Consider the following 57,671-nt stretch of genomic DNA (forward strand, 5'->3'; position numbering starts at 1 on the left):
ATTCTAAAAGTCCTTCGGGCATCAATAAGGATAGTAATTTACGTTCGGCGTCTTGCAAGGGATTTCGGCTTTAAAGATGCTAAACTAGGAAATTTTTACTATTCCCCCCAAGAATTCAGCTTGATCCAATACTTGCCGCAACGATAAAAATCACCTTTCAGTAAGCTTTGAAAATATTGTCTGATAATCTATCTAGCCAGCCCCAGCCCGCCATAGGTCTAAGTACTAAGTACTCCATACTATATACTAAAAAAGCTCATCGTAAGATGAGCTTTTTTTCGTAGCGGGGAGCAGGATCGAACTGCCGACCTCAGGGTTATGAATCCTGCGCTCTAACCATCTGAGCTACCCCGCCGTTTTTCGGTATGCAAAGATAGTAATTAGCCCGAACTATCAAAGAAAAAATCAATAAAATAATTAAAAATTGCTGCTTTATTTTTCGGATTTCCGCCAATTGATTTATAATCAAAAAGATAGATTCTAGGCTGTCAGGGTAATTTTTAGCGGAAAAAGGGAAATGGGGGTTGAGGTCACTTGTTGATAACCGTTCTAATGTGTAAAAAAAGATAGGGCCTTCCTTTTGGATTACGGATTTATTCGTTAATATTACAAAAAGTAGCTTCCAGGTTTGGGGATGCTTTGGGTAAACTTAAATTTGTTAGAGACTTCTACTTAGAATAAATATATGGCGGAAAAAATTAAACTTGATTTAGAGTATGTATTAAACTCATCTCCTCGTATTTTATTTCCCTACTTACAGGAGCCGAATGAGTTAGCACAATGGTTTGCTGATGATGTGAATTATCACGACGGTATTTATGAATTTATGTGGGATAATGAGTCGCACCGGGCCAAGTTGGTGGCGGCCAAAGAAAACAAAAGTGTAAAGTTCAAGTGGCTTGATGACGAGCCCTACTTTTTCGAAATAGAAATAGTGCAGGACGAGTTGACCAACGACGTTGCCTTAAGCATCACGGATTACGTGAAGGAAGACAATTTAGATGATCGTAAGAAAATCTGGGACAACTCCATTGGCTATCTTCAGAGCGTTATTGGCGCTTAACAGCATAAAGCCTGTTGCCATTTGCTGCGGCAGGCTTTTCTTTTTTCCTCTCCGGAAGAAAGGAACACACAAAAAACCGATAAACAATTTATCATTAACATTTTTCTAACATCTTTCACGGCGTAAAAATAGTATCTTTGCAAGTAATTTACCGGCTTAAGCTAGGGTAAAGGATAGATCGATATGAAGAAGGTAAATTTATTAATCCTACAAGCATTTATTAAACCATTCTTGGTCACATTCTGTATTGTGATGTTTGTATTATTAATGCTTTTCTTATTTAAGTACATCGATGATTTAATAGGGAAAGGTTTCCAATGGTATGTAATCCTGGAATTATTAAGCTATCAATGTGCAGTACAGCTATCGATGGCTCTCCCCCTTTCCATGCTACTATCTTCCATCATGACCTTCGGAAACTTAGGTGAGAGCTATGAGTTGGTGGCAATTAAAGCGGCCGGCGTATCCTTACGTAAAGCCATGACTCCCCTATTTGTGGTGGTTGGCTTGTTTAGCGCCGGGTCTTTTTTCTTTTCCGATTACATCTTACCTGTAGTAAACCTGAAAATGGGTTCCCTACTTTATGACGTTCGGAAGAAGAAAGCCGATTTCTTCATTAAACCAGGCGTTTTCAACAGTACCATTCCGGGTTATTCCATCCGTGCGAAAGAAAAGAGTGAAGATGGAACAACGCTGTACGATTTAATGATCTATCAGCATATGGAAGGTGGCACGGCTGACAACATCACCTTTGCGAAGGAAGGCTATATCCAGAACTCGGCGGATAACAACTATATGGTGTTAAAGCTGATGGATGGGGTGCGTTATGAGGATGCCCGCGTGAAGAATGCAAAACGCTATGATCCGCGGCAACAATTTACACGCTTCCGTTTTAAGGAAACCACGACTAAGTTTGACATGGGAACCTTTAAGATGAACCGCACCGATCAGGATTTGTTCAAGTCGCACCACCAGATGTTGAACTTGAAACAGCTGCGCTTATATACCGACTCGAACCATGTGGAAATCGATAGTTTAGAGCGGATGAATGTGGTAGAAGGAAAACGCTACATCAACTTGTTTTCGAGCTATTTCCAAACTGGCAAACCCGCCAAGCCGGCCACGAATGTGACCCTGGCAGCCTTGGAAAAATCGGAACAGCGCCGCATGGCCATGAACAATGCCCTGAACCAGGCGCGGCAGCTGAAAGACCTGGCCGACAATAAACAAATGGAATACTCGCCTTATGTAGATAAGGATATTCGTTATAATATAGAATGGCATCGCAAGTTTACCTTGGCCGTTTCCTGTCTCCTACTCTTTGGTATCGGAGCACCTTTAGGGGCAATCATTCGTAAGGGAGGTTTAGGTTTACCGGTGGTTATGGCGATTATCTTCTTCCTGATTTACCACGTTATTGCCACCCTGGCAGAAAAGGCGGCAAAGGATGCCAGCCTTACGCCGATGTGGGGCATGTGGATGGCGATTATTGTATTAACTCCATTGGCCATCTTCCTGACGTATAAATCGACGACCGATTCCAAGCTCTTTGATGCCGATCAGTACAAACTGAAGGCCGAAGCCCTCTGGAACCGTCTGGTGGCATTTTTGAACAAGAAAAAGAACAGCAATTAGCATAAGGGCTAGGATTTTATGACAGCATATTAATAAATAAGTGCTGCATAAGCCCTACCTTTGTCTGACATTTACAACAAACCATGAAAATTAAATTAAACACGATAGAAGAAGCTATTGAAGATATCAAAGCTGGCAAAGTCGTAATTGTAGTAGACGATGAAGATCGTGAGAATGAAGGCGATTTTGTGACGGCAGCACGTAATGCCAGCCCGGAGATTATCAACTTTATGGCTACCCATGGTCGTGGATTAGTATGCGCACCGCTTACGGAGGAACGCTGTCGCGAACTGAACTTAGGACTGATGGTGAACAACAATACGGCAGTGTATGAAACCAACTTCACCGTTTCTGTTGACTTACAGGGTTACGGTTGTACCACAGGTATTTCCGCTTCTGACCGTTCTAAAACTATTAAAGCATTAATCGATCCGAATATCAGACCTGAGGAATTAGGTCGCCCCGGCCATATTTTCCCGTTAATTGCAAAAGATGGCGGTGTATTGCGCCGTACCGGGCATACCGAAGCATCGGTAGATTTAGCCCGCTTGGCAGGTTTTGAGCCTGCAGGGGTATTGGTGGAAATCTTAAAAGACGATGGTGAAATGGCACGTCTTCCGGATTTAATTAAGGTGGCAGAGAAATTCGACCTGAAAATCATCAGTATTGAAGATTTAATTGAATACCGTTTGAAGCACGACACCTTGATTAAAGAAGAGGTAAGTGTGGAAATGCCAACCGAATGGGGCCTTTTTAAAATGAAGGCTTTCACGCAAAAAAATACAGGTGAGCAGCATTTAGCCTTATACAAAGGCGAGTGGACCGAGGATGAGCCTATACTAGTTCGTGTGCACTCTTCTTGTGTAACCGGAGATATCTTTGGTTCTTGCCGCTGCGATTGTGGACCACAATTGCACAAAGCGATGGAAATGATCGAGAAAGAAGGTAAGGGTATTGTGGTTTACATGAATCAGGAAGGCCGTGGTATTGGCTTGGTCAATAAACTTCATGCCTACAAATTGCAGGAGGAAGGCATTGATACGGTGGATGCAAATACGCAATTAGGCTTTAAACCAGATTTAAGAGATTACGGTGTTGGGGCACAGATTTTACGCTATATGGGTGTAACCAAAATGCGTTTAATGTCCAACAACCCGACTAAGCGTGCGGGATTAATAGGTTACGGATTGGAAATAGTAGAAAATGTGCCTATTGAGATTCACCCGAACGAATACAACGAAAAATACTTAAAAACAAAACGAGACCGCATGGGCCACACCCTAAGCAACTTGTAAAAACATAAAAAAGGAGGATGCCATATCCTCCTTTTTCGTATAAACAATTCCGCTACTCAAGCGTTGGAATTAAAAATAGAAGCACATGAAAAACACCCTACTTATTGAGAAGGCCTATTTTAATGGCGCATTTATCACAGCTGACAAAACCTTTGACATCATCAATCCGGCTACACAAAAGCCCGTGGGTAAATTACCTGACCTGAGCGTAGCGGATGGTAAGAAATATATTAAAGCAGCACATACGGCCTGGTTAAGCTGGCGGGAAACCCCAGTTGGCGAGCGCTCGCGGATCCTGAAAAGGCTATTCGACCTTATTAACCAACATCGCGATGAGCTGGCAGAGATTATGACCTTGGAAAGTGGCAAACCGATTAATGAATCGCAAACCGAGGTGGACTATGCGAACTCTTTTATAGAATGGTTTGCTGAGGAAGGGAAGCGTGCCTATGGCGAGACCATCCCTTCCACTGCGGGTAATAACCGCATGCAAACCATAAAACAAGGAGTTGGTGTTGTAGCGGCCATTACACCCTGGAACTTCCCATTAGCGATGATTACCCGAAAGGTAGGCCCTGCTCTCGCTGCGGGTTGTACCGTAGTCTTAAAACCGGCATCGCAGACTCCCTTCTCGGCTATTGCTTTTGCCAAACTAGCGGATGAGGCTGGCGTACCGAAGGGTGTACTTAACGTAATCACTTCAAAAAACAGCAGAGGCCTGGGGGAATTATTGGCGACTAGCGAGCTGGTTCGCAAAATATCCTTCACGGGCTCTACAGAAGTAGGAAAAACCCTGATGGCGCAAGCGGCTTCTACCATCAAGTGCATCTCGTTGGAACTGGGTGGCAATGCGCCTTTCCTAGTTTTCGATGATGCCGATATCGATAAAGCCGTAACTGGAGCCATTGCAGGGAAATTTAGAAATACAGGGCAAACCTGCGTGTCGATCAATCGTTTTTATGTGCAGGATGCTGTTTATGACGCTTTCGCGGAAAAACTAACCGTAGCGGTAAAGAAACTAAAGGTGGGCGATGGCTTGAATAAGAGCAGTCAGGTTGGACCCTTGATCAATGCAGAGGGGCTGGAAAAAGTAAGCGAACATGTGGCGGATGCCCTGGCGAAAGGCGCAGAAATAAAGACCGGGGGGAAAGCGATGAAAGGTTTTTTCTACGAGCCAACAGTATTAACCCATATGGCACCGGACAGTTTAATTGCTAACGAAGAAACCTTCGGCCCTGTATGTGCCCTATTCCGTTTTAAAACTGAAAAAGAAGGTATTCAGCTTGCTAATGATACGCCATTTGGCTTAGCGGCTTATTTTTACAGCGAAAATATCAACCGTTGTTTCCGTGTTGCCGAGCAATTGGAAGCCGGTATGGTGGGCGTGAATGCGGGTTTGATTTCGAATGCGGCGGCACCTTTTGGTGGCGTAAAGGAATCAGGACTTGGGAGAGAAGGGTCTAAATATGGTTTAGACGAGTATATCGAAGTAAAATACTTATGTTTTGGAAGCTAAGAGCTTCCAAAACTTACCAGATATGATAGCGTAATCCGAACATGATATAATTCGGTTCGGTCACCTCATTCTTAAGCTGATATTTCAGCTTATAACCGGCATAGATCGACAACTGAACTGGCATAAAATAATAGCTCAATCCGGCCTGTCCATTGACCTTGGAAAAGTTCTCTCGCGTACGGCGCGTTTGGTTATCACCCTCATTAATGGTCAAATCGTAAGTATAAAACTCTTGACTAAATCCTCCACCAAGGAAAATATTGAAATTCGATTTCTCCTTGTTCAGAAAATTGACCAAATAATCGGCACCAACTCCAACGAAGTCGCCACGGCCGTGCACCTGCGCCTGTAGGGCTTGGAAATTGCCAATGTCATATTTCCCTTGCACACCAAAGCTGGCATTATAGGAAGGATCTTCCAACTGTACATCGCCATAAAATCCGAATGCCCATTGATGCTCCTGTGCTTGAACACTGCCTAGGGCCAGTAAACTGCAAATGATAAATAGGGTATACTTCATAAAAATAGAATTAATCGACCTGTTCGCCTTTTGAACGGCGGTATTTTTTGTAAAGTTTTATTAAAACCATCAGCAACACGCCTAAGCCTAGGAGACCTAACACCCCAAAGGCCCAATTAAAGCTTGATTTAAGCACCACCAAGAACACGATAGCAAAGAGAATGAGGGTTGACACCTCGTTCCACATGCGTAGCTGATTGGACGTCCAGCTGAGCTTTTCATCACGCAGCTTAAACATCATGCGTTGGCTGATAAAGTGGTAGGCAATTAGCCCCAATACAAAGGTAAGCTTGATATGCATCCAGCCCATGCTTAACAATCCGGGGTTGATGTATAACATCAATAATGCAGATGCCACAGTGATATACATAGCCGGTGTGGTGATGACCCACCAGAGGCGGTTCTCCATTAAGGAAAATTGCTTATGCAGGATTTGATATTCTTGAGGCGTACGATCTTTAGCCTCGGTATGGTAAATAAACAAGCGGGGCATGTAAAACAGTCCTGCCATCCAGCAGACAACGAAAATAATATGGATTGCTTTTGCGTATAGATAGAGCATGGCAAGCGTTTATGGTTCAAAAATAAGCATTTAATCAGCAAAGTATGACATGCTGAGGTAAGGAAAAAAGCAAAGGAGCCTTCTTGCGGGAAAGCTCCTTTACTGTTTATCGTTTATACTTAGTATCTAAATTCTTTGATTACTTCCACCGCATATTTTACGTTGTCGAAAGGAATATCAGGCATAATACCATGGCCAAGGTTGAAGATAAAGCCTTCTTCGCCACGCATGCGCTCGAATAGATCAAGGATTTTCTTTTTGATAACCGGTTTATCCGCATACAATACGAATGGATCCAAGTTTCCTTGAACGGCCATCCCTGCAGGTAAAGCTTTCTTGATGTTCAATAAATCGGCATTCCAGTCTACAGATACCACGTTAGGCTTGGTTTCTGCCATTAATGGAGCAAATACCGAGCTTCCTTTACAGAAGGAAATGACAGGTACATGTTCGCGGTTAAGGCGCGAGATAATGTAATCGTTGTACTGGTGAGCAAACTCTTTGTAATCGTTCCAGGATAGCGCTAAAGCCCAGCTATCGAATAATTGAAGGGCATTAACTCCGGCATCGATCTGCATGTTCAAATAAGCAACCGTTACATCGGCAATTTTCTGCAAGATGTTGTGCGCTAGGGCTGGTTCATTGTTCAACAAGGTTTTCGTTAATTTGAAATCCTTTGATGATCCGCCTTCCACCAAATAGCTTAAGATGGTGAATGGTGCACCGGCAAAACCTATTAAAGGTACTTTACCGTCTAAGCGTTGCTGAATAACCTTAATGGCGTCGGCTACATATTGCAGCTTATCCAAACAGTCTACCGATAATTTCTCGGCGTCTTGTAGGTTTCTAACCGGGTTAGAGAAGCGAGGGCCTACGCCTTGCTCGAAGGACAGATCGCCACCCATTGCTTCCGCTGTGACTAGGATGTCCGAAAATAAAATAGCAGCATCTACACCTAATAGATCAATTGGCAGCATGGTAACATCTGCAGCAATCTCCGGGGTTTTGCACATCTCTAAAAAAGAATACTTGTTTTTGATTTCCCAGTATTCTTTCATAAATCTGCCTGCCTGTCTCATCATCCACACAGGAGGTCTTTCCGTAGGCTGCGCTAAGGCAGCACGAATCAATAGATCGTTCTTTAATGAATTGTTCACTATTTATTTTTATTTACTTCGTTTTTTATTTTCTCGATAATAGCCTGTTGGCGGGCCGTCAGCTTCAACTTTTCAGCAGCATCGACATAGGCTTCTACCCTATCGTATTCTTGCTTACGCAAGTTGATGTTGGCCAGATTGATTAAGACCATGCCTTTTTCGTTATCGCGACGCCAAGGTAAGCGCGAAGCCAATTGGAAGTGGTATTCTGCTTCTTCGACTTTATCTTCTTTCAAGGCAATATTGCCCATCATAAACTCGTAGAAGTTGCGTCTGCCCTTTCTTAAGCGATCGGGGTTTTTAATTTCGGCCAACAAGCGTTTTGTCTTTTCATAATCTTGTTTATGAAAAGCCTGGGTTGCCAGGTAAACCGTACCTTCCTTGAGGTAGCTCCAAACCAGGTAGGTAATTCCCCCAAAGATGTATACCGCCATATTATAATGTTTGGCATAGATGGCATACAATAGGAATACGATCGCGATTGCGATAATTATTTTTCGAGCTTGATTGGTCATGCGCGGGGCCTAGTTCTGGTTATCTGTAAACTTATAACCTACACCGCGAATGGAATGAAAATAGATTGGATGTTTTTGATCCGGCTCAAAATACTTTCTGAAAGTCAGGATAAAATTATCGATGGTTCTTGTTGAAGGATATACATCGTAGTTCCATACGGTTTCCAGGATCTGCTCACGGGATACCGCTTCGTTTCTACGCTCGATAAGCAACTTCAGCAACATGGTTTCCTTTTTGGTTAAGGAAGTGATGGTACCATCGGCCTGATGTAATTCAAAGGAATTGAAATAAATGGTTTTGTCACCAATGGTGTAAGAGTTCAGCTCTTTCAGTTCATCCCCCTTCATGCCACGGCGAATCAAATTGCTTACACGCAGAATCAATTCTTCGAGGTTGAAAGGTTTCACCAAATAATCGTCTGCTCCCTTTTTCAATCCGGTAATGCGGTCTTCACTGCTGTTTTTGGCAGTTAAGAACATAATCGGCACTTCAGAGTTTTGCAAACGGATGGTTTCGGCAACCTGGAATCCATCGATTTCAGGAATCATAACATCTAGAATAATCAAGTTAAAACGTTCTTCCTTGAATATTTTCAATGCTTTTTTTCCATCTGTAGCTGTAGTGACACGGTAGCCTTCAAGCTCTAGGTTTAACTTGATGGCTTCTAAAAGATGCTCCTCATCTTCTACTAAAAGTATACGTTGTTTACTTTGCATAATTTTCAAATGTTACTTCAAAGATACTACCGGAAGGCGAATTATCCTTAACCCGGATAGAGGCGTTGTGTTTCTGTAAAACGGTCCTTACTATATATAACCCCAAACCAGTACCCTTGGTTTTACGTGTAGCTTCGCTGCCTACGCGATAAAATTTATTAAATATAAGCTTTTTTTCATCGTCAGGAATGCCGATACCGTGATCTGCCACTGAAAAAAGCAAATTATCTTGATCTTTTTTCAACTTTACAGAAATCATACCGCAGGCAGGTGAGTATTTCACTGCATTTTCAATGAGGTTGGTAATAACATTGGTAATGGCAAATTTATCGGCCATTAAGGTTATATGCTCATCCAATTCGGCTTTGATGACCTGTGTTTTACAGGCATTCTTTTGCAAACGATCGATAATCTGCTCCACAAGCTCGGTCATATCGAAGCTTTCCTTTGGAAGCTGGTATGCCCGGTTCTCCAATTTAGTAGAAAGCAGGACATTCTCAACCAGATCATCTAATCGTTCGATATCTTTAAGCGAATTGGATAAAAAAACCTTTTGCTGCTCGTGATCTAATTCGCGCTTTAAGATGGTTTGGATGTAGAGTTTAACAGAAGCCAAAGGCGATTTCAACTCATGGGTAACAGCCAATAGGAAATTCTGCTGCTGCAAATTGATTTCATGTTCTCTTTTCACCTGTTTTTTCAAGCGCAATGCGCCCCAAGTAAAGATCAGCATGAAGATTAATCCTTCGCCAATTATCATCCCTTTGCGATCGGGTTCAAATTTGATTAAAATATATCCCCACCACAGTAATTGGGTAATCGCATAGAATATAAGAAAGTAAAATAGAAATAAGGATTTTCTCATACGTAATGTTTCCTGCGCAAAGGTACTTAAATAGCCTTTCAATAGGAAACACCCCCGATATTATGACAATAAAGCGAGATTTAACATTGTTAACTGGCACAGCCTGATGTATATTTGCATATGTTTCAGAATAAAAAGCACCTTTTCTTCGATTTAGACCATACCATTTGGGATTTTGATAAGAATGCAGAGGAAACCCTGCACGACTTATATTATAAATATGAGTTCGATGATTTGTTTAACAACCCTTCCTCTGAGGCTTTTATCGAGACTTACACTAGCAATAACCACCGCCTTTGGGGCTTATATCACCATGGCAAAATTGACAAGGCCAGCCTCCGCAAACTGCGCTTTGCCGACACCTTTTCACAACTGGGGGTAAATCCTGATTTATTTCCAATATCCTTTGAAGAAGAGTACCTGGAAATTTGCCCAACAAAGACCAACCTTTTCCCGCATGCTCATGAAACACTGGAATATTTACAGAGCAGATACAGCCTGCATTTAATTTCTAACGGATTTAAGGAGGCATGTGAAAAAAAGCTGGAACATAGCAAGCTTAGCCCCTACTTCAATACGATCGTAATTTCAGAAATTATCGGCATCAATAAACCCGACCCACGCATCTTTCAACATGCCCTAACCCATGGACAGGCCAACAAGGAACAAGCAGTAATGATTGGTGACAACCTGGATGCTGATGTACGTGGTGCGCAAAATGCGGGAATGGATGCGATTTTCTTTAATCCACTAGCACAGGATAAGCCCGACGATGTGCCGCATATGATTCAAGACTTAAAAGAATTGCAAGAGATTTTTTAAGGGCACTTTACTGCTCGGACAACAGTAACAAAAGTATGCTGTAGTATTTTAGATTTTTGGCTTTAAAGACCTCCTTTAAGGCTTGAATAGCTTTGGATTTAGCGAAATAGACCGTACTGGGTGTGGTATTGAGCACATCACATATTTCGGCTGTATTTAAGCCGTCGAGAAATGATAATTTAAACACTTTGGCTTGTGTTTCAGGCAGTTTTTCCAGTTCCATAGCGATATACTGGAGAAATTCATGGTAGATAATCTGCGCTTCAAAATTTTGATCAGGATGAATCAGGAAATCTAAGGCTTCCGAATCATGTTGAATTTTATTAACCTTGAGATCCATAAAATCATAGCAAGCATTACGAGTCGCCAAGTAAAGAAATGCCCGAATATTATCTTCCGTTTTAACCCGTCCCTTTCCATTCCATAATTTATAAAAACTATCGGAAACAATTTCTTCCGCTGCACCTTTATCTTTGACAATGGAATACGCAAAATAGCGTAATGAACTCCCATATTTTGACATATAGAAATTCAATCCGGTTTCTTTTCCTGCCTGTAAATCATGCAAATGCATGGAAGGAGCGCACATACTGAATAAGGAGATTAGGTTTATACTTAAAATTAAGAAATATGTTTAACTTTTTAAAACAAATAAGCGCCATAAGCAAGATAGGGCGCTTATTTGTTGGATAGACTACGCCTTTAACCGGCATAGAAATCAATCAGGTCGCTACAGTTAAGCGCCTTTTCATATAAATCTTGGGGCACATAGAAATAATGGTTCGAGGCTTCAAATCCGATACGAGAATCTGCGCTTTGTACCGAGGCAAGCGCCAAAGCAACCTGCATTTCATTTTGTAGAATATCCCGGATAGCCTTTAATGTAGCTGCTGATCTATCGTTTTCCAGCTCCCTTCGTTTGATAATAAAATTAGCTTGGTTGATGATGCTTTTATAATGCAGAAAGATAGCCTCAGCGACACTTACCTCCCGCTGTAAGGCATACGTATAAGCACTGGCCGATTGTCCTTCCAGGTTCTTCTTTAACAATAGGATACCCTCTTGAAAACCCGCACATACTTTCCCAAGTTGCTGTGTGAAAATTTCTTCGGGATAAATGCTCCGCCAAGTCGTCAAATCATCATAAGGCAATCCGACCATCGTAGCTCGATAGCCTGTGTTTTTGGACCACAGTAAATTAGAAGGTCCGGACTGCAAAGGGGCATTATAAACCACAGAAATATGGTATGGGAACTCGCGGAATGCCATACTGAATTTCTTCCAGGCATCATTTACGACCTCGGCATACGGGCCATAACGTTCCGTGGCCACCTCAGCGATAGCTTGCTCCATGGACATGTCCTTATTACGACCTAACTTATCGACCAAAGCAAGGTTTGGTGATGGAAAGCCGCCTAAGCTCCAGCCTAACATTAAGCCTGTAACACCGGCCTTACGCAGGTTGGAAATATGCTCCCCTACATTATAAAGTGCTGGTATATAAGGTACAGCACCAATCTCCCAACTATTATTCGCTTGTATTTTGGCCATACAGGCAATATTATGCGCTTTCGCGATACTCCAATGCTTGCTGGCACGTGGACCCGGGCCAATACTGCTGATGGAATACTCGCCCACCGCACTTTTTATCCCTCCACGCTCAATTGGCAAACTCCATTCACTTACACACATATAGCTGAGGTTATGGTTTTTTAATTTCGGCAAGATGATATCTGCTAAGCCATCTACCCAACCCCAATCCCACACAATAAGCCGCGGACTTTGATGCTTGCCTGCTTTCCCTTGCGCCTGTAACTTTTCATAACCTGTCTGTATTGCCGAGACATAAAGATTATTGAGATCAGCAATCACCTGCCCGGCTCCCTTCGGACCGCAACGCGGACATTCATTGCCTTTGTAGTGCGACCAGCAATGGGTCGGGTTTTCTGATGCTGTAATGGAGAAAAATCCTCCGAGTCCCGGAACCCGTTCACTAATTAAGGCTAAGGAACTGCTTAAATATTCCTGCACCTCTGGCAAACTGGTGCAAACAGAGTTTCCACTCCCCCGAAGCTGCGGGTATTTTTTGAAAAAGGCTTCCGATTGATTTCGGGGTTCATTCAGATATAAAAAGATTTTAATGCCTTTGGCATTCGCACGATCGGCCAATTTGGCTAAGTTTGCTAAGCGCTTATCCCAATTCTTACTCTGCGTTTCATCCCATGGAAACGGGGTAATTTTACTCAAGACAATATGCATCCAAATGCTATCCACACCCTTCGCATGCATGCGATCTAAATAGGCATCTGGATAGGATTCAGTGCTTTCAGAGAGCAAAGGATCACCAAATAAAGCAAAATAGGGATAGGCAATGCGAGGTGAAAATAGAGAAGCTTGCTGTCCATTTCCAGGTGGATGGGCTTCAGGTTGGGAAAGCTCCTTTACGAAATGAAAATAAGGCTCCTTCTGTTCGGGTAACCCTTTTGGAAACACCGTATTTAGGCGCTTTTTGAAGGCTGCAAGCTTGGATTTATCCAGTGCCGCCATGCTGCTTTTATAATCAATAGGATCGCATTGCGGTTTTAGACTTCCCAATTTTATGTAGAAGAAATCATCTTCAATTAAGGTGAACTCCAGGTGTTCTGCAGTCCAGTCCATTAACACTAAGAGCTGCGATTTCGGCAGGAGATGCCAGTTTCTGCGGATCACGGTCAGGTAGCTTCGCTCCCATTGGGAGTCGGAAACAGCTTGTTCCTTGTTAAGGCGCATTTCTTTTGCCAAGGCTCTAATTTGGCTAGGGCTCGCCTGCACTGTTTTTGCCATACGATCTGTAGGCACCAAGTTCCAATTTCGCCATACAAAGGCATGCAAGGATGAAGGGAAATGCTGCGCCACTAATGCTGCCGGTCCTTCTTCATCTGCTAGGAAATGCTGCGAAGCCTCAGGAAACATGCCTAGGGTAATAAAGGCACCAACTGCCAGACTTGAACTGGCAATAAACTTTCTTCTATTGATGGATGGGTTTAGGTTCATGGTTAAGGTTTTTTGGCAACACAATCTATTTCTACAAGAATCCCGCGCATAAGCACCGATTGGACGGTGGTTCTTGCCGGTTTTGTTCCAGGAAAATAAGCCGCATATACGCGGTTAAAGACATCAAAATCATGAATATCGGCTAGATGAACATTGCATTTTACAATATGTTCAAAACCTAGGTTTTCCTGTGCTAATATCAATCGGATATTTTCCATCGTCAGCTTTGTTTCTTCTACGATGTTACTCAACTTAAATTCTCCCGTAGCAACATCTACAGGCCCCTGACCACTGACATACATCCAGTTGTCTTCGAGAATAGCATCAGACAAAGGGAAAGAATGATTATCAAGACGTAAAGGGTGTTTAATACTTTTCATAGTTAAGGTTTAAAGGTTAATATTATAGAATTCCTGACAGGTTTTGCTCCAAATTTGAGCTTGTTCATCTGCTGAGAGTTTAACTATATGTTGGTTAATGATATCTATCACCGCGGGATATTCAGCTGCTACCTTGCAAACAGGCCAATCACTACCAAACATCAGTCGTTTTGGCCCGAATACTTCTAAACAGATATCTAGGGCTGCTGTGAAGTCCTCTTGTTTCCAATGATTCCAATCTGCTTCTGTTGAAAGTCCAACCAACTTGCAATACACATGATCCATCGATTGGAAAACTTTGATTTTTCGCTTCCAATCTTGGAGATCCTGCGTTTTAAAATTTGGCTTTGCAAGATGGTCAATCAGTAGTTTCTGTTGACTGTGCTTCTTACAAAACGTATAGGCAACATCCAGGTGCTTCGGGTAGATCAGTACATCATAGGTAAAATCGTATTTGGCGAGCGCTTCAATGCCTGCTGAAAAAGCAGGTTGGAGTAAAAAGTTCTGATCAGGTTCTGCTTGGACAATATGGCGAAAGCCTTTCATTAAAGGAAGGCTATTGTAATAGGACAACCGATCTTCCACTTTTGGCGACCTTAAATCAACCCAACCGACTACAGCTTTAAAAGCATCATGCTGGTTTGCTATTGCTAATAAAAAATCATTTTCCTGTTCACTTTGATCGGCTTGCACCAACACACCATGTGCTATTCCTGCAGTCTGCATCTGTGGAAGCAAATCTGTAGGCATAAAATCTTGCTGCAAGACTTTCATTTCCTCCGTTATCCAAGCGTCTTTTATCGGATGGTACTTCCAAAAGTGAATATGGCTATCTATCTTCATTGTGCTAAGCTAAACAGGATGGCCCTAAGGGTTCAAAAAACTTATAAGCTAAGGAAAATTCGAAATGGCCAAGCTGTTCGGCTTTCGTTTTCTCACCAGCAACTACCTGCTGGATTTTAGCAACTATTTCATTAGCAATATCATCCAAGCTGGCTTCATCTTGTAATATCTTTCCTGCATTGATGTCCATATTTTCTTCCATGCGGTAGTAATTTTCTGGATTTGCCATGATCTTAATCACTGGAGCTATTGCAGATCCAGCGACAGAGCCTCTACCCGTTGTGAAGAGCACACATTGTGCTCCAGAGGCGATCAACTCATTGATCTCGGAGATATCATTTGGATTGGGAAAGCCAAAGGTTGGCTTTCCATCAGGTACGATATCCATCAAGTATAAGCCCGGTACAGTTGGCTTATCTCCTGGCTTTAACAAACCTACAATGGGTGCTGATCCACTTTTACAATATGCACCGATCGACTTTTCTTCTAGGGTACTCAAACCACCTTCTGCATTGCCCGGGGCAAAACTACCATGCCCCATCGCTTCATAGAATGCAGCTGCTTTTTCAATCGTTCTTTTTAGTTCAATACCTAAATCAGATCGTGTGGCTCTTCTTTTTAAATCATCCTCTAGCCCGACCATCTCACCTGTATTTTCAAAAATGGTACTTGCTCCCAGGGAAACCAGCTTATCAAACGCAAGTCCTGCTGCGGGATTTGCCGTTATCCCACTGGTTGCGTCACTACCGCCTGAGACCACGCCTACAATAAGATCAGACCAGGTTAATGGAATTCGCGCACAAGACTTGATTTGATTTTGCACTTGTTGGATAAAGGCTTTACCTGCAGCAATTGCTTTCCCAGTTCCTCCGGTTTCCTGAATTCCGATTAATTTTACAGGTCGTTGCGTCGCCTGAACGGTTTCTAATAAGCCCTTTCCATTAAAACTTTCACATCCTAGAGATAACAACAACACCGCTCCAACATTTGCATGCGTGCATAATGCTTTCATCATCGTTTCAGCATATTTATTGGGATAGCATCCACTAAATCCTATTAAATGCACTTCCTGTTCATCAAATTGCTGGACGATTTTTTGAGCAACATGTCTTGCACATTCAACTAAATAGGCGACCAGCACAACATTGCGAATCCCCTTACCTCCATCCGGACGCAGATAGCCTAAACCAAGGCTTGGCACATCTGCTTTATTGGTTAAATCGATCATCTTTGGAATAGGTTGGTAAATAGTTACTTTTTAAATTATGAAGATGCACATGCTCTCCGATTTGAATCGCAATTGTCGCTGAACCTATAGGAAGACCAAACTTGAAAACCTGCTCACCTTTGGGAATATCGCAGGCCGCTAACTTATGTCCTCTCCCTAAATCGTAGGGCACAACAATCTGTTGTCCTTCAATTTCCAGGAGCTCCCCTTTCGTTAAAGGCACTTTAACAACGTATACATTGTCTTGCTCATTGATTTTAAACAACTTCTTCATCGCAATTAAATTAAGGTCTTAGTTTGCTTCCCCAAATGGCATAAAACAGGAGATACAAATAAGCAGGAATACAAATGATATAGGCAAGTTGGTGTCCATATCCATCGGCCATAAATCCGAATAACAAGGGCAATACAGCACCGCCAATAATTCCCATAACCAAAATGGAAGCCCCCTGTTTGGTAAATCTTCCTAAGTCAGACAATGCCAATGGGAAAATGGTTGGCCATAATAAGGAATTCGCAAAACCTAATGCTGCTACAAAGTAAATGGATATTCCTGCAGGCACAAATAATAGTACAAAGGTTATCATGATACCTAGAACTGTGCAAGCCACTAACCCTTGCCGCTGGGAGATGTATTTGGGAATAAAACTAACCCCACATAAATAACCCATTACCATCCCTAAGGTGGTATACCAGACATAATGCTCAGGATGATCTAAGCCCAGTACCTTGGCATAATCATTTATAGATCCTAGGGCTATTATCTCCACACCCACATCAAAGAAGATGGCCATTGCGCCTAAGTACAAATGTGGCATTTGAAAAATAGAAGACTTACTATTTCCATAAACCTGAAAGTCTAGATTAGTGCTTTGGGGCTCTTCAACTTCACCAGGTGCATTAATTTCTGGCAGTGGGGATAAGAAAACAAGAATACCCACCAAAATGGCTAGTCCAGCAATACTAAAGAAAGGGACTTCAATATGATCTAAATCTACATGCTGCAAATCTAAAAACAGGGCTAAAATAAACGATGCTCCGGCCAATGCCAGCTTATCGGCAATGCCCATAATGCTGATTCGTTTTGCTGCTGAAGAAGGTGGCCCTAATATCGTAACATAGGAATTAACCGAATCAGTGAGTAGGGTTTGAGCCATTCCTAATATAAATAAGGCGACAAGGAACATTGCAAAACTAGCCTTACTAGCGGAAAGAGCTACCAAACTAAAGCCAATAGCTAAAATCATAAATGAAGTACAAATGGACTTTTTATAGCCAATACGTTTGATAACGCGAGCTGAAGGGATAGCGAAGACGACATAGGCAGAAAAGGTAGCAGTCATAATTAGGTATGAAGTCGCAGTATTTAATGCAAATGCTTCCTGAACAAAGGGAATAAAATAAGCATTGATCCCAATAGAGAACCCCAATACAGCATACATAAAACCGATAATCAGCAGGTATAACCTGACATTTTTCACGGATAAGCTATTCATCTTTTACACCGTTAGTTTTTCTTTCAAATATTCCTTAATTCTTGATACAGCTTCCAGACCAAATTCCAAGGTAGCTTCTTTAGCAGATTTGGTGTACCATCTTTTCTCATCAAAATGATCCATATCAACCCCTTGCGGGCAAACTGCCATCATCAATGCTGTTTCCACTTTCCCTGCATGGTCTATTGGGAAATCCTTTTGAATAGCTTCCGATAATAAGGAATAAACTTGAATCCAATTAAAGGGGTTGTCACCATCCTGATGGCCTTCATAGTAATTTGCAGCATCTGCCTTACCCCACCAACCTTCTCCACGCTGTCGCTCTAAAAAATCAAACAAGGTTTGTCGAGCCGCCAGCTTGAAAGAAAGATCGGTAGGCATGCCTGCTGTAAAGTTTTCGCTTTGATGATGGACAATCACATGAATATTTCGGAAGCCTATGCGCAATAGGTTCATAAATAAAGCACTCCCAAACGGATGTAATATCTCGGGATGTATATGTACCGAACCTAGATCCTCTGGAGGTTCTACGGCATAGCTCGCTGCTCCATAATAAAACGCTGGTAATATGATGAATGGAACTTCCGATTCCAATTGACTCAAGATTTCAGTAATTACCAAAGTGTCTACGCCAGTGCATAAATGTTCACCATGATATTCTAATACGCCCAGGGGCAATACGACGGGGATATTGTCTGCAATAGCTTTCCGAATTTGTGTCGGTATCATCAATTCATATTTCATAGTAAAAGATTTAGATTAAACTATTACCAACCTGGATTCTGCGAAAGATTCCCATTTTTATCAATCTCACCTTGCGGAATAGGCATGAAGTACATTTTATTTTCAAATACAATTGGTGTCGCATCCACTTCATGATAAGCATAAGTGAAGGATCCATTCGCATGTTTCGTAATGATGGCACCATGATATTTCTTACCATTCAACAGCGTCTCAGCAAGTTTCCAGCGTCGTAAATCCCAATAGCGCTTCTTCTCAAAACAGAATTCAACATAGCGTTCATTCCGGATCAATTCTCGCATTTGTACTTTCGACAAGGAGCCAATCAGCAAGTCTCCTACAATTCCCGCTCTTTTTCGTAGCGTATTCAAGGCAGCATAAACAGAGGCATCCGGTGCGGAAAGGGCTTCATTTTGAGCCTCTGCATAATTCAACAGCACTTCCGCATAGCGTAACTCGATCCAAGGTTGGTCACTTCCGGTACTCCCTGTGTAAATGGTATTCTCCGGATTTGTAGCCTTTCTAGTGTAATAACTAGTGATGGTATTGTAAATCGTATTTTCCTTAGAAGCATCATAGTCACGTCCTCCTTGATACGACTCAATGGTTATTTCCTTTACCGGAGGACCACTTGTCGTACCTTTTACTTTAGAGCCGTTATAAGCTATAAAGGCATAAAATCGATCATCTCTACCTACATAAGGATTATTAGGGTCATAAGCAGAACCTGTTTCCTTAATTCCTTTTCCATTCTTCATCGGAAAGGCATCCACCAACTCCTGCAATGGAGAAAGCTGCCCAGCATTGTTATTAGCTAAAATAAGTGGTCTTAATCCGGCGTCCCAACTATGTTGTTTTTCCGGCAATTTATACTGGATTTCAAAAATAGATTCCACATGAGTCGCACCCTTATCTAGCCACAACTTATTTAGATCAGGATATAAACTATAACGATTCAAATCCATTACATCTTTATTCATTTTAGCTGCTTCAGCCCATAATGCATTGTTATTTCCATCATTATACAACGGGCTAGCAGCAAACAATAAAGCCCTACCTGCTAATGCCATGGCTGATCCTTGGGAAGCACGCCCTCGGGGAGCCGTAGCCGGAAGTTCATCCTTGGCTATCTTAAGTTCCGCAATAATAAACTCAAAAGTCTCTTTAGTGCTTGCTCTTTTAACCTGCAAATCGTCGGTTAAGGTTTGCGGACTGGTAATTAAAGGCACACCACCATAGCGTTTCACCATATCAAAATACAGAAAAGCTCTTAAGAAACGAACCTCACCTTTTAATCGCATTCGCGTATCTTCATCCAGGCTTGCTCCATCAATCTTCGCTAAGAATTCATTGGCACGACGTACCTGTTGATATGCCCAAAAATCTAAAGGATTATAGGTTTGGTCCCATTGCCCCCTTAATATCTGATTTGGCGCATCCCCTGTATAATTACAGCGGCCTTCATCGACAATATTATCCTGTGTATTCGAATATTCATAGCCAGGTCTATCGTTGTACATTTGGTTCACCAAAAGTTCAATGAGCTTAGCATCTGCCCACACATCATCCTCCGAAATGGCAGCAGGGTTTTTAGGATCTAGGAAGTCGGGCTCACAGGAGCTCAATCCTAGGGTAAGAAAAATAAATATGATGATATAATTATTGAATTTCATGACTTCTTAGTTTAAAATGAAAGCATTACACCTAAATTATAATTACGTTGTTGCGGGTAGTAGTTTCCAGCACCTGTAGCTGCTTCAGGATCCAACTCTTTAATTTGGCTCAAGGTGAAAAGGTTAAAGCCCGATACATAAACGCGCATTTTATTAACCTTGATTTTTTCTAACCAATCACCTGAGAAATTATAACCTACATCCAAAGATTTCAATCGCACATAACCCGCATTTCTTAACCAAAAGTTGGAATCCCGATTATTGATCGATCTAGAATCTACCCAAGCTAATGGATACTTGGCATCCTTGTTCTCTGCTGACCAAGAGTCGGTGAAATAGGAGAAATTATTACTTGATCCACCGTTCAAGTACATAACACGCCCACCAGCTGTCAGCATAATATTGCGTTGCGCTGCGCCCTGAAAGAAGAAGTTCAAATCAATATTTTTCCAGGATAAGGAACCGTTGATGCCGTACATAATTCGAGGTTCATTTCCATAATTGGCAATAATTTCCTGATCCTGAATGGTAATACTGCCATCCCCATCGATATCGGCATATTTAATATCGCCTGGCAAGCTCTGTAAGCCAAATTGTTTACCGCCATACCAGCTGTCTGCCTCTTCCTTGGATTGGAATAACCCCAAAGCCTCGTAACCTGCGCGATAGCCTATTGGTCGGTTAAGTTGTTTATTAAAGTCTAATGCGTTCGCCGGATCGTCAATCTGCGTTACGGTATTTGTAGCATAAGATCCGACTAAGCGTAGGTTGTATTTCCATTCGTTGAAACTATGTTGATGGCCAATCGTAAATTCAACCCCTTTGCTATTCACTTTGGCATAATTCTCATTTGGCAATTGTCTACCAAAGGTTCCAGGTACCGAACGGTCTTTGCTCCAAAGGATATCACGGGTTTTGCGATAGAAGTAATCCACCTCAACGTTTAGTAAAGAGTTCCACATGCTCCACTCTACTCCGACATTGGTGTTATCTTGTTTTTCCCAGGTAATGGTGGTATTCGGATATACCCCATAGCCTACTTGAGGGACTGCTTGCCCATTCACAATAGGCCCGGATCCTGTAATAATTGTATAACTTTCTAAAAATTGATAAGCTCCTACCCGATCATTACCGATCAAGCCTTTCGATGCCCGTAGTTTCAAGTTATTGATAAAGGCTAGGCTTTCATTATTCTTAAAGAAAGGCTCCTCGGAGATTCTCCAACCAGCAGAAACCGCAGGGAAGAACCCAAACCGGCTATCTTTCGGGAATCTATACGATCCATCGTGGCGAAAGGTTGCTTCAAATAAATATTTCCCAGCAAAAGCATAATTTACACGGCCAACTAAAGAGCGACGCGCATCATTAATATATCCACGACCATCAATGGATTGATTTTCTGGTCCACTAGCAAAGAACTCATCCTTGATGTTTGAAATAAAGTCCTCTTTACGCGCATTAAAGGTTTTTCCCTTAGCACCGTATTGTTCAAATAACAACAATCCTGATAAGGCATGCTGATTAAAATCACGCGCATAATTTAAGGAAATATTATAGGTTGTATTGGTGAGCGCATCAAATCCTTCATAAAGAGAAGTGCGGCTTCCCACCATCTTTTCATTCGTCACATTACCTTGTTCATCCTCATCATACATGGTATAAGGCATGGCAAAGCGTTTATTAAAATAATGCTGCTTATAATACGAGAAGTTTCCATTTAAAGCTAAGCCTTTAGTCAGTGCATCTAGTTTCTGATTAAAGAAAAGAGTTCCCTGGAATATATTATATTCTTGATCATTGTATCCGGAGTTTCGGATCATTTCCACAGGATGCGACCCGGTTGTATTGGCGGCTCTACCACTCGGATAATAGGCTTTTCTAGTTGGCGATACATTAATTACACGGTGAAAAATATCGGAAGCATCCCAGCTTGGGGCTTCAAATAATTCCTGTCTTCCTTCCAAGTTTAAACCTACTGTTAAGCTATTGGTAATGGATGCGTCAATATTCGAGCGGATGTTATAGCGTTTAAATCCAATATTATCGTAAATCCCACTTTGATTTAAATAGCCAAGGGATCCAAAATAACGAATCGATTCACTTCCACCTTGCATGGTTAGGTTATGTTGATTTTGAGGACTCTGGTCTTTAAAGGTTTCCGCATACCAATCGGTTCCATCTTTTTTAAACTTCTCCAATTCAGCATCAGTATAAAAATTATTTGCCTGCGCCGGATTAGAAGGATCATAGCCTTGATTCAAGAAAGCCTGGTTCCGAGTAACCCCATACTCATAAGCATTCATGAGTGTAGGATATTGGGTTGGTTCCTGAAGCCCTACCATTCCTGAATAGGTCAATAACGGTTTACCTACTTTTCCACGTTTGGTGGTAATCAGAATGACGCCATTAGCTGCCCGTGCCCCATACACTGCCGCAGCAGAAGCATCCTTCAAGACAGAAATACTTTCCACTTCATTCGGATCTATATTCCCAAAGCCATCAGATCGGATAATACCATCAACTACCACTAAAGGATTATTATCGTTCAAGGTACTTAAGCCCCTTACTCGAATTGTAGAACCATTTCCGGGTCTACCATCGTTATTTACTGATGATACGCCGGGCATACGACCACCAATAGCATTCGACAAGTTGTTTGTTGGTGTTCTTGCCACTTCTTCACCGCTCACTGTAGCTACTGATCCTGTTAAATTTATCTTCTTTTGAGTACCATAGCCTACCACCACCACTTCATCCAGGTCATCTACCATTTCCAAAAGTGTAATATTAATGGAGGTTCTATTATTCACAGGTATTTTCTGAGAGGCATAGCCCAATAAACTAAGCAGCAAAACTGGGTTTTGATTGGAATAATTCAAGGTAAAACTTCCTTGTGCATCGCTCATTGTCGCAGTAGAAGTGCCTTCCAACGCTACAGTTACACCTTCTAATGGTTCGCCTTGCTGGTTTCGAACCAAGCCACGAACAACCTTTTCTTGTAAGGCGTTTACCGCTGGCACAGAAGCCTTCAAGGCGGATTGACCTAGTAATCCGTGTAAAGGCTTAATCACTATAATATCGTCCTCCAGTTCCCAAGACACGTCTTTATGTTGCAGCAATAGGTCCATTGCACGATTTAAGGCTACAGCGCGTACGTCAATATCGACACGTAATTCCGCAAGCATCCGACCATTTAAGAAAAACTGCTTCCCTGTTTGCTCTTGAATACTCCGCATCGCCTCCACCAAGGAAATATCCTTTCCTTTTAGGGTTACTTGTTGTGCAAGCCCCCGTCCAGACACAGTGCAAATACTGAATAAGATTAATAAAGCAATTAATTTCATGGGTAATAAAATAGGCTTTACTAAAGGCCATAATCGACCTTTAACAATTAAATAAAAAATCATAATTTTAACTGGTTTAATTCGTGTTCATAAAAATTGGCTCTTCCAAAATCCAATCATTGAATCCATGGATTATTACTTGTCCAGATAGTGTTCCAGCACTATTTGGACTCTTTTTTTCCAGGATGCGTTGCCCCTTATGCTGAGGTCAGGAACGCTGCTTCAGTAGCTACTTGCGTACAATTAGCCGAAAGCGGTTATTTTCTTCTTCCATTCTGAATTTAACACCTCCTTTTTCTAATATTTTTAATACAGTTGATAATTTATTGGTTCTATTTATTGCAGCATAGAATTGGGTTTGGGGGATTTCCCCTTCATATTGAATATCGAAATCATACCAACGACTCAATATTTTTAGAGCTTGACTCAAATCAGTATTATTGAATACAAAGTGATTATCCTTCCAGCCTAACACTTCCTGCACTTGAACGGCTGCTTTTTTTATGTTTACCCGGCTGCTTTGCGCTTGCTCTCCTGGTTCCAAGAATAGCGAGGAAGCTGTATTTGCAGTATAATGTACTTTCACCTTGCCATGCACAAGGGTTGTTTTTTCCAATTCGTCTTCGGCATAGGCTTCTATATTAAAAGCAGTGCCGATTACTTCCACGGTCTGCTTTTGTGTTTTAATATAAAAGGGTGTTCGTATCTGTGTATTCCCATTGCTGGCAAGATGTGTTTTAGCCGCCACTTCAAAGTAGGCCTCTCCTTTTAATTCTACGATTCGCTCTTTGGCAGAAAACAGCAAAGGATAGGTTAGTGTACTGCCAGCATTCAACCATACCTTAGACCCGTCTGAAAGCGCTAGTTGATAAGATGATCCTTTTGGAACCTCAAGAGTTGCCATTTTAACAGCTTTCAAGTTCGCTTCACTGCCCAGCGCTGAGCCATCTGCATAGGTCAAGTTTTCCCCGACTTGCAGACCTACTTTTGCAGGATCTAATTCTAAGGAACTACCATCGTCTAAATGTAATACGGCCCGCGAAGAAGGGGCATTAATTTCATGAACAATACGAATATTTGAATCCCTATTCAGATAACTATAGGTAATAAACAATGTAGAGAACATACCGACCAATAGTACGGTAGCTGCAATTTTTAAAAAGCGATAACTTTTTCTACTTGAAATAGGTACAATGTGTTTAGTTGCATTAATTTTCTGGTGCGTACGATGAATTAAGCTCACTTCCCAAGCTTGTTCATCTTTTTGTTGCAACTCCAACTTCCGGAGTAGGTCCTCCCATAAGCTGGCATCATCCTGAACCTTATCTAGCACTTGATGAATTTGAGGATAACGTGCCGTCAAATCCGCTAAGGTTGCAGCTTCAGTTTCTGAAATACTACCATCCATTTGCTTCTTCAGAAGCACGAGAAGTTCATCAAGATTATACATTGGTTATTTGCAATTTCTCTAGAAACGGGAAAACAAGCGAAACCTTAGTAGAAAATTGATTTTTTTTTAAAATATTTTTAAAATTATATACACCCTTCCCCCCTCCACCCAAAAAAAATCCCCTTCAGCACTTCGCCAAAGGGGATTCCCATTTCCATATTTTCTATCCTTATTTCAACAAAGGTTTTAGCACTTTGGTATAAGCATCAGAAATTTTCTTCATGCCGATGTCATTAGGATGCGCATAATCAACGGTACAGTCGATATCAAAGCCGATATCCTGGCTCGACACCCAATACAAGTTCTTATCGCCTTTGGCTTTCAGTTCCTTGAAGGTCTCAAAAGCTACTACTGAAGAGTTGCCATATTCCGCCAGATTCGTTTTACTGATAATGCCGGGTACTTCACTAGAGCTATGTGCCATCAGCATAATTGGCGTTTTAGGATGTTTCTTACGTAAGGTACTCACTGCATTTACAATCAAATCCCGCAATTGCTCCTTCGAACGATCTTTGGATAAGGCCAAGTTAGGAATACAATCCAACAGGTAGGCCGATGCATCGATATCATTGATCAAGTCAATGATGGGTTGCTCCAGGCGACCATTTCCAGAAAAGGCCAAATTGATGACCTCCTGATTGAAGTTACGGCCAAACATATTGGTCCAACCTAAGCCTGGACGTGTCGCACAGGCACCTTGGGCAATGGAGGTTCCATAAACCACAATAGGCTTGCTCGGCGTATTAATAAATTTAAAGGTCTTACCCTCTTCTACACCAATTTCCATCCAATCTACCGCATTGTACAAAGGTAAGTATAGACGATACTGATGTCCTTTTATGGGCTCAATCGCTAAGTTTTCGTAATCAAAGCTAATGGTGTCCGTAAATTTATACTTCCCAAAAGTCCATTTCCAAGTCAAAGGTTGCTCACCTTTGGCATATAAATCCACGCCACTCACACCTGTTGTTGGCATATGCGGCATATTTAAGCCATTACGAACTTTATAACGGATATGGATATTCGGTGAGTTGGTTTCAAATTCCACATAGATCCCGGCAGCCTGTTGTCCGAGGTACCAAACCGGCTCGCGAACATCTGCTTTTAAAGCTTTAGGAAGACGCGCAAAACCATCTTCCAACTTCAGCTGCTGTGCCCGACCGCGTAAGGCAGTTTCGGTTAACGGATTATGCCAGGCAAGCTGCTGTGCAAAACCAAACGTGGCAATAAATAAGAAAAGCGTGCTTAACAAGCCCACTTTCCCAAAAACTTTCCCCTTTCCCATTACAATACCTTTACCGTCACATTTCTTAACCAGATATCATCGCCATGGTCTTGGAATCCGATAACACCAGACTTAGACTTGCCTCCTACATTATTCAACAGCTCAAACGCCAATGGCCATTTCGCTTTGCTGAATTTACTGGTTTGCAACAGCTCCGTCCAAGATGGTGTCCAAAGGTCATATTCCACCACTTTCTCGTCATTTTGAAAATGCGTTACTTTCCCTTTATTCACCACAATCTTTGCACGGTTCCATTCACCAGCAGGAAAAGCATTCTGCGGTTTTGCAGGAATCATATCATATAAAGAAGCCGATTTACGGTTTCCATCTACGCCTTGTTTAGCATCCGGATGGTTCTGATTATCGAGTAATTGATATTCCGGAGAAGAGATATAGATAGGTTGGTTTTTAATTTCTTTGGCTAAGAAGAAAACACCCGAGTTACCGGCATGCGAAATCTTCCATTCAAATTCCAATTCAAAGTTTTTGAAATCGTGTGCAAAGATAATATCACCACCTTCAGGTTTTTGTACACCTGCTGGTGCTTTCGAGAACTTCAGGGTGCCATTATCGATAGACCACTTATTAGGCACATGAGCTTTGTTATAGCCACGCCAGCCGGTTAAGCTCGATCCGTCAAATAACACATAAGCCCCATTGGAGTTTTTACGAAAATCCTTCAGGCTAACTTTTGCCAGATTGTTTTCTTCGTATGCAGGTTGTACCTCGTTGGCACTTGTTGCAGATTTAGTGGCACATGAACTTACAGATAGGCCAATAACGCCAATAAGCACACACACAAAATTTCTTTTCATAGTTAAGAGTTGATTAATTCAAAGCTTAAATTTAAGGAAACAAATTGTAATGTCAAGACTTAATATTGTTGGCCTTCCATATCGCCCATATCGTTTGACTCGTTTTTACTCTTTTTACTCAAGTCTTGAATTCCAAAACGATACGAGAAGGATAAGGTCACCATGCGGCGCATCCAGCGATGCGAAAAATGGATCTGTTTATCCGGTAAGTAATTGTGCATCTCAAACTTACGGCTGTTAAATACATCACGCGCATTAAGCATCAGCGTCGCTCTATTCTTCAGCATTTCCTTTTTTATCGCGATATCCACACCTTTCATGGGTTCCATGCGTCCTTGCATGGTTTTCATCCCACTTCGATAATCTCCGCGCACCTGCGCCGAGAAAGTTGGTGTAAACTTCACATTCGTCGTTAAATTTCCATTCCAGTTTGCACTCTTGCGTTCTTCCAAACCTAAACCCGGTTTCGGTTGAAAATGGATCGCGGAAACATTCAGGTTTCCTGTAACATCCCACCAAGGAAAAATATTCACCTTCGAGATCAACTCAAATCCACCAACATTCATATCCGATGCATTTTCCCATTTCGCATAGGTGATATTGGTGCGGTCGCCAACGATATCTGCAATTAAGGAGTCGTTGTAAATAACAGGTTGCACCTCATCTTTAACCATTCTATAGAAAGCCGAGGCTACAAAATTCCATTTATCATAAAACTTAGAAAAGCTCAGTTCCGTAGCGTGAATATCTTCGGGCATCAGGTTCGGATTTCCCTGCATGAAGTTCTGCTCGTTAGACATATCGATAAAAGGATTCACCTGCCAGCCACGCGGGCGTTGCACCCGACGGGAATAACTCAACTGCACTTTATCGCTCTTTCCTTCGCCAACTGCATAACTTAAAAACACGCTAGGGTAAACCCTAAAATAATCCAATTTCCCTTTATCCATGGTCATTTGCGAAGGGTTAGTCCGGTCATATCCATAAATAGTCGTATTTAAGTTGGCTTGTTCGGCACGTAAGCCTACCTGCGCACCCCAACGGCTGCTCAGCTTACGTTGGTAATTAGCATATAAGGCATGCACGGTGCTGCTCATATCAAACTCATTGGATACGGTATAATCCGGTTTAAATTCCATGCTTAAGGTATCCATTAACTCCGAAAACTGGCTTTCATCCGCATAGCGCATGATACTGCGATACCCCGCCTCAAATTTATGGTCCTCCCCCAAAGGTAAAGTATAGTCCAACTGCAGGTTCCAGTTTTTACCCATTTCAGAGGTCGTATTCTTTCGTTTCAAATCCGCAATACCGTTTGCATAGGTTTGGTGGTAGTCGTTGGTTCCATCCTCTGTATCATAGCCGAAGGAAACATTGGCCATCAGCTCCTCCCCTTCGCGGGCAAAGCTGCGTTTATAGTCCAATTGGGCATCCACCCCAATATCATCTTCATGCTGTAAGGAATTCCGAAAACTGCTAGACCCTAATTTCGGCACATTCCAATACTGGTAATTAATCTCTCTGCCACGTTCATTGTCGCGTAAGCTTAAGTTTCCCGCCAAGCTTAAGGTATTTTTATCGTTGATATAATAATCTGTCCCTAAACGAACGGTGTGATTATAGCCCAAACGGGAGCTCACATCTTCATTTCTTGTCCGAGGGCTCACCCCTGTAATCTGCCCATTGATATATTCGGAGTTATCATTAAAGCCGTCTCCTTTAGTATTCCGTCTCGCGAAATTATAGCTACCAAAATAATTTACTTTTCCCGGTCGGTAATTTAACGTCACGCCGGCATTGGCATTTTCATAGGTTCCCCCCGAAACATTCACCGACCCGTTCAAACCCAAACGGGCATTCTTTTTAAGGATGATATTCACAATTCCCGACTGCCCTTCCGCGTCGTAACGAGCCGAGGGGTTGGTTATAATTTCCACCTTATCGATGGCCTCTGCGGGCAAGGATTGCAGGAAAGCGTTGATGTCCGAACCTGCCATGGCCGATTCTTTCCCATCCACTAGAATTCGAACCGAAGTCGATCCGCGCAGGCTGATGGCGCCATCCGATTCCACTTGTAGGGTCGGCACGTTGCCTAATAGGTCTTGGGCACTACCGCCAACACTCACCATACTTTGCGATACATCGAATACTTTTTTATCAATACCAATCTGTAAATCCGGAACGCGCCCTTGCACCACGACTTCAGCAATCTCTTCGCCTTCTTCTTGCAGGGTTAATTTACCGAGGTTCAGCACCTGGTTTGCCGTCAGGCTGATGTTGCCCTGGCTATAGGTTTTATGGCCTAAATAGGAGATTTGAAGGCGATAGGTACCAGCAGCGAGCCCTTCAAAACGGAATGCTCCGCTGGCACTAGTCTGCTGACCTTTAGGCGTGTTACTATTACCTGCAGGAATTAAACTGACGCTGGCCCCCACAGCCGCGCGCGTTCCGTCATGCTCGGAAACCGACCCATGAATAACGGCTTTTTGTGCAAATAAAATAAAGGGAAATAGGAAGGTGATTAATAGTATAGGTATCTTCAACATGTAATTCGTGTTAGCTGTATATAGCACAAATTTGCAGAATAATACCCTAAGTATTAGGTACGTAACTTTATTATTACGCTGTAGAACCAGCTTTTACTCAATACTGACAGAGAGTCCTTCAGACTTTAGGATCTTCCGGTAGATTTCCATTTCGGTATAGCTTCCTTCCAAAATGGCGCATTTCCCTTTGGTATGTACGGTCCATGCAATGCGGGATGCTTCTTCTTCGCCATATTGCAGGTAATGCATCAAACATTCGATCACATGATCAAAAGTATTGACATCATCGTTCCATAATATTAATCGATTGGACTCCTTGGTTACGGCTAGGATCTCTTCCAGGGTAAATGCTTCTGTTTCTACCTCAACGCTCATACCGCAAAAATAGCTTATTTTTCAAATAATTCCTTAATTTTGCCGAATTGTTTATTAATTATGACCCTATGTTTCAATCAAAAATAGCAGGATTGGGCTACTACGTCCCGAAGAACGTATATACCAATCAAGATATGACCCGCTTTATGGAAACCAGCGATGAGTGGATCCAAGAACGTACCGGCATTAAGGAACGTCGCTTTGCCGATCGCGTAGGTGAAACCACCACCAGCATGGCTGTAGAAGCTTCTAAAATCGCTATCGAACGTGCCAATACAACGGCAGAAGAAATAGATTTCATTATTTTTGCCACCCTTTCTCCGGACTATTACTTCCCGGGCTGTGGGGTTTTGTTACAACGGGAAATGGGCATGAAAGAAGTAGGCGCCTTGGATGTTCGCAATCAATGCTCAGGCTTTGTGTATGCCTTATCAATTGCCGACCAGTTTATCAAAACGGGTATGTATAAAAACATTTTAGTAGTAGGTTCCGAAAAGCATTCCTTTGCCTTGGATTTCTCGACCCGTGGGCGCGCTGTTTCCGTTATTTTTGGCGATGGTGCTGGTGCCGTTGTACTACAACCGACTACTGAAGCCGGAAAAGGGATTTTATCTACCCACCTACATTCCGATGGTGCTGACGCTGAAAAGCTAGCCATGTATTATCCGGGCGCTTCGGCAGGCTGCTATTTAGATGAAATGCCGAAATGGCCAGAACAAGAACTGGGCGGCATGCTCATGACGAAGGAAATGTTGGAAGATGGCTCTGCTTTCCCGTATATGGATGGTCAGGCGGTATTTAAGAAAGCGGTAGTGAAATTTCCAGAAGTTATTGGAGAAGCTTTAGCGAAGAATGAGTTGAAGACAAGCGATATCGATATGTTGATTCCACATCAGGCCAACCTGCGCATTTCCCAATTTGTGCAGAAAACATTAGGCCTGTCCGATGATCAGGTATTCAACAATATTCAAAAATATGGTAATACCACTGCAGCCTCCGTTCCTATTGCCTTATGCGAGGCGTGGGAAGAAGGTAAGATTAAAGATGGCGACCTAGTTTGTTTAGCGGCCTTTGGTGCCGGCTTTACCTGGGGTTCGGCCTTAATCCGTTGGTAAAACAAAAGGGCTGCTCTTAGGCAGCCCTTTCTTATTAAATCTTTTGCGGTAATTTTTCTTTTTCTACCGCGGTCTTGCTAGCCTTTGCGGCCTTTTTCTTTGGAAAACCAGAGTCAAAAATCGCATCCCACAGGCTGGAACTTACGCCAAATCCCTTTTCCGGATCCGAGTAATGGTGCAACATATGGTGATCTTTGATCCGTTTAAATAAACCGGATTTAAAATTCGCATGATGCATAGCATAATGGCATTCATCATAGATTAAATAACCCAATAAAAAGCCTCCAAAAAATGCAGCAAGGGTATATTCATTAAAAAACAAACTAAATAGCAGATAGATAATGGTCGCCATGGGAATGCTTGCCGATAATGGCATCACCAAGCGCAGGCGATCCTTTGGAAAATCATGGTGAACCCCATGAAAAATAAAATGTATCCGTTGTCCCCAGGCCGATTTAGGCTCAAAATGAAACACCCATCGGTGTAATACATATTCTGCCAGCGTCCAAAAGGCCAATCCGAACAAATAATAAGCAACGACAGTACCAACGGCAAGCTCGCCCGGTACCAGCGCCTTCCACACAAAATAAATAATCACAGGAACCCAGAATAGCAAAGGCACCGTAAAATGCACCTTTGTTAAAGATTCCAAAAAATCATTCTTAAACATCCTAGAGGATTCCGTGGAATTGGAAACATATAATTTCTTTGCCATATCCGAGTTTTATTATGCGCCGAATTCCAGGGAGAACCTAGCAATCGGAGCCAAAATTAGGGTAATTAATGTAGAACAAATGTAAGTATAAAAATGTTCGGGGGCACCCCATAAACTGATATTTTGACAATATTACGATAAAAGTCAAAACAATAGGATGAGGCAGATACCGAGCGGTTTAAAGCCAAAAAAAGCCGCTACAATAAGTAGCGGCTTTCCTTATACAAATACAATGTGCTTATCCATTGGAAAGGGCTGCAGCACCGGAAACAATCTCTGTTAACTCGGTTGTAATTGCAGCTTGACGAGCTTGGTTGTATGATAATTTCAACTGACGTAATAAGTCACCCGCGTTTTCGGTTGCTTTATCCATCGCTGTCATACGCGCCCCATGTTCAGAAGCATTGGAATCAAGAACTGCTTTAAACAGTTGAATCTTGATCGCTTTCGGAATCAACTCCTCAATAATCTTTTCTTTAGAAGGTTCGATAATATAATCTAACTCCGCGGCTACATCATTATTCTTTTCCTCAGGCAACAGAGGTAAGAGTTGCTCTGACGTTAAGATCTGCATAGCTGCGTTGCGGAATTGGTTGTAAACCACCTCAACACGGTCGATATGACCTTCCTTGAATTGCTCCATCACATAATCCGTCACCTTGGATACATTTTCAAAATCCAGGTTATTGAACAATTCATTGTGGTTACCAATTACATTAAAATTACGTCTGCTAAAGAAATCATGACCTCTTTTACCGATAGCAATAATACTAACATCGCCCCTAGCGAACTGATCGGCATATTTATTAGCGATCAAGGCATTGGCAGTTTTAATAGCATTCGCATTGAACGCCCCGGCCAATCCTCTGTTCGAGGTTACCACAATAATCAACACCTTAGTTGGGATACGATCTTGGGTATATGGCGAATTATTACCTTCTACAGATGCGGAAACTTGTGCTAAGATATCTCTAAGCTTGTTGGCATAGGGACGCAATTGCACAATAGCATTTGTCGCGCGCTTCAACTTAGCTGCCGAAACCATTTTCATGGCTTTGGTAATCTGCTGCGTCGAGCTGACTGAGGTAATACGATTTCTAACTTCTTTTAAGTTTGCCATAAATCTTATTTAGACTGTAAGCGGGGAGATTTGAGATGCATAAACGGATACATTCCTAAACAGAAATACTGCCGTCTGCCTATCTCAGACCTCTCCTCTCACATCTCTTATCTAATTAATATTTTGAAGCTAATTCTTTAGCTACTTTTTCTAACACGTCTGTTAACTCATCAGAGAATTTACCCGCTTTAAGCGCTGATAAAACTTCAGGATGACGTTGTTCTAGTTGCGTCAAATATTCTGCTTCGAACTCACGCACTTTATTTACCGGTACACTACGTAATAAACCTTTAGTACCTGCGTAAATAATCGCTACTTGTTTCTCTACAGAAACTGGAGAGTATTGACCTTGTTTCAAGATCTCTACGTTACGAACACCTTTATCTAATACGGCTTTGGTTGCTGCATCTAAATCCGAACCGAATTTCGCGAAAGCTTCCAACTCACGGTATTGAGCTTGGTCAAGTTTCAAGGTACCAGCTACTTTCTTCATCGATTTAATCTGCGCATTACCACCTACACGTGATACCGAGATACCTACGTTGATCGCTGGACGGATACCTGCGTTAAATAAGTTCGACTCCAAGAAAATCTGACCATCCGTAATGGAAATTACGTTGGTAGGGATATACGCTGATACGTCACCCGCTTGCGTTTCAATAATTGGAAGTGCTGTTAATGAACCACCACCTTTTACCAAATGCTTGATAGACTCTGGTAAGTCATTCATGTTACGCGCGATTTCATCGGAAGAGTTGATTTTCGCTGCACGCTCTAATAAACGAGAGTGAAGGTAGAATACGTCTCCTGGGTATGCCTCACGGCCTGGAGGACGTTTCAACAATAAAGACACCTCACGGTAAGCCACCGCTTGTTTCGACAAGTCATCATAAACGATCAAAGCCGGACGACCTGTATCGCGGAAGAACTCACCGATGGCAGCACCCGCCATTGGCGCGTAGAACTGCAAAGGCGCAGGATCTGCTGCAGAAGCCGCAACAACAACCGTGTAAGGCATTGCTCCGTTTTCCTCTAAGGTACGAACGATGTTCGCCACAGTAGAGTTCTTCTGTCCTACAGCAACATATATACAGAATACTGGTTGACCAGCATCATAAAATTCTTTTTGATTTAAGATGGTATCGATACATACCGCAGTTTTACCTGTCTGACGGTCACCGATTACCAACTCACGTTGGCCACGTCCAATTGGAATCATCGCGTCAATCGCTTTGATACCTGTTTGCAATGGCTCTGTTACCGGTTGACGGAAGATAACACCTGGCGCTTTACGCTCAATAGGCATCTCGTAAGTTTCCCCAGCAATAGGTCCTTTACCATCAATAGGCTGACCTAAGGTGTTCACCACACGTCCTAACATTCCTTCACCTACTTGTAGGGAAGCAATACGGTTAGTACGTTTGATCGTATCTCCTTCTTTAATTTCATCGGAAGAACCCAAGATTACAACACCCACGTTGTCTTCTTCTAAGTTCAATACAATACCTTGTAGTCCGTTAGCAAATTCAACCAACTCACCTGATTGAACTTTTGTTAAGCCGTAAACACGTGCAATACCATCACCCACCTGGAGTACGGTACCCACTTCTTCTAACTCGGCTTCTGACTTAAAGCCTGACAATTGCTCTCTAAGAATTGCCGAAACTTCATCTGGTCTTACCTCTATCATTGTTTAAATTCGTATAAGGGGTTTTTATTCTATTATTTCTTGTCTTCGAAGATTAGTTTAATCCTTCGAAATGTCTTTCTAGCTTCGCTAATTTACCATCGATACTGGTATCAATCTGTCTGTCGCCAACACGTACCACAAAGCCACCAATTAAAGATTTATCAACCTTATTGGTCAATAACACCTCTTTATTAATTTGTTGAGCAATGGTTGCACGTAGGGATTCCAAATTCGCCTCAGATAAAGGGCTTGCCGAAGTAACCTCAGCTTTTACAATGCCTTTTACCTCATTGTAGGCTGCAATAAACTCTTGCGCTGTTGCAAATACTAAATCAGCACGTCCTTTAGTCACCATAATACGGAAGAAATCCAAAATGGTAGAGTTTACTTTGCCTTGAAATAGGGCATTTAAAATACCTAATTTCTTATCTGTTTTAATGATTGGATTCTTTAAAACAGCTTGCAATTCCGCATTCGATTTAATTAAGGCAACAATGGCATCCATGTCTTCCTTAACGGCATCTAAGGTATTTTGCTCGTTAGACAAATCAATTAATGATTTGGCATATCGGGAAGCAACTTTGAAAACTGACATACGTTAATTCTAAATTTTAGTAAGCTATTAGTTTAATTTCACATCTTTCAACAAATCAGAAACTAAGGTTTCTTGTTTGCCTTGATCTTCAAACTCTTTGCTTAATACTTTACGAGCAATGTCTAAGGATAAGGAAGACACTTGGTTCTTCACTTCCGCTAGCGCTTTCAGCTTTTGATCTTCAATCTCACGTTTCGCTTGCTCGATGATTTTACTACCTTCTGCTTGTGCACTTTCTTTAGCCTCAGCAACGATCTTATCTTTTAATTCTTTGGCTTCTTTCAAAATCACATCGCGTTCCTCACGAGCTTCTTTCAATAACTGCTCGTTTTCATTGGTTAAGCGTGCCATCTCTAACTTGGCTTTCTCAGCCGAAGCTAAAGCATCAGAAATTCCTTTTTCGCGCTCTTCTAAAGCGTTTACAATAGGCTTCCAAGCAAACTTCCCTAAAATAAAGATAACTATCAATAAGATGATAAATTGCCAGAAGAAAAGACCGAAGGAAAAGTCGTGAATTAATGCGTCCATTTATGTATGTATAAAATATAAATTTTAAAGTTTGTTTTTTTGTTAAAACATAACTTGCAACCAACCGTTACAAGTTATGCTTTTAATTTTTGACCTTTGGGCTTATTTACCTAAGATTAAAGCACCGAATGCTAAACCTTCAACTAAGGCACCAATGATGATCATTGCAGTTTGAATTTTAGATGCTGCTTCTGGTTGACGTGCGATAGCTTCCATTGCAGAACCACCGATTTTACCTAAACCTAAACCTGCACCGATTACGATTAAACCTGCACCTACTAAATTTGGGATCATAATAATTATTATTTATATAATTTAACAAAAAAATTCAACTAGTGATGAGCGTGTTCTTCAACCGCCATACCGATAAATAGGGATGACAACATGGTGAAGATAAACGCCTGTAAAAACGCGACTAATAATTCCAAGAAGAATAATATCAAGGTCAATAACATCGACACCCCGATACTTCCAGGAACCGTTAATTGATGTTGGAATAAGTAAACAATCGCAATTAATCCCATTACTACCGAGTGACCTGCCGTAATGTTGGCAAACAAACGTAGCATCAAGGAAAATGGCTTAGTCAACATACCAAGCACCTCAATTGGCGCTAATACAAACTTGAAAGGAACCGGTACACCTGGCATCCAGAAGATGTGCTTCCAGTAGTCTTTGTTTCCTTTAAAGTTGGTGATAAAGAAGGTAAACAATGCTAAACATAACGTTACGGAGATATTACCAGTAACGTTTAAGCCTAGTGGTGTTAACCCTAAAATGTTCAAAGTAAAGATTAAGAAGAATACCGACAATAAGTACGGCATAAACTCTTTGTAACGATGTCCGATGTTCGGAACCGCCATTTCATCACGTACGTAAAGCACTAAAGGCTCTAACACACGGCCCATACCTGTAGGGATGGCATTCGGTCCTTTTTTATAGGTTTTCGCTAAGCTTAGGAAACCGATAAACAACAATACAGTCGTTAACATTAAGCCTACTACGCCTTTTGTAATGGAAAAATCCAAAGGTTTCTCGTTGGTAGGGTGATGTTTTTCATCGTAAGTGATGGTACCTGCAGCATCCGTTTTGTAGATTTTGCTGTGGTATAATTTGTAATAATTTCCGTTTTTCTCCACTACTTTCGCGCCGTATTCAAATTCTCCGGCAGAGAATACCTGCAAACCATTATCGATCAAAATAACAGGAAGAGGAAAACCATAATGCTTGCCAGACTCTTGGTGGCTAAAGAAAGTGAAGTAATAATCATCTTTCAAGTGATGATCAATGTGCTCCTTAATTTCTTGATCTTTAGTTTTTCCCTCATTTCCATGCGCTTCCTCAGCGGCAAATGAACGGAACGGGCTTACAGCGATAAATAATACTGCGATAAATAAAAGTACTCTCTTAAGACTCACCATTTTAAGTAGTGTTGAATTATGACAAAATTTGCGCAAAAATACATTTTTTTTTGGCATTAGTTCACATTTGTGAAAACTTTTTGAAAAATTACTTTTCCACAAGATTGATCTCTTTGTTGACCAGGCGGAAAGCGATGTACACGTCAAAAAACATGTACAGAAAGAATACCCCTAAGAAATTCAATTCAATAAAATTATTTTCCAATAAATTTAGGCCTGATTGAATAAAAATATAGCCTGCAATAGCCTTTAAACCCACACATCCCAAGAAGATGAAGCCCAAGTGTTTAGGCATGGCGAAGTCGGCGCCCACTAAAATAAATAGGATAACCAAAGAAGATATCGAACCGTATAAATACAGGCTGGTCAGGTTGTAGCCAGTTCCTATCCACCAGTGGTCTTGGTCATACATGTGAAGCACAAAATAATGCAGTCCATAGGCAATACCCGTCACCAGCACTAAGTAGATTAAGAATTCGATAATTTTATTCATTTTTATTTATATAGTTCACCTGCCTTATGAATTGATACATCGAAACCAAAACCCCTAGCATGGTCAGTCCTTTCATCCACCACTCGCCCTCTACAGCATAGCGGCCATCAAGCCAGGTTCCTAACCAGTAAAAAGCATAAATGGTCACACCCATTTGGAAGGGCATGGTGGTAAAAACCAGCCACTTATTGACTTTCTTATTGGATTTATCGTCTTTCAACAGGCTTCAATTTCAACAAATATAATTAAAAAACCGGGTCTAGGCCTTTCCATCTGCTAATTCCACATGCTTTTGCGCAATGCGGATGGCCGGATAATCTATCGTCGCCCCTAACATTGTCTTTAGCTCTAAGGTTGTGGCCTCCGGATTTTTATGAATCACTGTAACAATTTGCTCCAGCTCCTTTTCCGACATCAGGTCGGTAGCTTCCAGTTCTGTGCCCATAAAATTAATCAGGTGCCCATACACTGTTCCTACCACCATATTGCGCTTCTCGGCAATCTCGGCAATCTCCATCCCATCTTGAAACATCTCCAAGCTAATGGTTTTCGTGTCCTTCTCCTTGTCCGATTCGGCTTCCGCAGGAATATCGTCCTTCGGCTTGGTCCAGGTCAATAACTCCTCCCCCAACTCATTGCTCGACTTGGTCAAGGCTTCAGCAATGGTCAAACTATGTTTTAGCTGCTCAAACTTGCGCTTAAAATCTAACAGCAAGCTCTTCAGTTGGGTACTGTATTTTTTGGTTCTTTTCTTTACTTTCCAGGCCTCTAGGTGTTCTTCCAAAGCCAACAGGCACTTCTGCTCAAAGGCGGGCAAAAACCAGTTCACGGCAGCTTTAGAGCGTTCGCAAATCAAATCGTAATCAATTTCCTCCCGCTTGCTCAATAAACCATGCAACTGCGTCATAAATTTATTGGCCACCTGTTCCTGCGTTTTCAACTCGCTCAATATTCCTTGCAGGCAGGCCACGGCCTCTTCCTTTTGCTCCATTTTCTTGCCTTGCACTTCCTCCAGCAGCTTCTCCAATTCATCCCGTAGGCCATGCCAACGAAAACTATGCAATAAAATCTGCCCCAGGTAGTTCTGCCGGCTTTTCTGCAAGATATCATCCAGCTCATCTTTGGCGGCAATCTGCTTCATAAAGTTGACCACCTGATGGTCCGTACGAATAGCAAAGGAGGATATTTTAGAGCGCAGCACTAGGCCTTCCAAGCCCGTCAACCTACTTAAAGCCACATACACTTGCCCTGCTGCAAAAGAAGTCCCTGCATCAATAATCGCTTTATCAAAGGTCAAGCCCTGACTTTTATGAATGGTAATGGCCCAGGCCAATCGCAATGGGAATTGCGAAAAGGTACCTAATACCTGTTCTTCAATTTTATCATCACCCTTATTGTACGAATAGCGGATGTTTTCCCAGGTTTCCCGTTTCACGACCACATCCTCTTCACCATTCGGAAAAGAAACAATAATCTGATGCTTGGGCAGGTTTATCTCCTTTACCGTTCCGATTTTCCCGTTAAAATAGCGACGATCTTCCCCTGTATCGTTTTTGATAAACATCACTTGGGCTCCTTCGCGTAAGCTCAACGTATCATCGGCCGGAAAGATGGATTGCTGAAAATCATCTTTGATAATGGATTTAATCTGGTGCATCTTCGTTTCCAGGCTCATCAGCTTCTCCTGATTGATTTGATCGGCCAAGCGGTTATGCGAGGTCAGGGTGATGTATTGCTCGCCCTGGGGCGCCACAAAATCTGGCTGATAATGGGCATTTAGCTTCTCCAGATCCTCGGCAGTGGTTTCATTATTCCGAATGCCGTTCAGCACCGAAATAAATGCATCATCCTGCTGTCTATAGATTTTCTGCAATTCAATGAGGATGGGCGGCTGTTGTTTGAACACCTTGGCATCAAAGAAAAATACTGAGCTGTAATAGTCTTTTAAGACCTGCCACTCCCGATCTTGCACCACAGGTGGCAACTGATAGAGGTCGCCGATAAAGAGCACCTGCACTCCACCAAAAGGCCGCATATCGCGACGCACGCTTTTCAAGATCACATCAATAGCGTCCAAAGTATCGGCACGCACCATGGAAACCTCATCAATAACCAGCAATTCCAGCTCTTGCAAGATGGCACGGCGCTGCTTGGTCAGTTTAATGGTGCTAAATAAGCGATGTTTATTGTAGATAAACTGATCCCGATCTTCCCATTGCAGGGGATGATCTTCGACAAATACCCCGAAAGGTAGCCAAAATAAGGCGTGCAGGGTAGTTCCCCCCGCATTCATGGCCGCCACACCTGTAGGTGCCGTAATCGCCATTTTCTTGTAGCTATGCTTGCGTATAAACTTCAAGAAAGTGGTTTTCCCCGTCCCGGCTTTCCCGGTAAGAAAGATAGGTTGTTGGGTTTGATTAACAAAGGCAACAGCTTGGGCAAAAATATCGTTTTGGGTATCAAAAGCTTCAGACATACAACAGCAAATTTACGCTGCAAATATACGGGAAATCATATTAAGGGCTTTTTAAATCCTTGTATTAATTCAAAAGATATATTATCTTCACCAATGTAAACATACATAACCATGGCATATATTGATAAAAATGATTTGTTCCAAGAAATAGAAGCAAAATTAACCGACAAAGGCTTTAAGATTGAAAGTGTAGATCAAAATAGACCTTGGGGCGGATTTTTTGTCATCAATGAGGACCAAGCACAGGAGTTTGCCAATGCATACTTCGAGGGATTAGATGTTCAAGACCTTAAAATCTCAGGTAAGTTAAGTCCGAAAATATTAATCGTAGGGCCTAATAAACGCTTATCTTGGCAATACCACCACCGCCGTGCAGAAATATGGCGCGTGATCCGTGGCGAAGTAGGGGTAGTAACCAGCCCGAACGATGAAGAACATGAATTAAAAATCTTGAAAGAAGGCGATTCTATCCGCCTGAGCCAAGGCGAAAGACACCGCTTAGTAGGTATGGAATCCTATGGCGTAGTCGCTGAAATTTGGCAACATACCGACTCGAGTAACCCATCTGACGAGGATGATATCGTCCGCGTACAAGACGACTTCGGTAGAGGAGAATAAAAAATTGTAATAAGAAATTTTAAATAAAGTAAAAACAAGAGAAGCAGCGTGGCTGCTTCTCTTGTTTTACTTTATTAATATTCTTGTACTAAAACGTCAGCAGAAATATTTAACTCCTTACTTATTTTTCTAATCTGTGCAAGATTTAACTTCCTCTTACCAGACAAGATTTCAGATTTTCTAGACGCCCCTAGGATTTTACCTAAATACGATTCATTTTTCCCCATCTGGTCTAAACGAAATTTAATGGCATCTATTGGATTGGGTTTTTCAACGGCATAATGCGTGTTCTCATAATTTTTCACAAGAATAGAAAGAATCTCAACTTCATCAGCCTCCAAAGAATCTGCTTTTAAATCGGTCTGCATTAAGGCATAGATCCTTTCCAAATAACTTTCGTACTGTTCTTCAGACTTAATGGGCTTTACCATAATCAATGTTTTTAGCGTCTATTTTATTGTATTCCTTATGAGTGCCAAACCAAACAATAAAAACGATTTTTAGTCTATACTCTATATCTACAATTAAGCGATAGGTATTGCCATGAATATTAAAAACTACTCGCTTGTCGGAAAGGATAGACGCATTTCCAAACTGAACTTTTAATTCATTAGGCGTATTCCATTCCGCATTTAAGCATTCATCATACCATGCCAATAGTGGTTGTTCTGACTTTGGGAAATCTTTCATGTAATTCTTCAAAGTTTTAACCGCTATAATTCGCATAAACAAATATAAGGGAAATTATTACCGTTTTGGTAATATTTTCTCTTATGGTGGAACGCTTTGCTAGTAAACAGCGGCAGGCGTTCTACCACATTTTGTCCTCGTTTTGCCATCGTAATATCATCGTTTTACCATCGTTTTATCATCGTGCTGTCATCGTGAGGGGGTAAAATGTTTGCAAAATTTATTGGAAGGTGATGACATGAAGTGGCATTGTTTGTTAAGCTTTGCTTACAAACTACGGCACGATATGCTAGTAAACTGCGGCACGCTATGTACTGCGTTGCGGCAAGTATTGTCATCGTGAGCGGAGTCGAACGACTGGTACGTCAGTGCAATCCATCACACCTAACACTCTTGACATCAATCACTTAATTAACAAAATATACTTTTCTATGCCTACTGATGCAGCAATTATTCGTCCTTCAACTCCTCGATGACAGCACCTGCCATAGCATTAAACAAAGTGTTGTTAATAAGCTGGTTAAGCATTGTTGATTGCACTGACGTACCAGTCGTTCGACTCCGCTCACGATGACAAAACGACGACAAAACGACGACAATAAGACAAATTAAAACCTCCTCCAACGTAGACCCCTTGCTCACCCCTTTCTCACCCCTTTCTCACCCGTATCAAACCCCTTTGCAAAGGGCGCAACAAGGGAAGTGCAAAGCCTCAAAAAAGCAATAACAAAAACACCACCCAAAAGCAGCTCTTTACCCAGTACAACGGAATCAAAAAAGTTTTTTATATTTTTGCTCTGGTTCATTTAGTTCAAGCATAATTATGACAGCATATAACGAAGACAGTATTCGATCCCTCGACTGGAAAGAGCATATCCGCCTGCGGCCAGGTATGTACATCGGGAAGTTGGGAGACGGTTCTGCTTACGACGATGGGATTTACGTATTACTGAAAGAGGTTGTCGATAACTGTATCGACGAGTTTGTGATGGGCGCCGGAAAGAACATCGATATTACTGTAAATGATAATAAAGTTTCGGTTCGCGATTATGGACGTGGTATTCCCATCGGATCGGTGGTGGATGTGGTATCCAAAATCAATACCGGGGGTAAATACGATAGTAAGGCTTTCCAAAAATCGGTCGGATTAAACGGAGTGGGTACAAAGGCAGTAAACGCCTTGTCCAATCAATTTACGGTGCAGTCGTATCGTCAAGGTCAAACGCGTATTGCGCAATTCAGCAAAGGCGAGTTACTGGCCGACGAGCAGAAGGAAACGACCCAGCGGAATGGTACTTCGGTTATTTTCTATCCAGACGACAGCATTTTCAAGAACTATAAATACCGTTTGGAGTTTGTTGAAAACATGATCTGGAATTATGTTTTCCTGAACTCGGGCTTAACCATCAACTTTAACGGACAGAAGTTTATCTCGGAGAATGGTCTTAAGGACCTCTTGGAGCGAAATGTGGAAACCGAAGGCATGCGCTACCCTATTATCCACCTGAAAGGGGAAGATATAGAAATTGCCATGACCCACGGCCAGCAATACGGCGAGGAGTATTATTCCTTCGTGAATGGGCAGCATACCACGCAAGGCGGAACTCACCAGGCTGCCTTTCGGGAAGCGTTGGTGAAAACGGTTCGTGAGTTTTATAAAAAAGAATTTGATGCTTCCGATATTCGGGCATCCATTATCGGCGCCATTGCCATCAAGGTACAAGAGCCTGTTTTTGAATCACAAACCAAAACCAAATTAGGTTCTCAAAGTATCGGTCCGGAGGGCCCTACCGTGCGTACCTTTATCAACGATTTTGTGAAAAAGGCCTTAGACGATTACTTACATAAAAACTCGGCTACGGCAGACGCTTTATTAAAGCGTATCATGCAATCGGAGCGCGAACGTAAGGACATAGCCGGTATTAAAAAACTGGCCAATGAGCGGGCTAAAAAAGCATCCTTACACAACCGTAAACTGCGGGACTGTAAGATTCACTTCAGCGATAAAAACGATCGCAACTTAGAAACTACCCTGTTTATTACCGAGGGTGATTCAGCAAGTGGTTCCATTACCAAATCTAGGGACGTACAAACCCAAGCGGTATTCAGCTTAAAAGGTAAGCCTCTGAATTCTTATGGCCTGACCAAGAAGATTGTGTATGAAAATGAAGAATTCAACCTGTTGCAGCATGCCCTAAATATTGAAGACGGCATTGAAGGATTACGTTACAACAATATCGTGATTGCTACGGATGCCGATGTGGATGGTATGCACATCCGTTTATTGTTAATGACTTTCTTCCTGCAATTCTTCCCGGATTTGGTGAAGGCGGGACATGTTTCCATTCTGCAAACGCCGCTATTCCGCGTACGCAACAAGAAAGAAACCATCTATTGTTATTCCGACGAGGAACGCCAAAGAGCGATTATTAAATTGGGTGGAAAGCCGGAGATTACACGATTTAAAGGATTAGGAGAGATTTCTCCTTCGGAATTTGGCTTATTCATTGGCAACGACATGCGTCTGGAGCCGGTGATTTTATCAAAGGACAATAAATTATCACAATTGTTGGAGTATTATATGGGCAAGAATACGCCTGATCGTCAACAACATATTGTCAATAACCTACGGGTGGAAGTTGACATTGAAGAAGAATTGGCTAAAGAAGCCGTTTAAGCATTGGGGGAGGTTCGCCTCCCCTTTTTTACAACCTAACCTAACATGCATCATCAAACCTTAATCCTCATCCAGTGTCAGGATGCCGTTGGACTTGTGGCCAATATTTCGAATGTGCTGGCACAGCATCAGCTCAATATCGTCACCATGCGTGAATTTGTTGACGAAAAGGAGCATAAATTCTTTGTGCGGGTGGCCTGCTCGGGTGTGCTGTCTAATCAGCAGAAACTACAGCAAGACCTGCAAGCGCAGCTGCCAAAGAACACCCTATTGAGCATTAACCCCGATATCCAGAAAAAGCTGGTCATCTTAGTTACCAAAGAGCACCATTGCCTGGCGGATATCTTGGTGCGTCATTTCTTTAAAACCTTACAGGCCGAGGTGGTTGCCGTAATCGGCAATTACGATACCTTAAAAGATTTTACCGATAAATTTCAAATTCCTTTCCATCACATCAGCCATGAGGAAAAGAGCAAAGAAGAATTTGAAGGCGAGTTGGCCCAATGCGTGCAAGGCTATCAAGCAGATTACATCATTCTGGCTAAGTTTATGCGGATTCTGTCGCCAAATTTTGTGCGCCAATTTAAGGGAAAACTCATCAACATTCACCATTCCTTCCTACCGGCCTTTATTGGAGCCAATCCCTATCAGCAGGCCCATAACCGGGGTGTAAAGATTATAGGGGCCACGGCCCATTTTGTGACGGACGATTTGGATGAAGGCCCTATTATAGTGCAAAACACAAAGTCTATAGACCATAGTTACGATGTTCAACGTATGCGCACCGCGGGCAAGGAAATTGAAAAGGCCGTGCTGACCAAAGCGATTCAATTATTGACCGAAGAAAGGGTAATGTTGCACGGCAACAGAACCATTGTTTTTAGGTAAAACCAGGGGGAAACAACCCTATTATCGGGGGTATTTAAGTGAAGCAATACTTTAATTAAGTGAGCATTATCATTTTTAACACCCCCAGTAGGTTACTTTTTTATTGGGAAAAATTGTGCTAATTGCGCATCTGAAAAAGATAACGATGCATACATTTCATATTCCCGTATTAGGTTTAGCCTTTTCCATCGATACCCCTCTTAAAGTAGCACAATACGGCATTTCCTCGGTCATCTCCATTGTGGATGATGAATTAATTGAGCGTATGCGTGCATACTATAGCCAAGAGAATTTTTTACCCTATTTCCCTATTGCCAAGCATTCGGAAGACTTTCGCGCTAAGCGAATAACCGCCTATTTGAATATGGTGCAAGACTTGGTGAACAAGCAGCTCTATTATATCCGGAATTCGGATTGGGAAAAAGACGGGCATGCCCTAAAATATTTCGCTTTATTGCCGGAAGGTCGTTTGAAGAATGATTACCAGCAATGGCGCAGCCTTCCTGAAGGCAAAGATCGCGATGCCCTTGCCTTGGCGATGCAAATGCAGATGAAGGCGGGTGACATCGACGTGAACCTGATGGCGAAAGTGGATAAGTTAAATTACAGTAAAGAGGGGGAGCTCCTTGCGGAGCATTTCTCGGATGCCTCGGCAGCCTTACGCGGATTTGCGCAGAGCAAACTGCAATCTGCCGTGGTGCTATCTGCAGGAATGAACCCCCGGTTATATGCCTACCTGGCCGAGTTTTCGGCATTTATGCCAAATGCCGACGGGAAATTCGAAAAAAGGATTACCCTGAAGGTTTCCGATTTTCGATCGGCCTTAATCCAAGCAAAGTTTTTAGCGAAGAAGGGGATTTGGATTTCCGAATACCGCATTGAATCGGGCTTAAATTGTGGGGGACATGCGTTTGCCACCGAAGGCTTCCTTTTAGGCCCGATTTTAGATGAATTTAAACGCAATAAAAACCAATTGACCGAGGAGGTTTTTGGGCTTTATCAAGTGGCCTTAGCCGAGCGTAATTTAAGCATGAGCACCTGCCCTGCCGTGAAATTAACCGTGCAGGGTGGAGTTGGCACCAATGGTGAACATCAGTTTTTAATAGATCATTATGGCGTAGACCGTGTAGGCTGGGGATCGCCCTTCCTATTGGTACCGGAAGCCACTACGGTTGATGACGACACCTTACAGAACCTGGCAACGGCCCAAGCCTCTGATTTCTACATCAGCAACGCTTCACCCCTAGGTGTGCCATTCAACAGCTTTAGGAAAAGCACAGCAGAATTAAACCGCTTGAAGCGCATTGCTGAAGGAAGACCCGGCTACCCCTGCACCAAGAAATACTTGGTTTCTAGCCTAGAATGTGGCGATGAGCCTGTTTGCACCGCATCGCGGCAATACCAACAGCATAAGATTAAAGAACTGGACGCCCAGCAGCTTCCAGAAAAGGAATATGCACAAGCCTTTGAGAAAATTGTGGAGAAACAATGCTTATGTGAGGGTTTGGCGACACCGGCCTATTTGAAATACCGGATATTAAAACCGCGGGAGCGTGATGCTGTCGCCATTTGCCCGGGGCCAAATACAGCCTATTTCAATAAAATATACAGTTTATCGGAGATGGTGGATCATATCTACGGCCGTTTGGATATTCTTAAAAACGTGGAACGTCCTTCCTTTTTCGTCAACGAGTTGGAGCTTTATGTAAAGCACCTTCGCACGTATGTGCATGATAATTTAGCCGACCTGGATCAGAAAAAGAAGAAATATATACAGAAGTTTCAGGCGCAATTACTGGATGGGATTTCCTATTACCGAAAATTACAACAGGAGGTGCAACATAGTTTTGGGGAGTCGAAAGACCTCTTTATGGAGCAGCTGCGAAAATATGAATTACAATTAGAGCCTTTGCGGGTTTAACACCGCTACCTATGAAAGAAAAAGACCATCTCGCGATGGTCTTTTCTTATTTTATTGTTTTTCTAAACTTCCCAAACACGCCCAGCGGCAATTTAGGGCCTGCCGTGGCTTGAAGGTAAAGTTCGCCAATTTCGAGGTTTTCTACTTGCGGAAATGCAGTACGGATTAAGTTCTCTACGATGACCGAGGAGAAGCCTAAGGAATAGGTATTCAAAATCAGGAAATGCTCTTTCGGATCGAGCAATTGCACCACATCCTTCATCATTTCCATAATATGATCTTCCAGTTTCCATTTCTCCCCTTTCGGGCCATGGCCATAAGCAGGAGGATCGAGGATAATACCGTTATAGGTATTGCCGCGCTTAAGCTCGCGTTTCACAAATTTCAAGGCATCTTCCACCACCCAACGGATATCGCTAAGATCGGAAAGCTCCTGGTTTTCATTGGCCCAGGTAACCACCTGTTTAATGGAATCGACGTGCGTGGTATCTGCTCCGGCAGCCTTCGCAATTAAGGAAGCCCCGCCTGTATAGGCAAATAGGTTCAACACCTTAGGCTTTGGCGTGCTGAACGATTTGATGGAGCTGGAGATATAATCCCAATTCACGGCCTGCTCGGGGAAAATCCCCACATGTTTAAAGGAGGTTAATCCTAAACGGAACTTAATGGCAGCGTCGTTATTTTTATAGCTGATATGCCAACGATCGGCCATCTTGGGGTTTTTCTTTAGCCAGTCGCCACTGGTTGCCGAGCGACCTTTAAACTTAATATGATGGCGCTTATTCCACTCGGCTTCGGAAAGGCTTTTCGGCCAAACGGCTTGCGGTTCCGGGCGGATCAAGATCAGTTCACCGAAACGTTCCAACTTCTCAAAATCGCCACAGTCGATCAACTCGTAATCTTTCCAATGTTGTGGAGTAAGTAATTGTATTTGTGTTGTTGTGCTCAATGTAAAAATTTTTGCAAAGATAGAAATATTAGCCAAAGATTGCGGGTTGGCTTAGGGCTTTATCGTATCGCGGGCAGCCTTCATTAAGGGACTGGCGAATACAAAGTCGTTCAATTCCTGATTATCGGATTTCAACATATCTTGGTTGGAACCCTCCCAATATTTCTGCCCCTTGAATAGGAAGAGAATATAATCGCCTATACCCATCACCGAGTTCATATCGTGGGTCACGACCACCGTTGTACATTTGAATTCATCGGTAAGCTCCTGAATCAATTCATCGATTAAGATGGAGGTGGCAGGGTCAAGCCCGGAATTGGGCTCATCACAGAATAAGTATTTGGGGTTCATACTGATGGCACGGGCAATTCCTACCCTTTTCTTCATCCCACCGGACAGCTCCGAGGGATACAAGTCGTTTTTACCGGCCAAGTTCACGCGTTCCAAACAGAAGTTAGCCCGTTCTATTTTCTCTTGTTTGCTCATCTCGGTGAACATATCGAGGGTAAATACGATGTTCTGCTCCACCGTCATGGAGTCAAATAGCGCCGAGTTCTGGAACAGCATCCCAATTTCCTTACGGATAGGTACCTTTTCTTCAAAACTCATGCGGGTAAACTCCTGTCCATCGAAGAAAACCTTGCCTTGAGTAGGTTGGTGCAAGCCAACAATACACTTCAATAAGGTACTTTTTCCGGAGCCGGAGCCACCGATAATTAAACTTACTTTTCCCGGTTCAAAGACAGCATCGATGCCGGTTAAGACATGATTGTCGCCAAATGACTTATGTATATTCGTTACTTCAATCATTATTATAACATTAATGCGGTGATGATATAATCGCAGGCCAGGATGGTAATACAGCCGATAACCACGGCTCTTGTTCCTGCCTGCCCTACTTCCAAGGCTCCGCCACGCACATAAAACCCTTTATAGGCGGGCACCGTGGTGATAATAAAGCCAAAGACAAAGGCCTTGACCATGGCCACTAACACCGTAAAGCCGTTAAATCCGCCCTGTATCCCTTCAATATAATCGTCTACAGAAACGGCGCCTGATAGCGCACCGCCCATTAAACCACCGATAAGTGCACAGAATATAGCCACCGTTACCAAGGCTGGAACCATAATGACCCCGGCCAGCACCTTCGGCAAGATTAAGTAGCCCGCAGCGTTGATACCCATAATCTCGAGGGCATCGATCTGCTCGGTAACACGCATGGATCCGATTTGGGAGGAAATGGAACTTCCTACCTTCCCCATCAGCACGAGGGCAGAAATGGTAGGCCCCAGCTCTAGGATATTGGAATCTCGGTTGATTTGTCCGATGACCGAGTTGGGAATTAAATCAGATACTAACTGAAAGGCAATCTGCATGGTCATTACCGCCCCGATAAAGGTGGAAATGATGACGATAAGCCCGAGGGAGCCGACGCCAATTTCGGTCATTTCATGCAGGATTTCCCGGAGGTAGATTTTCCATTTTTCAGGTTTTCGAAAAACCTTTTTTAATAACAGCAAGTATTCACCAAAATAGTAAAATATCATATGTTGGTTCTATTACAATTAAGTATGACAGCAATTTTCAAACGCCTGTACCGCGGATTTGTTTTCTAATTGTTCAATATACAAATTAGTCGGCACTCTTTTCACCGACAAATCTAATTCATTTACCGAAAATATGCAGGGTATAACCTATTTTACCTGATTTAATTTGTAATATCGTAGTAGTTTTGGTTCAACAAAGCAATGAAACAATGAACAACAAAGTATCTACTGGTATCTGGTTAGTCTTTATAGGCGTGATTTTTCTCTTGGATAATTTCCATATCATCGATTTTCACTTTCTGCAAATCTTAAAGTTTTGGCCCCTGCTATTGGTATCTATGGGTATAAACCTCCTCTTGCAAAACCGTCCGAACAGTACTTATTTGGTCGTAGGGCTCAATATCCTCTTGTGTGGATTTGTATTTGTGAAGGGCATTCAACATGATCCGAATCAAAACTTCAACATCAATATATCGAATGATGAATTGAAAAACGCGTCTTTCAGTAAGCACGTGAGTACCGAATACAGCAGTGACATTGAAGAAGCGGTGTTGGAATTGAATGGCGGCGCGGCGAAATATAATTTTGTGACCCGTGCGGATTCTAGTGAGTTGCTTAGCGGCTCCAGCTCCAATGCCAATGTACAATTGCAGATGGAAACTGGCGGCAGCAGCAAGAAAAAAATTGAGCTGAACTCCAGCATCAAAGGTAGCAACAGCAGTAAAAACCTCGTGGAAGTGATGTTGAATGAAAACCCGGCCTGGACCTTTGAATTTAATATTGGCGCTGCTTTGATTCAGGGCGATTTAAGCCGCTTGAAGATAAAACGCTTAGAACTAAACTCGGGGGCCAGCAAAATGAACCTGACCTTACCTGCCCCGACCCTGGGAACCTCCAGCATAGAAATAAATACCGCCGCCTCGCAGGTGTTTTTAAAAATCCCGAAAGGCGTGCCTTGCCAGGTGGAATACGACTCCATTATTTCGAATAATAAACTGGAAGACATAGACCATAAAGATGGGGATGTGCGTAAATCTTCAGGTTACGACCAAGCCAGTAATCGCTATGATATTCAGATTTCCGGCGCGGCAAATTCCTTAACCATAGTGCGCTATTAAGTGGAAATAGCTAACTTTGCTAAGGAATGAAAAGTTTAGCAACATCAAGCCTTGCCGGCGGCTATTGTAACGACAAAACAGGGTACAGTAGGTTTTTAACCCGGGAGGTTCAAATTGGCGATATCCCGATGGGCGGTTTGCAGCCTATCCGTATTCAGAGTATGACCACCGTGGACACCATGGATACCCTGGGTTCGGTAGAACAAACCATCCGTATGGTGGATGCCGGCTGTGAATATGTGCGTATTACGGCGCCAAGCATCAAAGAAGCCGAAAATCTGGCTAATATTAAAAAAGAACTTCGCCTTCGTGGCTATCAGGTGCCCTTGGTGGCCGACATCCACTTTACCCCGAATGCCGCGGAAGTGGCCGCGCGGATTGTGGAAAAAGTGCGTATAAACCCCGGAAATTACGCCGATAAGAAAAAATTCGATCAAATAGATTATACTGATCTTGCCTACCAGGCCGAGTTGGAGCGCATTTATAAAAAGTTCGCCCCACTGGTGAAGATCTGTAAAGAATATGGCACGGCGATGCGTATTGGCACCAACCACGGCTCGCTGTCTGACCGGATTATGAGCCGTTATGGCGATACCCCGGAAGGGATGGTGGAATCGGCCTTGGAGTTTATCCGTATCTGTGAAGACCTGAACTACTATAACCTGGTGGTTTCCATGAAATCTTCTAACCCACAGGTGATGGTGCAAGCCTACCGCCTATTGGTGGAGAAAATGGTTGCTGAAAACATGAACTATCCCCTGCACTTGGGAGTAACGGAAGCTGGCGATGGTGAAGATGGGCGTATAAAATCTGCCGTTGGGATTGGTACTTTATTGGAAGATGGCCTCGGCGATACGGTTCGTGTATCCCTTACGGAAGAACCGGAGAAAGAAGCTCCCGTTGCTATTGCCTTGGTTAATCGCTATGCGAAAAGAGCACAAGCCCTAGCATCGGAACCTGCGCGCGAAATCTTGCAGTTAAATCCGCAGGCGGCTACCCAGCCTTATGAAGCGGCTGAAGTGAATGCCTTTATTGGTGGTTCACTCGTACCTCGCGTAGTGGTAGATATCTCACAAAAGAATTTAAAAGACCCTTTTATCCTGAAGGATGTGGGCTATAAATACGATGCCCTGTTGGACAAATACCATATGGGCGATCAATCGGTAGACTTTGTCTTCCTAGCTGATGCTCTCCCGTCCTTTACGATGCCGGGAAACTTGAAGCAATTGTATCATTACAATACCTGGAAATCGCTGAGCTTTAAAACGAATATCCACCCGGTTTACCAACTGGCTGAGTTTATTGAAGCCACAGAAAAGGATCCGGTGATGAACTTGGTTTATCTAAGCAACGAAGATTTAGCCTCAGAGGCCTTCTCCCTTCTTCAACCGGATAAAACCTTGGTTTTCATTTTGGAAACCTCGCATAACCATGGCATGGCGGAACAGCGCCAGTTTTTTGCGAACCTCCAAGAAATTGGACTGGATGTGCCTGTTATTCTTAAACGCTCGTATGCGAAGGCTGATTTTTCTGGCCCTTTGGGTGATGTGATGAGTCCTGAGGAACCTATTTCTAAAATTCAATTGTATGCAGCCACCGATTTAGGGGCTTTGCTCATCGATGGCCTGGGATCGGGAATCTGGATTGACAGTGAGGCCACGCCTACCGATAAACTATGTTCTATTTCTTTCGGTATTCTACAGGCTACACGCTCGCGGATTTCCAAAACGGAATACATCTCTTGCCCGAGTTGCGGACGTACCTTATTTGACCTGCAGGATACCACACAGATGGTTAGAAGCCGTACAAACCACCTGAAAGGGCTGAAGATTGCCATTATGGGCTGTATCGTTAATGGCCCGGGAGAAATGGCCGACGCCGACTATGGTTATGTAGGTGCAGGTCCTGATAAGATTACCCTTTACCGCGGAAAAGAAGTGGTGAAAAGGAATGTAAGCTCGGCAAAAGCGCTGGATGAACTGATTGACATTATTAAAACCGACGGTTTATGGATTGATGAACCGGTATTAAACGGTTAAAACTATAAGACATAAAATAAGGGGAGTTGAAAAATCAACTCCCCTTTTACTTGATGGTATTGTTGTTGTTAAAAAAGCCTATTTCTTTTTAAAGCGCATGGTTGCAATATCGCCTACAATTAAAGTCAATTGATCTTCATGTACGCTGATTCCATTCACTTTCTGTAAGGATTGGAAGAACAACGGTTCTCCTTCTCCAGGGCATGCCATCCGTGTAGAAGCTACCGGACCTACTTTAATGTTTCGGCCGTTGATTTCTACGGAAGCATTATAGGTGTTACATCCGCCTTTACCTACTAACTTCTTGCTGGCTGCATCGTAAGTTAGGGTTGGTTTGTCATTTGGATACAATTGCTCAAATGGCGTAGCGGAACCTTGGATATAATCAAGCTCCCAAGTACCTGTCAATTCATTTCCAGTTTCTACGGCTTTGAACTTCGCTAAGGCATTTTTTCCTTTGTTTAAGGCTAAAACACCATCGACAATCGTGAAGTTATTGGTTTGCGCGAAGGCTGCCGATAAAGCACGATCTGATTCCATATCCTCACAAGCCATCATGGTAGAAATACCGGTAGTGAAGGAAATGCTTCCTTTCTTCTTGGAGAAAGAATACGTTCCGTTCATGATATTACACCCGCCTGTTGCCGAGTAGCGGTTATCCATTTGAATAAAATCTAAATAAGGCATTTTACCATTAATCTTGCCAGCTACTGCTTTTCCATTTAATTCAATAAGCTGCCATCTATGTCCGGTCAACTTAGCAAGCTCCGCACTATTATCTGAAGCCCCACCTTTCATTCCACCACAACTAGCAAAAAGTATTGATAATACTGCTAGAACACTAAAAATTGATTGTTTCATATGTTATATTTATTAAATCCTTCTATTAATACCATAAAACAGACGTTTGGTTTTACGCGAATGCTACAATTGTCTGTATATTTGCATTTCGATAACATTTTATTGTAAAACGTACCTTCGAACGAGATGCAAATAGTGTTCCAATAAATAATCTACTAACTTGGTATATTTTTTCAATTAGTCGAGCTATTTTATTCTGTTTTACGTATGTTTGTTGCTAATTAAGAATTATTCTAAAAAGTTTTGAGCACCCTAATTCTCTATATCTTGGTTCCGGTAGCAATATTTTTATTTATTGCTCTCTTTACGCTGTTTGCAGTGTATGCCGAACGCAAGATTGCCGGTTTTGTACAGGATCGCCTTGGTCCGATGGAAACCGGGAAGTTTGGGCTGCTGCAAACCTTCGCTGACATCTTAAAACTTATCCAAAAAGAACTTATTACGCCGGCTGCTGCCGATAGGATTTTATTTGCTTTGGCACCTGTGGTGATCTTTGTCGCCGTCTTTATAGGCTTTTGCGTGGTGCCTTGGGCGCCAGACTTTATGCCTGCCAACGTGCATACCGGTCTATTCTTCCTGATGGCCGTGGTATCCATTGATGCCATCGGCATCCTGATGGCGGGATGGGGTTCTAACAATAAATATTCCTTGCTGGGATCTATTCGCGCTATTTCGCAAATGATATCCTATGAATTGCCGGTGGGATTGACCTTAATCTCCGCGGTGATGATTACCCAGACCCTAAACCTGAACGACATTGCGTTCAATCAGGGGATTCTGGCGCAGCAAGACATCTATTTATTGGGTATTTGGCGCGTCAATGAGATTGGAGGCTTCCTATCCTGGCATATCTTCCAGGCACCGCACCTCCTCATTAGCTATGTGATTTTCTTTATTGCAACGCTAGCGGAATGCAACCGAGCACCATTCGATATTCCGGAAGCAGAAAGTGAGCTAATCGGTGGTTTTCATACCGAATATGGTGGTATTCGCTTTGCCTTTATCTTCCTGGCAGAATATGCCATGATGTTCCTGGTGGCGATGCTGGGTGTAGTCATTTTCTTGGGGGGCTGGAATACGCCTTTACCGAATATTGGGAGCTTACGACTTGCCGACTGGACAACCGGATTAGGCTGGGGTATTTTTTGGACCCTGCTGAAATCCTTGACCATTGTCGCGATACAGATATGGATCCGCTGGACCCTGCCTCGATTCCGAGCCGACCAGCTGATGACCTTATGTTGGAAAATATTAATCCCCCTCGCCTTCGTATGCATGGCGATATCGGGACTATGGAGAATATTAATATTGGTTTAAGACACAGTGCTAGTAAAAACAACCATACAAGGCTTATTGACAGCATTAAAGGGGCTAACGCTTACCATTAAGCACCTTTTTAATGCAGGTACCGCGCGGAAAACCAAGGACATTAAAAACCCTGCCTACTTTGAGGAACAACAGGGGGTAACAACGGTGCAGTTTCCGAAGGAGAAAATGCCGATTCCAGAGGTAGCACGCTATCAATTGGATGTGGAGATTGACGATTGTATTGTCTGCGACCTCTGTGCCAAGGCCTGTCCGGTAGATTGTATTGCCATCGAAGCCGTTAAATCGCCGGAAGCCATTGGGAAAACATCCGATGGCAGCGTGAAGCGCTTGTATGCGGCACAATTTGATATCGACATGGCGAAATGCATGTACTGTGGCTTGTGTACCGTGGTATGCCCGACAGAATGCATCACCATGACCAACCAATACGATAAAAGTACGCGGAAGTTAACGGATCTGATCTATGGCTTTGCAGAGATGAGCGATCAGGAAATAGCACAGCGTAAAGAAGAATGGACCAAGTTTCAAGCTGATAAGGAGGCAGCCAAATCAAAGTAATGGAAGTCGCCCTATTTTATGCCTTCGCCAGCTTGGCAATCCTTTCTGCGCTATTGGTCGTAAGTCTTAAGAATACGGCTCGCGCCTTGTTTTTATTCTTCATCGTGCTTTTCGCGATGGCCGGCTTATTCTTATTTGCTTTGGCAGATTTTGTGGCCATTACCCAAATCTTAGTCTATGTAGGCGGCGTATTGATCTTGATGATCTTTGCCTTTATGCTCTCCAACAAAGAGCTGCTGGCAGACTTACAGAATAAATCAAGCAAGTTTCTGTCCCTACCGAATTGGCAATCCTTGCTGTTGGCAATCGGCTTCTTGGCCGTACTAGCCTATGGTATTTATGAATGGCAAGAACATTATCCACAATGGATTACGGAGAATATCCGCTCCGGAGCCATCATCAAAGCAGCAGATAACAATATCCAGGAGTTGGGACTTCACTTCATGACCAAATACCTCCTTCCTTTTGAGGTTATTTCTATCTTCTTATTGGTTGCCCTGATTGGTGCAGCCCACCTTTCCAGAAAGGAGGACATCTCATGATTAGTATTACCCACTTTTTAGTCGTAAGTGCCATTATCTTTAGCATCGGACTCTATGCCATTATCGCTAAGCGTAATGCCATTATGATTCTGGTCGGTATTGAATTAATCATCAACGCGGCTATCTTGAACTTTGTCGCCTTCGGACGCTATGATAAGTTAAACTATGGCGGACAGGTATTTGCCCTTTTTGCCATTGTATTAGCTGCCGCTGCCGTGGCCGTTGGATTGGCCATTATATTGGCTGTATATCGAAAATATAAAACCATCAACCCCGATAACATCACCGACTTACAAGATTAATGACAGCAATAGCCAACATATCGCCTATTACAGCTGCCATCTGGGTAGTGCTATTGCCTTTGCTGGCATTCCTCATCCAGGCGATTCTTGGTAAGCGAGCGAAATCAGGAAATATAGCCTTAATAGCGATCATCCTGAGTACCCTGCTATCAGGTGTATTTGTCTTTGCAGAAATATGGAAAGGGATACCGCGCAGTGTAACCTATCCTTGGTTTACCATCGGAATCAGCACCTTTACCGTCGGCGTCTTATTGAATAACTTGACGGTGCTGATGCAGCTCTTAGTCTGCATCATTGCCTTGCCGGTGCATATCTACTCTAGGGCTTATATGAAGGGAGATCCGGGGATACATCGCTATTGGATGTACTTGAGCCTCTTCTGCTTTGCCATGCTGGGCCTTAGCATTTCCAAGAACCTCTTTATGATGTATATCTTCTGGGAGCTTGTTGGATTTGCCTCTTACCTGTTAATCGGCTTTTGGTTTACCAAAGAAAGTGCGGTACAAGCGAATAAGAAAGCATTTATTGTCAATAGAATTGGTGACTTAGGTTTTCTGATCGGCATTGCCATTCTATTCTCGGTCTATGGCACCTTAGATCTTGTTGAACTTTTCGGCAAAGAGGGACGCTTTTTGCAAACCTTGGTGGATCAACCTGGATTGATTACAGCTGCGGGGCTATGTTTCTTTTTAGGCGCGATGGCCAAATCGGCTCAATTCCCATTGCATGTATGGTTACCTGACGCCATGGAAGGGCCAACCGCGGTATCTTCCCTAATCCACGCAGCAACAATGGTGGCAGCAGGGGTCTTCTTATTGAGTGCTGTATTTCCACTATTCAATGCGCAGGTTTTACTGGTCATTGCCTTGATTGGGGTCATCACAGCCGCAAGTGCTGCTTTTTTTGCCCTGACACAAACCGACATCAAGAAGATATTAGCCTTTTCCACCATCTCCCAACTGGGCTTTATGATGGTAGCTATTGGCATTGGCGCCTGGGATGCAGCGATGTTCCACCTCGTGACCCATGCCTTCTTTAAATGTTTACTGTTCTTGGGTGCCGGTGCGGTAATTCACGAAATGGCGCATTTAAAGGATAGCCATAACTTGCAGATCGATCCGCAGAACATCCAGCAGATGGGCGGTCTAAAAGCATATATGCCGAAGACTTTTATATTGATGGCCATTGCTTCCTTATCCCTTGCCGGCTTTCCACTGACATCCGGATTCCTCTCCAAAGACGCTATTTTAATCTCGACCTATGAATGGGCCATCCATCATGGCGGAGGTTATCTACTCATCCCGATTGTCATGACTATCGTCAGCATTTTGACGGCCTTTTACATCGGGCGATTAATATTCAAAGTATTCTTCGGGAAGTTCCGGACGGCAGTTCCTCAGGTTAGCATCCATGAAGCAGGAAACAGCATGCTGCTCCCCATGGCCTTCTTAGCTATCTGTTCGCTGTTTTTCATCTTCTCCTGGAATCCGATATCCTATCACCATGCAGGCGTGTTCCAAGGGTTTCATGTGGCCTATAGCTTCCATGAAATTCACAGTTTGCATATTATCATCCCAATTGGCTTAAGCCTGGCAGCTTGTAT

Annotated in this window: 55 protein-coding genes and 2 tRNA genes (1 of these 57 running past the window's edge); 17 read left to right on the forward strand and 40 right to left on the reverse strand. The window is 42.7% G+C overall.

Going from position 1 to position 57,671, the window contains the following annotated elements:
• Positions 1–281: 281 nt before the first annotated feature.
• Positions 282–355, reverse strand: a tRNA-Met gene (locus GQF63_RS09220).
• A 330-nt stretch (positions 356–685) separates the two neighbouring features.
• Here GQF63_RS09220 and GQF63_RS09225 point away from each other — a divergent pair.
• From GQF63_RS09225 to GQF63_RS09240, 4 genes are all read left to right on the forward strand, one after another.
• Positions 686–1,063 (forward strand): START-like domain-containing protein, encoded by a 378-nt coding sequence (locus GQF63_RS09225; protein ID WP_160368946.1) that lies wholly within the window; start codon positions 686–688, stop codon positions 1,061–1,063.
• A 183-nt stretch (positions 1,064–1,246) separates the two neighbouring features.
• Positions 1,247–2,698 carry an LptF/LptG family permease gene (locus GQF63_RS09230; RefSeq protein ID WP_160368947.1) on the forward strand — a complete coding sequence of 484 codons (1,452 nt, stop codon included), beginning with the start codon at positions 1,247–1,249 and terminating at the stop codon, positions 2,696–2,698.
• Between the two features lie 83 nt (positions 2,699–2,781).
• Positions 2,782–3,993, forward strand: a complete 1,212-nt coding sequence (locus GQF63_RS09235; protein WP_160368948.1) for a bifunctional 3,4-dihydroxy-2-butanone-4-phosphate synthase/GTP cyclohydrolase II — start codon at positions 2,782–2,784, stop codon at positions 3,991–3,993.
• 85 nt (positions 3,994–4,078) lie between these two features.
• Positions 4,079–5,509 (forward strand): NAD-dependent succinate-semialdehyde dehydrogenase, encoded by a 1,431-nt coding sequence (locus GQF63_RS09240; RefSeq protein WP_160368949.1) that lies wholly within the window; start codon positions 4,079–4,081, stop codon positions 5,507–5,509.
• 13 nt (positions 5,510–5,522) lie between these two features.
• On the opposite strand, the gene GQF63_RS09245 is transcribed toward GQF63_RS09240, so the two are convergent.
• From GQF63_RS09245 to GQF63_RS09270, 6 genes are all read right to left on the reverse strand, one after another.
• The gene (locus tag GQF63_RS09245) at positions 5,523–6,029 is read right to left on the reverse strand and encodes an outer membrane beta-barrel protein (protein WP_160368950.1); all 507 of its coding nucleotides are present in this window, start codon (positions 6,027–6,029) and stop codon (positions 5,523–5,525) included.
• A gap of 10 nt (positions 6,030–6,039) precedes the next feature.
• Positions 6,040–6,591, reverse strand: coding sequence for a protoporphyrinogen oxidase HemJ (gene hemJ / locus GQF63_RS09250; protein WP_160368951.1), 552 nt, complete (start codon positions 6,589–6,591; stop codon positions 6,040–6,042).
• A 119-nt stretch (positions 6,592–6,710) separates the two neighbouring features.
• A complete protein-coding gene (gene hemE / locus GQF63_RS09255; protein WP_160368952.1) occupies positions 6,711–7,748 on the reverse strand; it encodes a uroporphyrinogen decarboxylase in 1,038 nt (345 codons plus the stop codon).
• Positions 7,748–8,263, reverse strand: a complete 516-nt coding sequence (locus tag GQF63_RS09260; RefSeq protein ID WP_160368953.1) for a hypothetical protein — start codon at positions 8,261–8,263, stop codon at positions 7,748–7,750. Before GQF63_RS09260 ends, hemE begins: the two co-directional genes overlap by 1 nt.
• A gap of 9 nt (positions 8,264–8,272) precedes the next feature.
• A complete protein-coding gene (locus GQF63_RS09265) occupies positions 8,273–8,980 on the reverse strand; it encodes a response regulator transcription factor (protein ID WP_160368954.1) in 708 nt (235 codons plus the stop codon).
• Positions 8,970–9,845 carry a sensor histidine kinase gene (locus tag GQF63_RS09270; protein WP_160368955.1) on the reverse strand — a complete coding sequence of 292 codons (876 nt, stop codon included), beginning with the start codon at positions 9,843–9,845 and terminating at the stop codon, positions 8,970–8,972. The genes GQF63_RS09265 and GQF63_RS09270 overlap by 11 nt, the downstream gene beginning before the upstream one ends.
• Positions 9,846–9,965: 120 nt before the next feature.
• On the opposite strand from GQF63_RS09270, the gene GQF63_RS09275 reads away from it, so the two are divergent.
• Entirely contained in the window at positions 9,966–10,667 is a 702-nt protein-coding gene (locus GQF63_RS09275) for a YjjG family noncanonical pyrimidine nucleotidase (protein ID WP_160368956.1), read from the forward strand.
• Between the two features lie 7 nt (positions 10,668–10,674).
• Here GQF63_RS09275 and GQF63_RS09280 read toward each other — a convergent pair whose 3' ends face one another.
• The 16 genes from GQF63_RS09280 to GQF63_RS09355 all read right to left on the reverse strand — a co-directional run bounded on the left by GQF63_RS09280 (position 10,675) and on the right by GQF63_RS09355 (position 29,876).
• Entirely contained in the window at positions 10,675–11,256 is a 582-nt protein-coding gene (locus tag GQF63_RS09280; RefSeq protein WP_212592523.1) for an RNA polymerase sigma factor, read from the reverse strand.
• A 113-nt stretch (positions 11,257–11,369) separates the two neighbouring features.
• Positions 11,370–13,700 (reverse strand): hypothetical protein, encoded by a 2,331-nt coding sequence (locus tag GQF63_RS09285; protein WP_212592524.1) that lies wholly within the window; start codon positions 13,698–13,700, stop codon positions 11,370–11,372.
• Between the two features lie 2 nt (positions 13,701–13,702).
• Positions 13,703–14,080: a RidA family protein gene (locus tag GQF63_RS09290; protein ID WP_160368958.1), complete on the reverse strand. Its 378-nt coding sequence runs from the start codon at positions 14,078–14,080 to the stop codon at positions 13,703–13,705.
• 9 nt (positions 14,081–14,089) lie between these two features.
• Positions 14,090–14,923, reverse strand: coding sequence for an amidohydrolase family protein (locus GQF63_RS09295; protein ID WP_160368959.1), 834 nt, complete (start codon positions 14,921–14,923; stop codon positions 14,090–14,092).
• Between the two features lie 4 nt (positions 14,924–14,927).
• Positions 14,928–16,151, reverse strand: a complete 1,224-nt coding sequence (locus tag GQF63_RS09300) for a UxaA family hydrolase (protein ID WP_160368960.1) — start codon at positions 16,149–16,151, stop codon at positions 14,928–14,930.
• Complete coding sequence (locus GQF63_RS09305; protein ID WP_160368961.1) at positions 16,132–16,425, reverse strand: UxaA family hydrolase; 294 nt, start codon at positions 16,423–16,425, stop codon at positions 16,132–16,134. The genes GQF63_RS09300 and GQF63_RS09305 overlap by 20 nt, the downstream gene beginning before the upstream one ends.
• Before the next feature lie 10 nt (positions 16,426–16,435).
• Complete coding sequence (gene gluP, locus GQF63_RS09310) at positions 16,436–17,647, reverse strand: glucose/galactose MFS transporter (RefSeq protein WP_160368962.1); 1,212 nt, start codon at positions 17,645–17,647, stop codon at positions 16,436–16,438.
• A 3-nt stretch (positions 17,648–17,650) separates the two neighbouring features.
• Positions 17,651–18,391, reverse strand: coding sequence for a creatininase family protein (locus GQF63_RS09315; protein WP_160368963.1), 741 nt, complete (start codon positions 18,389–18,391; stop codon positions 17,651–17,653).
• 23 nt (positions 18,392–18,414) lie between these two features.
• Positions 18,415–20,061 carry a RagB/SusD family nutrient uptake outer membrane protein gene (locus tag GQF63_RS09320; RefSeq protein WP_160368964.1) on the reverse strand — a complete coding sequence of 549 codons (1,647 nt, stop codon included), beginning with the start codon at positions 20,059–20,061 and terminating at the stop codon, positions 18,415–18,417.
• 11 nt (positions 20,062–20,072) lie between these two features.
• Positions 20,073–23,039, reverse strand: coding sequence for a SusC/RagA family TonB-linked outer membrane protein (locus GQF63_RS09325; protein WP_160368965.1), 2,967 nt, complete (start codon positions 23,037–23,039; stop codon positions 20,073–20,075).
• A tRNA-OTHER gene (locus GQF63_RS09330) sits at positions 23,013–23,098 on the reverse strand. Before GQF63_RS09330 ends, GQF63_RS09325 begins: the two co-directional genes overlap by 27 nt.
• A gap of 536 nt (positions 23,099–23,634) precedes the next feature.
• Positions 23,635–24,855, reverse strand: a complete 1,221-nt coding sequence (locus GQF63_RS09335) for a FecR family protein (RefSeq protein WP_160368966.1) — start codon at positions 24,853–24,855, stop codon at positions 23,635–23,637.
• Between the two features lie 169 nt (positions 24,856–25,024).
• Complete coding sequence (locus GQF63_RS09340) at positions 25,025–26,140, reverse strand: SGNH/GDSL hydrolase family protein (protein WP_160368967.1); 1,116 nt, start codon at positions 26,138–26,140, stop codon at positions 25,025–25,027.
• Positions 26,140–26,955 carry a 3-keto-disaccharide hydrolase gene (locus tag GQF63_RS09345; protein WP_160368968.1) on the reverse strand — a complete coding sequence of 272 codons (816 nt, stop codon included), beginning with the start codon at positions 26,953–26,955 and terminating at the stop codon, positions 26,140–26,142. The genes GQF63_RS09340 and GQF63_RS09345 overlap by 1 nt, the downstream gene beginning before the upstream one ends.
• A 59-nt stretch (positions 26,956–27,014) precedes the next feature.
• Positions 27,015–29,501 carry a TonB-dependent receptor domain-containing protein gene (locus GQF63_RS09350; RefSeq protein WP_160368969.1) on the reverse strand — a complete coding sequence of 829 codons (2,487 nt, stop codon included), beginning with the start codon at positions 29,499–29,501 and terminating at the stop codon, positions 27,015–27,017.
• 93 nt (positions 29,502–29,594) lie between these two features.
• Positions 29,595–29,876, reverse strand: a complete 282-nt coding sequence (locus tag GQF63_RS09355; RefSeq protein WP_160368970.1) for an ATP-dependent Clp protease adaptor ClpS — start codon at positions 29,874–29,876, stop codon at positions 29,595–29,597.
• A gap of 68 nt (positions 29,877–29,944) precedes the next feature.
• Here GQF63_RS09355 and GQF63_RS09360 point away from each other — a divergent pair, with 68 nt between their 5' ends.
• Entirely contained in the window at positions 29,945–30,991 is a 1,047-nt protein-coding gene (locus GQF63_RS09360; RefSeq protein WP_160368971.1) for a 3-oxoacyl-ACP synthase III family protein, read from the forward strand.
• Positions 30,992–31,025: 34 nt separating this feature from the next.
• Here the strand turns inward: GQF63_RS09360 and GQF63_RS09365 are convergent, their stop codons facing one another.
• From GQF63_RS09365 to GQF63_RS09410, 10 genes are all read right to left on the reverse strand, one after another.
• Entirely contained in the window at positions 31,026–31,706 is a 681-nt protein-coding gene (locus GQF63_RS09365; RefSeq protein ID WP_246163436.1) for a sterol desaturase family protein, read from the reverse strand.
• A gap of 238 nt (positions 31,707–31,944) precedes the next feature.
• Positions 31,945–32,826, reverse strand: coding sequence for an ATP synthase F1 subunit gamma (gene atpG / locus GQF63_RS09370; protein ID WP_160368972.1), 882 nt, complete (start codon positions 32,824–32,826; stop codon positions 31,945–31,947).
• A gap of 115 nt (positions 32,827–32,941) precedes the next feature.
• Positions 32,942–34,516: a F0F1 ATP synthase subunit alpha gene (gene atpA, locus GQF63_RS09375; RefSeq protein ID WP_160368973.1), complete on the reverse strand. Its 1,575-nt coding sequence runs from the start codon at positions 34,514–34,516 to the stop codon at positions 32,942–32,944.
• A 52-nt stretch (positions 34,517–34,568) separates the two neighbouring features.
• Positions 34,569–35,111: a F0F1 ATP synthase subunit delta gene (locus GQF63_RS09380; RefSeq protein ID WP_160368974.1), complete on the reverse strand. Its 543-nt coding sequence runs from the start codon at positions 35,109–35,111 to the stop codon at positions 34,569–34,571.
• Between the two features lie 27 nt (positions 35,112–35,138).
• Positions 35,139–35,639 (reverse strand): F0F1 ATP synthase subunit B, encoded by a 501-nt coding sequence (locus tag GQF63_RS09385; RefSeq protein WP_160368975.1) that lies wholly within the window; start codon positions 35,637–35,639, stop codon positions 35,139–35,141.
• A gap of 102 nt (positions 35,640–35,741) precedes the next feature.
• A complete protein-coding gene (gene atpE / locus GQF63_RS09390; protein ID WP_099367593.1) occupies positions 35,742–35,933 on the reverse strand; it encodes an ATP synthase F0 subunit C in 192 nt (63 codons plus the stop codon).
• A 38-nt stretch (positions 35,934–35,971) separates the two neighbouring features.
• Entirely contained in the window at positions 35,972–37,060 is a 1,089-nt protein-coding gene (gene atpB / locus GQF63_RS09395; RefSeq protein WP_160368976.1) for a F0F1 ATP synthase subunit A, read from the reverse strand.
• An 88-nt stretch (positions 37,061–37,148) separates the two neighbouring features.
• Positions 37,149–37,553 (reverse strand): hypothetical protein, encoded by a 405-nt coding sequence (locus GQF63_RS09400; protein WP_160368977.1) that lies wholly within the window; start codon positions 37,551–37,553, stop codon positions 37,149–37,151.
• On the reverse strand, positions 37,546–37,773 hold the full coding sequence (locus GQF63_RS09405) for an AtpZ/AtpI family protein (protein WP_246163439.1): 228 nt from the start codon (positions 37,771–37,773) through the stop codon (positions 37,546–37,548). Before GQF63_RS09405 ends, GQF63_RS09400 begins: the two co-directional genes overlap by 8 nt.
• 39 nt (positions 37,774–37,812) lie before the next feature.
• Positions 37,813–40,029 (reverse strand): helix-turn-helix domain-containing protein, encoded by a 2,217-nt coding sequence (locus GQF63_RS09410; RefSeq protein ID WP_160368978.1) that lies wholly within the window; start codon positions 40,027–40,029, stop codon positions 37,813–37,815.
• A gap of 111 nt (positions 40,030–40,140) precedes the next feature.
• Between GQF63_RS09410 and GQF63_RS09415 the strand changes: the two genes are divergently transcribed.
• A complete protein-coding gene (locus tag GQF63_RS09415) occupies positions 40,141–40,647 on the forward strand; it encodes a cupin domain-containing protein (RefSeq protein WP_160368979.1) in 507 nt (168 codons plus the stop codon).
• A 74-nt stretch (positions 40,648–40,721) separates the two neighbouring features.
• On the opposite strand, the gene GQF63_RS09420 is transcribed toward GQF63_RS09415, so the two are convergent.
• From GQF63_RS09420 to GQF63_RS19655, 3 genes are all read right to left on the reverse strand, one after another.
• Positions 40,722–41,078: a helix-turn-helix domain-containing protein gene (locus GQF63_RS09420; RefSeq protein ID WP_160368980.1), complete on the reverse strand. Its 357-nt coding sequence runs from the start codon at positions 41,076–41,078 to the stop codon at positions 40,722–40,724.
• Positions 41,062–41,337 (reverse strand): type II toxin-antitoxin system HigB family toxin, encoded by a 276-nt coding sequence (locus tag GQF63_RS09425; protein ID WP_246163443.1) that lies wholly within the window; start codon positions 41,335–41,337, stop codon positions 41,062–41,064. Before GQF63_RS09425 ends, GQF63_RS09420 begins: the two co-directional genes overlap by 17 nt.
• A 638-nt stretch (positions 41,338–41,975) precedes the next feature.
• Positions 41,976–42,143 carry a hypothetical protein gene (locus GQF63_RS19655; RefSeq protein ID WP_212592525.1) on the reverse strand — a complete coding sequence of 56 codons (168 nt, stop codon included), beginning with the start codon at positions 42,141–42,143 and terminating at the stop codon, positions 41,976–41,978.
• 17 nt (positions 42,144–42,160) lie between these two features.
• On the opposite strand from GQF63_RS19655, the gene GQF63_RS09430 reads away from it, so the two are divergent.
• From GQF63_RS09430 to GQF63_RS09440, 3 genes are all read left to right on the forward strand, one after another.
• Complete coding sequence (locus tag GQF63_RS09430) at positions 42,161–44,014, forward strand: DNA topoisomerase IV subunit B (protein WP_160368982.1); 1,854 nt, start codon at positions 42,161–42,163, stop codon at positions 44,012–44,014.
• A gap of 45 nt (positions 44,015–44,059) precedes the next feature.
• Complete coding sequence (gene purU / locus GQF63_RS09435) at positions 44,060–44,902, forward strand: formyltetrahydrofolate deformylase (RefSeq protein ID WP_160368983.1); 843 nt, start codon at positions 44,060–44,062, stop codon at positions 44,900–44,902.
• 145 nt (positions 44,903–45,047) lie between these two features.
• The gene (locus tag GQF63_RS09440; RefSeq protein ID WP_160368984.1) at positions 45,048–46,823 is read left to right on the forward strand and encodes a hypothetical protein; all 1,776 of its coding nucleotides are present in this window, start codon (positions 45,048–45,050) and stop codon (positions 46,821–46,823) included.
• A 46-nt stretch (positions 46,824–46,869) separates the two neighbouring features.
• Here the strand turns inward: GQF63_RS09440 and GQF63_RS09445 are convergent, their stop codons facing one another.
• From GQF63_RS09445 to GQF63_RS09455, 3 genes are read right to left on the reverse strand one after another with little or no spacing between them, the layout of a single operon-like run.
• Positions 46,870–47,772 carry a class I SAM-dependent methyltransferase gene (locus GQF63_RS09445; RefSeq protein WP_160368985.1) on the reverse strand — a complete coding sequence of 301 codons (903 nt, stop codon included), beginning with the start codon at positions 47,770–47,772 and terminating at the stop codon, positions 46,870–46,872.
• Between the two features lie 51 nt (positions 47,773–47,823).
• Positions 47,824–48,582, reverse strand: coding sequence for an ABC transporter ATP-binding protein (locus tag GQF63_RS09450; RefSeq protein WP_160368986.1), 759 nt, complete (start codon positions 48,580–48,582; stop codon positions 47,824–47,826).
• 2 nt (positions 48,583–48,584) lie between these two features.
• Complete coding sequence (locus tag GQF63_RS09455; RefSeq protein WP_160368987.1) at positions 48,585–49,319, reverse strand: MlaE family ABC transporter permease; 735 nt, start codon at positions 49,317–49,319, stop codon at positions 48,585–48,587.
• 209 nt (positions 49,320–49,528) lie between these two features.
• Here GQF63_RS09455 and GQF63_RS09460 point away from each other — a divergent pair, with 209 nt between their 5' ends.
• Both GQF63_RS09460 and ispG read left to right on the forward strand, forming a co-directional pair.
• On the forward strand, positions 49,529–50,437 hold the full coding sequence (locus GQF63_RS09460; RefSeq protein ID WP_160368988.1) for a LiaI-LiaF-like domain-containing protein: 909 nt from the start codon (positions 49,529–49,531) through the stop codon (positions 50,435–50,437).
• Positions 50,438–50,463: 26 nt separating this feature from the next.
• Entirely contained in the window at positions 50,464–52,476 is a 2,013-nt protein-coding gene (gene ispG / locus GQF63_RS09465; protein ID WP_160368989.1) for a (E)-4-hydroxy-3-methylbut-2-enyl-diphosphate synthase, read from the forward strand.
• Positions 52,477–52,554: 78 nt separating this feature from the next.
• Here the strand turns inward: ispG and GQF63_RS09470 are convergent, their stop codons facing one another.
• Positions 52,555–53,337: an META domain-containing protein gene (locus GQF63_RS09470; RefSeq protein WP_160368990.1), complete on the reverse strand. Its 783-nt coding sequence runs from the start codon at positions 53,335–53,337 to the stop codon at positions 52,555–52,557.
• A gap of 243 nt (positions 53,338–53,580) precedes the next feature.
• On the opposite strand from GQF63_RS09470, the gene nuoH reads away from it, so the two are divergent.
• The 5 genes in view from nuoH to GQF63_RS09495 are tightly spaced (at most 6 nt apart) and all read left to right on the forward strand, a layout consistent with a single transcriptional unit that may run on beyond the window.
• Complete coding sequence (gene nuoH / locus GQF63_RS09475) at positions 53,581–54,654, forward strand: NADH-quinone oxidoreductase subunit NuoH (RefSeq protein ID WP_160368991.1); 1,074 nt, start codon at positions 53,581–53,583, stop codon at positions 54,652–54,654.
• Positions 54,655–54,660: 6 nt separating this feature from the next.
• Positions 54,661–55,224 (forward strand): 4Fe-4S binding protein, encoded by a 564-nt coding sequence (locus tag GQF63_RS09480; RefSeq protein ID WP_160368992.1) that lies wholly within the window; start codon positions 54,661–54,663, stop codon positions 55,222–55,224.
• Positions 55,224–55,766, forward strand: a complete 543-nt coding sequence (locus GQF63_RS09485; protein ID WP_160368993.1) for an NADH-quinone oxidoreductase subunit J family protein — start codon at positions 55,224–55,226, stop codon at positions 55,764–55,766. The genes GQF63_RS09480 and GQF63_RS09485 overlap by 1 nt, the downstream gene beginning before the upstream one ends.
• Positions 55,763–56,068, forward strand: a complete 306-nt coding sequence (gene nuoK / locus GQF63_RS09490) for an NADH-quinone oxidoreductase subunit NuoK (RefSeq protein WP_160368994.1) — start codon at positions 55,763–55,765, stop codon at positions 56,066–56,068. Before GQF63_RS09485 ends, nuoK begins: the two co-directional genes overlap by 4 nt.
• Positions 56,068–57,671 carry the 5' portion of an NADH-quinone oxidoreductase subunit 5 family protein gene (locus tag GQF63_RS09495; protein ID WP_160368995.1) on the forward strand. Its footprint extends 400 nt past the window's final position, so the window shows 1,604 of its 2,004 coding nt (coding positions 1–1,604); it begins with the start codon at positions 56,068–56,070; the stop codon falls past the right edge of the window. The genes nuoK and GQF63_RS09495 overlap by 1 nt, the downstream gene beginning before the upstream one ends.

The sequence above is a fragment of the Sphingobacterium humi genome (assembly GCF_009768885.1).
In the GTDB taxonomy this organism is placed as follows: Bacteria; Bacteroidota; Bacteroidia; order Sphingobacteriales; family Sphingobacteriaceae; genus Sphingobacterium; species Sphingobacterium humi.

What these genes read in the sequence shown, in the direction of transcription:
- GQF63_RS09225 (WP_160368946.1), top strand. Translation starts at nt 686, where the DNA reads ATGGCGGAAAAAATTAAACTTGATTTAGAGTATGTATTAAACTCATCT.
- GQF63_RS09455 (WP_160368987.1), bottom strand. Translation starts at nt 49,319, where the DNA reads ATGATATTTTACTATTTTGGTGAATACTTGCTGTTATTAAAAAAGGTT.
- GQF63_RS09335 (WP_160368966.1), bottom strand. Translation starts at nt 24,855, where the DNA reads ATGTATAATCTTGATGAACTTCTCGTGCTTCTGAAGAAGCAAATGGAT.
- GQF63_RS09280 (WP_212592523.1), bottom strand. Translation starts at nt 11,256, where the DNA reads ATGTGCGCTCCTTCCATGCATTTGCATGATTTACAGGCAGGAAAAGAA.
- GQF63_RS09270 (WP_160368955.1), bottom strand. Translation starts at nt 9,845, where the DNA reads ATGAGAAAATCCTTATTTCTATTTTACTTTCTTATATTCTATGCGATT.
- GQF63_RS09420 (WP_160368980.1), bottom strand. Translation starts at nt 41,078, where the DNA reads ATGGTAAAGCCCATTAAGTCTGAAGAACAGTACGAAAGTTATTTGGAA.
- ispG (WP_160368989.1), top strand. Translation starts at nt 50,464, where the DNA reads ATGAAAAGTTTAGCAACATCAAGCCTTGCCGGCGGCTATTGTAACGAC.
- GQF63_RS09380 (WP_160368974.1), bottom strand. Translation starts at nt 35,111, where the DNA reads ATGTCAGTTTTCAAAGTTGCTTCCCGATATGCCAAATCATTAATTGAT.
- GQF63_RS09230 (WP_160368947.1), top strand. Translation starts at nt 1,247, where the DNA reads ATGAAGAAGGTAAATTTATTAATCCTACAAGCATTTATTAAACCATTC.
- GQF63_RS09235 (WP_160368948.1), top strand. Translation starts at nt 2,782, where the DNA reads ATGAAAATTAAATTAAACACGATAGAAGAAGCTATTGAAGATATCAAA.
- GQF63_RS09460 (WP_160368988.1), top strand. Translation starts at nt 49,529, where the DNA reads ATGAACAACAAAGTATCTACTGGTATCTGGTTAGTCTTTATAGGCGTG.
- GQF63_RS09410 (WP_160368978.1), bottom strand. Translation starts at nt 40,029, where the DNA reads ATGTCTGAAGCTTTTGATACCCAAAACGATATTTTTGCCCAAGCTGTT.
- purU (WP_160368983.1), top strand. Translation starts at nt 44,060, where the DNA reads ATGCATCATCAAACCTTAATCCTCATCCAGTGTCAGGATGCCGTTGGA.
- GQF63_RS09265 (WP_160368954.1), bottom strand. Translation starts at nt 8,980, where the DNA reads ATGCAAAGTAAACAACGTATACTTTTAGTAGAAGATGAGGAGCATCTT.
- GQF63_RS09300 (WP_160368960.1), bottom strand. Translation starts at nt 16,151, where the DNA reads ATGATCGATTTAACCAATAAAGCAGATGTGCCAAGCCTTGGTTTAGGC.
- GQF63_RS09260 (WP_160368953.1), bottom strand. Translation starts at nt 8,263, where the DNA reads ATGACCAATCAAGCTCGAAAAATAATTATCGCAATCGCGATCGTATTC.
- GQF63_RS09430 (WP_160368982.1), top strand. Translation starts at nt 42,161, where the DNA reads ATGACAGCATATAACGAAGACAGTATTCGATCCCTCGACTGGAAAGAG.
- atpA (WP_160368973.1), bottom strand. Translation starts at nt 34,516, where the DNA reads ATGATAGAGGTAAGACCAGATGAAGTTTCGGCAATTCTTAGAGAGCAA.
- atpG (WP_160368972.1), bottom strand. Translation starts at nt 32,826, where the DNA reads ATGGCAAACTTAAAAGAAGTTAGAAATCGTATTACCTCAGTCAGCTCG.
- hemJ (WP_160368951.1), bottom strand. Translation starts at nt 6,591, where the DNA reads ATGCTCTATCTATACGCAAAAGCAATCCATATTATTTTCGTTGTCTGC.
- gluP (WP_160368962.1), bottom strand. Translation starts at nt 17,647, where the DNA reads ATGAATAGCTTATCCGTGAAAAATGTCAGGTTATACCTGCTGATTATC.
- GQF63_RS09450 (WP_160368986.1), bottom strand. Translation starts at nt 48,582, where the DNA reads ATGATTGAAGTAACGAATATACATAAGTCATTTGGCGACAATCATGTC.
- GQF63_RS09425 (WP_246163443.1), bottom strand. Translation starts at nt 41,337, where the DNA reads ATGAAAGATTTCCCAAAGTCAGAACAACCACTATTGGCATGGTATGAT.
- GQF63_RS09415 (WP_160368979.1), top strand. Translation starts at nt 40,141, where the DNA reads ATGGCATATATTGATAAAAATGATTTGTTCCAAGAAATAGAAGCAAAA.
- GQF63_RS09355 (WP_160368970.1), bottom strand. Translation starts at nt 29,876, where the DNA reads ATGAGCGTTGAGGTAGAAACAGAAGCATTTACCCTGGAAGAGATCCTA.
- GQF63_RS09315 (WP_160368963.1), bottom strand. Translation starts at nt 18,391, where the DNA reads ATGAAATATGAATTGATGATACCGACACAAATTCGGAAAGCTATTGCA.
- GQF63_RS09295 (WP_160368959.1), bottom strand. Translation starts at nt 14,923, where the DNA reads ATGAAGATAGATAGCCATATTCACTTTTGGAAGTACCATCCGATAAAA.
- GQF63_RS09350 (WP_160368969.1), bottom strand. Translation starts at nt 29,501, where the DNA reads ATGTTGAAGATACCTATACTATTAATCACCTTCCTATTTCCCTTTATT.
- GQF63_RS19655 (WP_212592525.1), bottom strand. Translation starts at nt 42,143, where the DNA reads ATGAACCAGAGCAAAAATATAAAAAACTTTTTTGATTCCGTTGTACTG.
- GQF63_RS09275 (WP_160368956.1), top strand. Translation starts at nt 9,966, where the DNA reads ATGTTTCAGAATAAAAAGCACCTTTTCTTCGATTTAGACCATACCATT.
- GQF63_RS09400 (WP_160368977.1), bottom strand. Translation starts at nt 37,553, where the DNA reads ATGAATAAAATTATCGAATTCTTAATCTACTTAGTGCTGGTGACGGGT.
- GQF63_RS09385 (WP_160368975.1), bottom strand. Translation starts at nt 35,639, where the DNA reads ATGGACGCATTAATTCACGACTTTTCCTTCGGTCTTTTCTTCTGGCAA.
- GQF63_RS09345 (WP_160368968.1), bottom strand. Translation starts at nt 26,955, where the DNA reads ATGAAAAGAAATTTTGTGTGTGTGCTTATTGGCGTTATTGGCCTATCT.
- GQF63_RS09285 (WP_212592524.1), bottom strand. Translation starts at nt 13,700, where the DNA reads ATGAACCTAAACCCATCCATCAATAGAAGAAAGTTTATTGCCAGTTCA.
- GQF63_RS09305 (WP_160368961.1), bottom strand. Translation starts at nt 16,425, where the DNA reads ATGAAGAAGTTGTTTAAAATCAATGAGCAAGACAATGTATACGTTGTT.
- GQF63_RS09485 (WP_160368993.1), top strand. Translation starts at nt 55,224, where the DNA reads ATGGAAGTCGCCCTATTTTATGCCTTCGCCAGCTTGGCAATCCTTTCT.
- atpE (WP_099367593.1), bottom strand. Translation starts at nt 35,933, where the DNA reads ATGATCCCAAATTTAGTAGGTGCAGGTTTAATCGTAATCGGTGCAGGT.
- GQF63_RS09240 (WP_160368949.1), top strand. Translation starts at nt 4,079, where the DNA reads ATGAAAAACACCCTACTTATTGAGAAGGCCTATTTTAATGGCGCATTT.
- nuoK (WP_160368994.1), top strand. Translation starts at nt 55,763, where the DNA reads ATGATTAGTATTACCCACTTTTTAGTCGTAAGTGCCATTATCTTTAGC.
- GQF63_RS09245 (WP_160368950.1), bottom strand. Translation starts at nt 6,029, where the DNA reads ATGAAGTATACCCTATTTATCATTTGCAGTTTACTGGCCCTAGGCAGT.
- GQF63_RS09360 (WP_160368971.1), top strand. Translation starts at nt 29,945, where the DNA reads ATGTTTCAATCAAAAATAGCAGGATTGGGCTACTACGTCCCGAAGAAC.
- GQF63_RS09470 (WP_160368990.1), bottom strand. Translation starts at nt 53,337, where the DNA reads ATGAAACAATCAATTTTTAGTGTTCTAGCAGTATTATCAATACTTTTT.
- GQF63_RS09440 (WP_160368984.1), top strand. Translation starts at nt 45,048, where the DNA reads ATGCATACATTTCATATTCCCGTATTAGGTTTAGCCTTTTCCATCGAT.
- atpB (WP_160368976.1), bottom strand. Translation starts at nt 37,060, where the DNA reads ATGGTGAGTCTTAAGAGAGTACTTTTATTTATCGCAGTATTATTTATC.
- GQF63_RS09365 (WP_246163436.1), bottom strand. Translation starts at nt 31,706, where the DNA reads ATGGCAAAGAAATTATATGTTTCCAATTCCACGGAATCCTCTAGGATG.
- GQF63_RS09340 (WP_160368967.1), bottom strand. Translation starts at nt 26,140, where the DNA reads ATGGGAAAGGGGAAAGTTTTTGGGAAAGTGGGCTTGTTAAGCACGCTT.
- GQF63_RS09320 (WP_160368964.1), bottom strand. Translation starts at nt 20,061, where the DNA reads ATGAAATTCAATAATTATATCATCATATTTATTTTTCTTACCCTAGGA.
- GQF63_RS09290 (WP_160368958.1), bottom strand. Translation starts at nt 14,080, where the DNA reads ATGAAAAGTATTAAACACCCTTTACGTCTTGATAATCATTCTTTCCCT.